This window comes from Nitrosomonas supralitoralis, from assembly GCF_003011925.2.
GTDB lineage: Bacteria > Pseudomonadota > Gammaproteobacteria > Burkholderiales > Nitrosomonadaceae > Nitrosomonas > Nitrosomonas supralitoralis.
Window position 1 is genome coordinate 1 of sequence record NZ_PXXU01000025.1, and the last position, 49,329, is coordinate 49,329.

45 protein-coding genes, 1 tRNA gene and 1 pseudogene are annotated in these 49,329 nt (G+C 42.2%); 13 read left to right on the forward strand and 34 right to left on the reverse strand.

Annotated elements, in window-relative coordinates; genetic code table 11:
* Positions 1 to 112: 112 nt before the first annotated feature.
* Positions 113 to 376 carry a 30S ribosomal protein S20 gene (gene rpsT, locus C7H79_RS09265; RefSeq protein ID WP_106707001.1) on the reverse strand — a complete coding sequence of 88 codons (264 nt, stop codon included), beginning with the start codon at positions 374 to 376 and terminating at the stop codon, positions 113 to 115.
* An 802-nt stretch (positions 377 to 1,178) separates the two neighbouring features.
* Here rpsT and C7H79_RS09275 point away from each other — a divergent pair.
* Entirely contained in the window at positions 1,179 to 1,520 is a 342-nt protein-coding gene (locus tag C7H79_RS09275; RefSeq protein WP_106707003.1) for a hypothetical protein, read from the forward strand.
* Between the two features lie 12 nt (positions 1,521 to 1,532).
* Here the strand turns inward: C7H79_RS09275 and C7H79_RS09280 are convergent, their stop codons facing one another.
* The 10 genes from C7H79_RS09280 to C7H79_RS09325 all read right to left on the reverse strand — a co-directional run bounded on the left by C7H79_RS09280 (position 1,533) and on the right by C7H79_RS09325 (position 10,558).
* Positions 1,533 to 1,940 (reverse strand): GNAT family N-acetyltransferase, encoded by a 408-nt coding sequence (locus C7H79_RS09280; protein ID WP_242447223.1) that lies wholly within the window; start codon positions 1,938 to 1,940, stop codon positions 1,533 to 1,535.
* Between the two features lie 52 nt (positions 1,941 to 1,992).
* Positions 1,993 to 3,300 (reverse strand): adenylosuccinate synthase, encoded by a 1,308-nt coding sequence (locus tag C7H79_RS09285; RefSeq protein ID WP_106707005.1) that lies wholly within the window; start codon positions 3,298 to 3,300, stop codon positions 1,993 to 1,995.
* A 34-nt stretch (positions 3,301 to 3,334) separates the two neighbouring features.
* Positions 3,335 to 4,486, reverse strand: coding sequence for an ATP phosphoribosyltransferase regulatory subunit (locus tag C7H79_RS09290; RefSeq protein WP_106707006.1), 1,152 nt, complete (start codon positions 4,484 to 4,486; stop codon positions 3,335 to 3,337).
* A 42-nt stretch (positions 4,487 to 4,528) separates the two neighbouring features.
* Positions 4,529 to 4,714, reverse strand: a complete 186-nt coding sequence (locus tag C7H79_RS09295; RefSeq protein ID WP_106707007.1) for a DUF2065 domain-containing protein — start codon at positions 4,712 to 4,714, stop codon at positions 4,529 to 4,531.
* A 242-nt stretch (positions 4,715 to 4,956) separates the two neighbouring features.
* Entirely contained in the window at positions 4,957 to 5,832 is an 876-nt protein-coding gene (gene hflC, locus C7H79_RS09300; protein ID WP_106707008.1) for a protease modulator HflC, read from the reverse strand.
* Positions 5,833 to 7,011 (reverse strand): FtsH protease activity modulator HflK, encoded by a 1,179-nt coding sequence (gene hflK, locus C7H79_RS09305; protein ID WP_106707009.1) that lies wholly within the window; start codon positions 7,009 to 7,011, stop codon positions 5,833 to 5,835.
* Between the two features lie 20 nt (positions 7,012 to 7,031).
* Entirely contained in the window at positions 7,032 to 8,204 is a 1,173-nt protein-coding gene (gene hflX, locus C7H79_RS09310; protein WP_106707010.1) for a GTPase HflX, read from the reverse strand.
* 14 nt (positions 8,205 to 8,218) lie between these two features.
* On the reverse strand, positions 8,219 to 8,464 hold the full coding sequence (gene hfq / locus C7H79_RS09315) for an RNA chaperone Hfq (protein WP_106707011.1): 246 nt from the start codon (positions 8,462 to 8,464) through the stop codon (positions 8,219 to 8,221).
* Between the two features lie 357 nt (positions 8,465 to 8,821).
* The gene (locus C7H79_RS09320; protein WP_106707012.1) at positions 8,822 to 9,814 is read right to left on the reverse strand and encodes a cytochrome-c peroxidase; all 993 of its coding nucleotides are present in this window, start codon (positions 9,812 to 9,814) and stop codon (positions 8,822 to 8,824) included.
* Positions 9,815 to 9,997: 183 nt separating this feature from the next.
* Positions 9,998 to 10,558 (reverse strand): RNA pyrophosphohydrolase, encoded by a 561-nt coding sequence (locus C7H79_RS09325; RefSeq protein ID WP_242447224.1) that lies wholly within the window; start codon positions 10,556 to 10,558, stop codon positions 9,998 to 10,000.
* Between the two features lie 206 nt (positions 10,559 to 10,764).
* Between C7H79_RS09325 and C7H79_RS09330 the strand changes: the two genes are divergently transcribed.
* Together C7H79_RS09330 and C7H79_RS09335 are read left to right on the forward strand one after the other, a co-directional pair.
* Positions 10,765 to 12,474, forward strand: a complete 1,710-nt coding sequence (locus tag C7H79_RS09330) for a proline--tRNA ligase (protein WP_106707013.1) — start codon at positions 10,765 to 10,767, stop codon at positions 12,472 to 12,474.
* Positions 12,462 to 13,052 carry a lytic transglycosylase domain-containing protein gene (locus C7H79_RS09335; RefSeq protein WP_106707014.1) on the forward strand — a complete coding sequence of 197 codons (591 nt, stop codon included), beginning with the start codon at positions 12,462 to 12,464 and terminating at the stop codon, positions 13,050 to 13,052. The genes C7H79_RS09330 and C7H79_RS09335 overlap by 13 nt, the downstream gene beginning before the upstream one ends.
* 60 nt (positions 13,053 to 13,112) lie before the next feature.
* Here C7H79_RS09335 and C7H79_RS09340 read toward each other — a convergent pair whose 3' ends face one another.
* The 9 genes from C7H79_RS09340 to C7H79_RS09380 form a co-directional block, all read right to left on the reverse strand.
* Positions 13,113 to 13,577 carry a TlpA family protein disulfide reductase gene (locus tag C7H79_RS09340; protein WP_242447225.1) on the reverse strand — a complete coding sequence of 155 codons (465 nt, stop codon included), beginning with the start codon at positions 13,575 to 13,577 and terminating at the stop codon, positions 13,113 to 13,115.
* 48 nt (positions 13,578 to 13,625) lie between these two features.
* Complete coding sequence (locus C7H79_RS09345; protein WP_106707015.1) at positions 13,626 to 15,158, reverse strand: 2-isopropylmalate synthase; 1,533 nt, start codon at positions 15,156 to 15,158, stop codon at positions 13,626 to 13,628.
* A gap of 225 nt (positions 15,159 to 15,383) precedes the next feature.
* Positions 15,384 to 16,157, reverse strand: coding sequence for a CDP-diacylglycerol--serine O-phosphatidyltransferase (gene pssA, locus C7H79_RS09350; protein WP_106707016.1), 774 nt, complete (start codon positions 16,155 to 16,157; stop codon positions 15,384 to 15,386).
* A 153-nt stretch (positions 16,158 to 16,310) separates the two neighbouring features.
* A complete protein-coding gene (locus C7H79_RS09355; RefSeq protein WP_106707017.1) occupies positions 16,311 to 16,958 on the reverse strand; it encodes a phosphatidylserine decarboxylase in 648 nt (215 codons plus the stop codon).
* Positions 16,959 to 17,022: 64 nt separating this feature from the next.
* Complete coding sequence (gene ilvC, locus C7H79_RS09360) at positions 17,023 to 18,039, reverse strand: ketol-acid reductoisomerase (protein WP_106707018.1); 1,017 nt, start codon at positions 18,037 to 18,039, stop codon at positions 17,023 to 17,025.
* A gap of 108 nt (positions 18,040 to 18,147) precedes the next feature.
* On the reverse strand, positions 18,148 to 18,639 hold the full coding sequence (gene ilvN / locus C7H79_RS09365; RefSeq protein ID WP_106707019.1) for an acetolactate synthase small subunit: 492 nt from the start codon (positions 18,637 to 18,639) through the stop codon (positions 18,148 to 18,150).
* 8 nt (positions 18,640 to 18,647) lie between these two features.
* Complete coding sequence (locus tag C7H79_RS09370; protein WP_106707020.1) at positions 18,648 to 20,351, reverse strand: acetolactate synthase 3 catalytic subunit; 1,704 nt, start codon at positions 20,349 to 20,351, stop codon at positions 18,648 to 18,650.
* Positions 20,352 to 20,420: 69 nt separating this feature from the next.
* Positions 20,421 to 21,893 carry a metalloprotease TldD gene (tldD, locus tag C7H79_RS09375; protein WP_106707021.1) on the reverse strand — a complete coding sequence of 491 codons (1,473 nt, stop codon included), beginning with the start codon at positions 21,891 to 21,893 and terminating at the stop codon, positions 20,421 to 20,423.
* 65 nt (positions 21,894 to 21,958) lie between these two features.
* Positions 21,959 to 22,789, reverse strand: coding sequence for a carbon-nitrogen hydrolase family protein (locus C7H79_RS09380; RefSeq protein WP_106707022.1), 831 nt, complete (start codon positions 22,787 to 22,789; stop codon positions 21,959 to 21,961).
* 262 nt (positions 22,790 to 23,051) lie between these two features.
* Here C7H79_RS09380 and glnE point away from each other — a divergent pair, with 262 nt between their 5' ends.
* Both glnE and C7H79_RS09390 read left to right on the forward strand, forming a co-directional pair.
* A complete protein-coding gene (glnE, locus tag C7H79_RS09385; protein ID WP_106707023.1) occupies positions 23,052 to 25,841 on the forward strand; it encodes a bifunctional [glutamate--ammonia ligase]-adenylyl-L-tyrosine phosphorylase/[glutamate--ammonia-ligase] adenylyltransferase in 2,790 nt (929 codons plus the stop codon).
* A 192-nt stretch (positions 25,842 to 26,033) separates the two neighbouring features.
* The gene (locus tag C7H79_RS09390; protein ID WP_106707024.1) at positions 26,034 to 26,519 is read left to right on the forward strand and encodes a pilin; all 486 of its coding nucleotides are present in this window, start codon (positions 26,034 to 26,036) and stop codon (positions 26,517 to 26,519) included.
* A gap of 533 nt (positions 26,520 to 27,052) precedes the next feature.
* On the opposite strand, the gene C7H79_RS09395 is transcribed toward C7H79_RS09390, so the two are convergent.
* The 6 genes from C7H79_RS09395 to C7H79_RS09420 all read right to left on the reverse strand — a co-directional run bounded on the left by C7H79_RS09395 (position 27,053) and on the right by C7H79_RS09420 (position 32,894).
* Positions 27,053 to 29,434, reverse strand: a complete 2,382-nt coding sequence (locus C7H79_RS09395; protein ID WP_106707025.1) for a GspE/PulE family protein — start codon at positions 29,432 to 29,434, stop codon at positions 27,053 to 27,055.
* Positions 29,435 to 29,980: 546 nt separating this feature from the next.
* Positions 29,981 to 30,217, reverse strand: coding sequence for an MBL fold metallo-hydrolase (locus tag C7H79_RS19345; RefSeq protein ID WP_309477323.1), 237 nt, complete (start codon positions 30,215 to 30,217; stop codon positions 29,981 to 29,983).
* A 22-nt stretch (positions 30,218 to 30,239) separates the two neighbouring features.
* Positions 30,240 to 30,665: a universal stress protein gene (locus tag C7H79_RS09405; RefSeq protein ID WP_106707026.1), complete on the reverse strand. Its 426-nt coding sequence runs from the start codon at positions 30,663 to 30,665 to the stop codon at positions 30,240 to 30,242.
* Between the two features lie 30 nt (positions 30,666 to 30,695).
* Positions 30,696 to 31,418 (reverse strand): TerC family protein, encoded by a 723-nt coding sequence (locus tag C7H79_RS09410; RefSeq protein ID WP_106707027.1) that lies wholly within the window; start codon positions 31,416 to 31,418, stop codon positions 30,696 to 30,698.
* 41 nt (positions 31,419 to 31,459) lie between these two features.
* Positions 31,460 to 32,644, reverse strand: a complete 1,185-nt coding sequence (locus C7H79_RS09415; RefSeq protein ID WP_106707028.1) for a patatin-like phospholipase family protein — start codon at positions 32,642 to 32,644, stop codon at positions 31,460 to 31,462.
* Positions 32,637 to 32,894, reverse strand: a complete 258-nt coding sequence (locus C7H79_RS09420) for a hypothetical protein (RefSeq protein WP_106707029.1) — start codon at positions 32,892 to 32,894, stop codon at positions 32,637 to 32,639. The genes C7H79_RS09415 and C7H79_RS09420 overlap by 8 nt, the downstream gene beginning before the upstream one ends.
* Before the next feature lie 150 nt (positions 32,895 to 33,044).
* Between C7H79_RS09420 and pip the strand changes: the two genes are divergently transcribed.
* Positions 33,045 to 34,007, forward strand: a complete 963-nt coding sequence (gene pip, locus C7H79_RS09425) for a prolyl aminopeptidase (RefSeq protein ID WP_106707030.1) — start codon at positions 33,045 to 33,047, stop codon at positions 34,005 to 34,007.
* A gap of 45 nt (positions 34,008 to 34,052) precedes the next feature.
* Here pip and C7H79_RS09430 read toward each other — a convergent pair whose 3' ends face one another.
* Positions 34,053 to 34,769 (reverse strand): phosphoadenylyl-sulfate reductase, encoded by a 717-nt coding sequence (locus tag C7H79_RS09430; protein ID WP_106707031.1) that lies wholly within the window; start codon positions 34,767 to 34,769, stop codon positions 34,053 to 34,055.
* A gap of 600 nt (positions 34,770 to 35,369) precedes the next feature.
* On the opposite strand from C7H79_RS09430, the gene C7H79_RS09440 reads away from it, so the two are divergent.
* Both C7H79_RS09440 and greB read left to right on the forward strand, forming a co-directional pair.
* Positions 35,370 to 35,906, forward strand: coding sequence for an ATP-dependent zinc protease family protein (locus tag C7H79_RS09440; protein ID WP_106707033.1), 537 nt, complete (start codon positions 35,370 to 35,372; stop codon positions 35,904 to 35,906).
* 292 nt (positions 35,907 to 36,198) lie between these two features.
* Positions 36,199 to 36,747, forward strand: a complete 549-nt coding sequence (gene greB / locus C7H79_RS09450) for a transcription elongation factor GreB (protein WP_106707035.1) — start codon at positions 36,199 to 36,201, stop codon at positions 36,745 to 36,747.
* Positions 36,748 to 37,171: 424 nt separating this feature from the next.
* On the opposite strand, the gene C7H79_RS09455 is transcribed toward greB, so the two are convergent.
* From C7H79_RS09455 to queA, 6 genes are all read right to left on the reverse strand, one after another.
* The gene (locus tag C7H79_RS09455; RefSeq protein ID WP_106707036.1) at positions 37,172 to 37,600 is read right to left on the reverse strand and encodes a hypothetical protein; all 429 of its coding nucleotides are present in this window, start codon (positions 37,598 to 37,600) and stop codon (positions 37,172 to 37,174) included.
* 136 nt (positions 37,601 to 37,736) lie between these two features.
* Positions 37,737 to 38,675, reverse strand: coding sequence for a protein translocase subunit SecF (secF, locus tag C7H79_RS09460; RefSeq protein WP_106707037.1), 939 nt, complete (start codon positions 38,673 to 38,675; stop codon positions 37,737 to 37,739).
* 22 nt (positions 38,676 to 38,697) lie between these two features.
* The gene (gene secD / locus C7H79_RS09465; RefSeq protein ID WP_106707038.1) at positions 38,698 to 40,773 is read right to left on the reverse strand and encodes a protein translocase subunit SecD; all 2,076 of its coding nucleotides are present in this window, start codon (positions 40,771 to 40,773) and stop codon (positions 38,698 to 38,700) included.
* An 85-nt stretch (positions 40,774 to 40,858) separates the two neighbouring features.
* Positions 40,859 to 41,317, reverse strand: a complete 459-nt coding sequence (gene yajC / locus C7H79_RS09470) for a preprotein translocase subunit YajC (protein ID WP_106707039.1) — start codon at positions 41,315 to 41,317, stop codon at positions 40,859 to 40,861.
* Between the two features lie 46 nt (positions 41,318 to 41,363).
* A complete protein-coding gene (tgt, locus tag C7H79_RS09475; protein ID WP_106707040.1) occupies positions 41,364 to 42,449 on the reverse strand; it encodes a tRNA guanosine(34) transglycosylase Tgt in 1,086 nt (361 codons plus the stop codon).
* Positions 42,446 to 43,480: a tRNA preQ1(34) S-adenosylmethionine ribosyltransferase-isomerase QueA gene (queA, locus tag C7H79_RS09480; protein WP_106707041.1), complete on the reverse strand. Its 1,035-nt coding sequence runs from the start codon at positions 43,478 to 43,480 to the stop codon at positions 42,446 to 42,448. The genes tgt and queA overlap by 4 nt, the downstream gene beginning before the upstream one ends.
* Before the next feature lie 110 nt (positions 43,481 to 43,590).
* On the opposite strand from queA, the gene C7H79_RS09485 reads away from it, so the two are divergent.
* A tRNA-Leu gene (locus C7H79_RS09485) sits at positions 43,591 to 43,677 on the forward strand.
* 152 nt (positions 43,678 to 43,829) lie between these two features.
* The gene (locus C7H79_RS09490) at positions 43,830 to 44,087 is read left to right on the forward strand and encodes an Arm DNA-binding domain-containing protein (protein ID WP_106707042.1); all 258 of its coding nucleotides are present in this window, start codon (positions 43,830 to 43,832) and stop codon (positions 44,085 to 44,087) included.
* A gap of 1,201 nt (positions 44,088 to 45,288) precedes the next feature.
* Here the strand turns inward: C7H79_RS09490 and C7H79_RS09495 are convergent.
* A complete protein-coding gene (locus C7H79_RS09495; RefSeq protein WP_106707043.1) occupies positions 45,289 to 45,756 on the reverse strand; it encodes a hypothetical protein in 468 nt (155 codons plus the stop codon).
* Positions 45,757 to 45,942: 186 nt separating this feature from the next.
* On the opposite strand from C7H79_RS09495, the gene C7H79_RS09500 reads away from it, so the two are divergent.
* From C7H79_RS09500 to C7H79_RS09510, 3 genes and pseudogenes are all read left to right on the forward strand, one after another.
* Positions 45,943 to 47,493, forward strand: a complete 1,551-nt coding sequence (locus tag C7H79_RS09500) for a hypothetical protein (protein ID WP_106707044.1) — start codon at positions 45,943 to 45,945, stop codon at positions 47,491 to 47,493.
* A 77-nt stretch (positions 47,494 to 47,570) separates the two neighbouring features.
* Positions 47,571 to 47,662, forward strand: a pseudogene (locus tag C7H79_RS19435) (IS1595 family transposase); the annotation flags it as partial.
* Between the two features lie 212 nt (positions 47,663 to 47,874).
* On the forward strand, positions 47,875 to 49,047 hold the full coding sequence (locus C7H79_RS09510; protein ID WP_106707046.1) for a type III PLP-dependent enzyme: 1,173 nt from the start codon (positions 47,875 to 47,877) through the stop codon (positions 49,045 to 49,047).
* Positions 49,048 to 49,329: the final 282 nt, after the last annotated feature.

Genomic DNA, 49,329 nt, shown 5'->3' on the forward strand with positions numbered 1-49,329 from the left:
ATACTGTCAAGCTATATACAAGAATGATTATTCAGCAATGCTAGTTCTGCCTGCTTTACCTACCTCATTATTTGCTTCTTTATGAAGAAATCCTTTTTTTGATTCAGCCCAACTAATTCATCGTTTTAATTGCGGAAGATAATCGACTTTTATAACGTGCAGCCTTATTTTTATGAAGAATACCCTTGCCAGTAATTGAATCAATAGTACCTATAGAATTATTAAATGCGTCTTGAGCAATAGCTTTGTCTCCCGATCCTATCGCTTTTCGTACAAATTTAATAGCCGTACGTAATTTAGACCTTAGACTGACATTATATTCCCTACGTTTGACGGCCTGTCTTGCACGTTTTCTTGCTTGTGCGCTATTAGCCATAAAAATCCTCAGCTCCTTAAAGAAAAAAGGATTAGATACTACTTTCTTTTTTTTTATATTGCAACTCACAATTTCTCTTAATCACTTACTTCTTGGAGTCGGGGTTTGAAGTCGGGGGTTTACAATAAAATCTCGAAGGAAATTCTGAGTTACGCTGTTTATTCCGTATAACATCTCCCCCCTCATTAACACATACCATTATCGACATATCCAAATTGGGAAAATATTCGTTAGACCCTGGCTGCGCAGAAGTAGGTGGTACTTTTTCTCTTATTCTTGCACATAACTCGGATTCATTTGGTTTTATCAAATCATTTTGCATTGCAGGTAATGAGCAAAGATTACAAGGATCCCCTGGACACAAACAGCCGGTACAACTAGCAAGCGTCGCTGTTGCAAAAATACTTAATCCAAAAGTACAAATAAAAATTACATAAATTTTTAACAATGAAAACATAATTATCCTTATCAACTTTAACTAATATTAATACAGCGTGTTGCATTTAAAATAAATTTTAACAAATCATCAAAGAGCATCTCAATGCGCAATTACTTAAAAAATTCAATTCTTGATAATTCTTAATTTATTGCTGATGGTTTCAGGAAAATGATTTTAAATTATTCACATAAAAATATATTTGGCATCTAATAGCCACAATAAATTAAGCACGTTCTGATATACTGCTTCTTAGTCGGAAGCTTAGTAAAACGCACCATCGTCAATTATGATACGATCGAATTAGAAGAGATTAATCAACTCGTGTAATCACAAAGATTCACTCTTATCTAAAATATTTACCCCATGCACAAATTTATCATTCTTTTTAGCATTTTTATTCTTGGCACTTCAGCATCGATCTTTGCTGAGGCAGAACCAATTGAAATCTTGCAAAAGAATGCAAGCATTACTTATGAAAAAATGACACAAGCCAAACAAAATGCTGAAGCTTCAGCTAAAGATTTGGCTTTTGCTGAAAAGAAACTAGCTTCAGCAAAAAATAAGCTAGCGGAAGCCGAACGTGAAGTTGAAACGGCACGAAGAAAATCGGAACAGGCTAAAATTTCAAGGGAACAAGCGGTCAATCAATGGAAACAAGCTTCAGATGCTTTAGCGAATGAATGGGGAAAATCTGAAGTTAAATAGCTAGACATGATCTTACTTTAGAAAATAATTCATCTTAACATGCGGAATCCCAGCCTCGACAAACTCTTCCCCATAAGCTTGAAATCCGAACTTTTCATAGAATTTTACTGCGCTTGTTTGCGCATTAAGCAACCCTTTTTGCATATCGCGACTTCTTAATTCATTTAATATTTGATGCATCATTGCACTACCATACCCTTTACCACGCCACTCTTTCAATACAGCCATCCTCCCGATATGCCCATCGGGTAATAGTCTTGCTGTTCCTACAGGTTTTCCGTAATTATTAAACGCAAGCATGTGCAGGCTGATGACATCAAACTCATCCCATTCTAAACTGACTGGAACTTGCTGTTCTTGAATAAAAACAGTTGTTCGAATATCCTGCAAAGCAGAAGCTTCCGCTTCCCAATTTACCATGCGTACGAGATGATTGCATCGCATACTTTTGTTATATGGTTATTGAAAAAAATTATCGGGTTGTTAATTCAAATGGGTGTCGCAATAAGATTGTATCTTCTCTGTCAGGCCCCGTTGAAATCATGTCGATTGGTATTTCACACACCTCTTCCAATCTTTTCAAATAATTCTGCGCTGCTTTGGGCAGTTCATGAAATTTTTTAATACCTGCTGTATTTTCTAACCAGCCAGGTATTTCTTCATAAATAGGTTCGCAGCAATCCAAATCATCTGCGCCAATTGGAAGTACATTACTTTTGTTACCGTCAATCAATCTATATCCAACACCCAAATTAAGACTTTCCACTCCGTCTAGGACGTCAAGCTTAGTAATGCATAACCCTGTGACACCGTTTATTTGAATGGAACGCTTCAACGCAACCGCATCAAACCATCCACAACGGCGCGGACGGCCTGTTGTTGAACCGAATTCATGCCCACGTGTAGCTAGATGTCTGCCTATCTCATCGTCCAGCTCAGTTGGAAACGGTCCGGATCCAACCCGTGTGGTATAGGCCTTGGTAATACCCAATACATACTGCAACATTTGTGGTCCGACTCCGCTACCCGGTCCTGCTGCACCGGCCACACAGTTACTCGAGGTTACAAATGGATAAGTACCATGATCAATATCCAATAATGTACCTTGCGCACCCTCAAATAATAGATTATGGCCAACTTTATGCGCTTCAGACAAAAGCTGTGGAACATCAGCTATCATTGGTTTAATCCGCTCTGATTGAGCCAATGCATCATCCATTGTTTTTTGAAAATCAATCACTGATGCAAGAAAGTAATTTTTCAGCACGAAATTATGATAATCCAACATTTCGCCCAACTTAGCTGCAAAACGATCTCGATGAAACAAGTCTTGCAAACGAATTGCACGACGAGCAACCTTATCTTCGTAGGCAGGCCCAATACCTCGTCCCGTAGTTCCAATTTTACTCACACCTCTGGCAGTTTCACGCGCATTATCTAACGCAATGTGACAAGGCAGAATGAGTGGGCAAGCTTCACTAATCCGCAAACGCCCAGTGACATCAATACCATTTTGCTCCAGCATATCGATTTCACTTAGCAATGCCTCAGGTGAAATTACTACACCATTTCCTATGTAACAAACTACATCATTACGTAGAATACCGGATGGAATTAAATGCAATACAGTTTTATTATTACCGATAACCAATGTATGACCCGCATTATGCCCCCCCTGAAAGCGCACAACGCCTTGCGCATGATCCGTCAACCAATCGACAATCTTGCCTTTTCCTTCATCGCCCCATTGAGTGCCAATCACGACTACATTTTTAGTCATATTTCTAGTCTCTAAAAGATTCTTAGTTAAAAAATTAAATTGCTTTAACTATCCATTTCCCCTCAAGCAGAACTAACTGCCTGTCACAAGCCAGCGATTCGCTCTTTTGCCCTGGTAATTCCGTAACAACGATCTGTCCTGCTTTGCGTAACTGCTGAATCAAGTGTTCCAATTCTTTATCTTTTTTTTCAAAAGGCGCACGTATCCCTTTAGGATATGTTTTAGGTTTAACTAACCTCGATAACTCCCTAAGATCCATGCTAAAGCCAGTGGCCGGTCTTGCCCGCCCAAAATTTCTTCCTATCTCATCATAGCGCCCGCCAAGTGCGATAGCGCTTGAACATCCTTTCGCGTATGCAGCGAATACCATGCCTGTATGGTAGTGATATCCACGCAAATCTGCTAAATCGAATGCCACATTATCTACAACTGGGCTCAACTCCTCTTCAACCAGACTAAGTTCATTCAAAGCAGTTCCAATTACTGGATAATCTGGAAGCCTCCTTTTCGCATCCGCCAGAATTTTTTTATCACCATAAAGCTCAGGCAATAATAGCAATGCGTCACGTGTATTTTTCTTCAGTTTTGAACACAATTCTTGCAAAGTTGAAATATCTTTTGCCTGAAGAACAGAAAATAATTCTGTTTCAAGATCTCGAGATATTCCAGCACCTTTTATTAGCCCACGAAAAACCGCCACATGACCAAGATCTAGATGGATCCCTCTCACATTAGTGACCGACAAACACTTTAGCATGAGATGTTGCACTTCTATATCGCTCTCCAGCCCTGGATGACCGTATAGTTCCGCGCCAATTTGCAGAGGCTCGCGCGTTTGTGTTAAACCAGAAGGCACAGTATGCAGTACACTGCTAACATAACATAATCGACTTATACCTTCAGAATTCAATAAGTGTGCATCAATTCTAGCCACTTGAGGTGTCATATCAGCACGCAACCCCATCATTCGTCCGCTCAACTGATCAATCACTTTAAACATTCGCAAGTCCATATCGCTGCCACTGCCAGACAAAAGTGACTCTACATATTCTAATAAAGGTGGTATGACCTGCTGATACCCATGCACTAACAATAGATCAATGATCTGTCGGCGCGTTACTTCGATATGTAGCGCCTCTACCGGCAATATATCTTCAACATATTCTGGGAGCAACCAATTATGCATGTTTAAGACTGACAAAGTGTCAGTGAGAAATGAAAAATTAAATTAAGTTATGATAACAAGCATTATTAATCCGATTAACATCGAAGTTAATCCTATGAAACGTATCTGACTATCATTGATTTCAGCAAGTTTCCTAAATACTTCTCTCCAAATATTCGGAGACAAAAATGGCAACATCCCCTCCAGAATTAACATCAATGCAATCGCAATCAGTAAATTTTCCCACATATACGATAACCTCTGCTTAGTCTTGCATACATAATATCTTCAATGGAATGCACAAAAAAATAAGAGGCTCTGTTGCAAAATCGAGTATGAGTAATAACTTCGATTTTCAGAACCTCTCTGTAACATGCTGCTTCGTTAAGTCACATATACTTGCTTAGTGAAAATAATGCCCAGAGCTTCACTTATTTTATCCGTTAGTGTTATAAAAAGAACTTTAATTGATTCACGAGGAGCTCTTTTGATTATTTACTAACCGCAGGATTTTTTAAATATTTAAAGAAATCAGAAGTAGGTTCAAGAACCATCATATCTCCCTTATTCTTGAATGACTGCTTATAAGCATCGATGCTACGCCAGAATGCATAAAATTCAGAGTCTTTCTGAAAGGCATCAGCATAGATTGCAGCTGACTGACTATCACCATCACCCATTGTCTTCTGTGCTTCTCGATAGGCTTCAGCCAATATAATTTCCCGTTGCTTATCCGCGTCAGCGCGAATTTTTTCCGATTCAGCAGCACCGGTTGAGCGTAATTCATTTGCCACACGTTTTCTTTCAGCTTCCATACGTCTATATACCGATTCACTAACTTCTTGCGGTAGATCGACACGTTTCAAACGCACATCAACTACTTCTACCCCAATGGACCGTGCATCATGATCTGCTTTCTGACGCATAATCTCCATAATTACATCGCGTTCACCCGACACAACATCATGAACCGTACGATTCCCGAATTCATCACGCAAGCTTGAGTTGATGGTTTGAGCTAGTCTCGTTTGAGCTAATCCTTCATCTCCTCGAACACTGATATAATATTGTTTTACATCAACAATACGCCATTTTACAAACAAGTCTACTAGAACGTTCTTTTTCTCAGAAGTAATAAAACGTTCCGGCTCTTCGGTATCCATCGTTAGTATACGTTTCTCAAAAAAACGTACATTTTGCGCAATAGGAATTTTAAAATACAATCCTGGCTCAGTTTTAACATCGATTACTTCTCCAAGTTGGAATAAGATTGCCTGCTGCCTCTCATCAACAATATAAATTGCTGAACTACCTAGAAAAAAAATTGCAATAATGATGCCTGAGAATACTGTTGTAAAACTTTTCATCTATCTTATCTCCCGTTCGCGACTACGAAAAGATTCTCGTGCCCGTAAACTGCTATCAGGTGCTGTTTCCTGCGCCATCGTTGGTGCTGTAACTGGTGAAACCGAAGTTGATCCACTCATATTAATTAGCTTATCAAGCGGCAAATACAAAAGATTGTTACCATTCTTTTGATCGACAATAATCTTACTTGTATTGGATAGAACCTGCTGCATCATATCCAGATATAAACGCTCACGTGTAACATTGGGCGCCTTACTATATTCAGTAAGAATTTGTTCAAAACGACTGGCATCACCCTCAGCACTAACAATTACACGTTGTTTATACCCTTCCGATTCTTGAATTAGTCGAGCTGCATTACCTGCTGCTCTTGGTATGACGTCATTCGCATACGCTTGCCCTTCGTTCTTTTGGCGCTCTCTATCCTGACCCGCTTTTACCGCATCATCAAATGCTGCTTGAACCTGTTCCGGCGGTTGCGCATTTTGCATTGTCACTCTGCTAATCAAAATACCAATTTCATATCGATCTAGAATCCTTTGCATCAATTGTGTTGCATTAGCCGCTACTTGCTCACGTCCCTCATAAAGAACGAAATCCATTTTACTTTTACCTATGACTTCCCTGATTGCAGTTTCAGCTGCTTGAAGAACAGCTTCTTCGGGATCTCTATTGTTAAATAAAAACTTCTCTGGATCATTCAATATATACTGTACCGCAAACTGAATATCAATGATGTTCTCATCGTCGGTTAGCATTAATGCTTCACGCAATACCTTGCTTCTTATATTGTTTCTATATCCTATTTCAACTGTCCGGACCTGACTGACATTAACAACTTCCACCTTCTCAACTGGATAAGGCAAATGCCAGCGCAACCCTGCCTGTGATGTATCTACATATTGACCAAATCGCAACACAACGCCTCTATGACCTTCATCTACAATATAAAACCCACTACCCAGCCACACAACAATCAACAAACCAAGAATCAATATAATGCTACCACTACTATGTGGCTTAGGGTCTTGAGTATGCGATCCATCATCACCTCCTCCGCCCTTCTTTTGTCCAAACATATTATTGATTTTTTTGTTTAAATTCCGCAGCACATCATCCAAGTCTGGTGGACCAGAATCGCCTTTATTTTTTCCCCATTGTGGATCATTTAATCCCATAATCATTCCTGTTTGTTCGTTCAAAAAAAGTCTTGCACTGAAGCATAATCTCGAAACTCATTACGTTTATTTGTTGATTCTTCATTCAATTTTTTGGAGCTATCTGAGATTTCTTCTGCCAACGCCTGTCTTACAAACTCTATGCCATCGCCTGTTTTTGCGCTTAAACGAATGCGTGATATTCTACCATATTCATTACGCACGCAACCTGTACCACGCGAAGTCATGTCGATTAAATCAATTTTGTTTAAAATCAAGATCTGCGGAATTGTATCAGCGCCAATTTCTTTCAATATTTTATTAACTTCTATAATTTGCTCATCTCGATTGGGACTACTGGCATCTATCACATGCAGTAACAAATCAGCCTGCACAGTTTCTTCAAGTGTTGCGCGAAATGCAGCTACAAGCGTATGAGGCAATTCTCGAATAAACCCCACTGTATCCGAAATTACCACCGTACTACCTTTTTCAATAAATAATTTACGTGTTGTTGTATCCAATGTAGCAAATAGCTGATCAGCAGCATACGATTGCGCGCTTGTTAATTTGTTAAATAGAGTTGATTTACCTGTATTAGTATAGCCAACAATAGATATTGCCAGCGTTTTTGCTCGTTGTCTGGATCGTCTTTGAACATTTCGCTGGCGCTGCAAAACCGAAAGTTTTTCTTTTAGTAATTTAACTCGCTTTTTAATTAATCTGCGATCAGTTTCCAGTTGAGTCTCGCCTGGCCCACGCAAACCAATACCGCCTTTTTGTCTTTCAAGATGAGTCCAACCACGCACAAGACGTGTCACGAGATACTCGAGCTGAGCTAATTCAACTTGTAATTTACCTTCATGACTCTGAGCGCGTTGTGCGAAAATGTCAAGAATCAGATTAGTGCGATCGATAACATTACAATTTAAACGCAAGGATAGATTTCGTTGTTGAGCTGGAGATAAATCATGATTAAATATAACTAGTCCTGCCTGTGTCTGCTGCAAAACTTGTTCGATTTCTTCGACTTTACCTCTTCCGATGTATGTTGTGGAATCAGGACGGGAACGCTTCCCCTCCACAATCCCCAGTACATCGATCCTATCACTTAAAGCTAACTGCTGTAACTCCTGCAAACTGTCTTTATGAGTACCACAACCAAAATCGACGCCAACCAGAATTGCTGTATTAACTGCTATTAATTTATTCATGCCTAACAGGCATATCAAACATCACGCGTTTCCGCCGCTTCAACAGGAATGGTGACAGCTCTTGCAGGAACCACCGTGGAGATTGCATGTTTGTAAACCATTTGCGTAACTGAGTTCTTCAACAGCACTACATATTGATCGAACGAATCAATTTGTCCTTGTAACTTAATACCATTCACTAAATATATTGATACCGGAATATGTTCTTTTCGTAATATATTCAAAAATGGATCCTGCAGTAACTGTCCCTTGTTACCCATAGGTAACTCCCTATTCTAATTATTCGTTATCGGAATAGTAACTCTACTTTATTTTTATATGTAAATCTATACCAAATTATATTCATCCAGTAGAACTGTCTTATCAAATTAATTTTACCAATCAGAAATTTCTATTCTACATTAACTTTGAGGGCATCCAGATTATTGCCATAATCTGGATGCAAAGTTTAACTCCTATTTTGGTAATTTAGCTTCAAAAATCGACTACTGCCGTCGGGAAACATTTCCGTGAAAGCCGATACTGGGCAAGAACAATTATATGTTTGAGGAAACTGAATTTGTTTTAGCACCATAACAATACCACAGAAGTTTTTCAACGACCTGTCAACCCAACAATTAAAATGGTACCGGTTTGGGAGTACTATTATTTGATGGAGGAAGAATAGGCAATTTAATATCTGGCTGCTCACCTGTCAGTGTTTTCAAGAAAGCAACGATACTATCAATTTCTTTCTTATTAAATTCACGATCCAATTGCAACTTACCCATGATCTTCACAGCATCTTCCAAGGTTTCTGCTTCGCCATCATGAAAGTAGGGATAGGTTAATTCAATATTGCGCAATGTTGGCACTTTGAAAACATTCAAATCAGTATCTTTTCCAGTAACAGCTTTTCTTCCTTCGATTTTACTTTTGGTTTCATAAGGGTGGAATACGCCAAATTTTTGGTAGAGCGCCCCACCTACAGCGGGGCCATTATGACAACCCGTACAGCCATTACTTTTGAACAATTGATAGCCTTCCAACTCTTGCTGGTTCAATGCTTTTTTATCACCCTCCAACCATTTATCAAATCGTGAACCTGGTGTAACCAGAGTTTCTTCAAAGGCGGCGATTGCAGTCGTTATTCTATCAATATCAACTTTATCCGATCCAAACGCCTTTGCAAAATAACCACGATATTGAGGAATAGACTGTATTACCTCAACAGCCAATGTGTGCTCTGAAGCCATTTCACCTGGATTTGCAATGGGGCCGCCTGCCTGCTCTTTTAAATCTTTAGCCCGTCCATCCCAGAATTGAGCTAGAGACATACTGGAATTTAATACAGTTGGGGCATTAATCGGACCCTGATGCCAATTATGACCAATTGAAGTCTTAATATTATCTGTCCCTCCCATACTCAAATTGTGACAAGAATTACAAGAAATGAAACCGGATTTCGATAAACGCGGATCAAAAAACAACATTTTACCCAATTCAACCATTTCAGGATTTGTTACTTTTGCAGCTTTAATGGGTTGGATAGGCTCATTGGCTGAAGCATTAATCGAAATGGCAAGCATGCCAATCGATAATATTGATGCAAACAGTGTACGCATCTTCATCGGTACTCTCCCTAGTTTTAATTTAATAATAAGCGGCTGTAATGGCGCAGCCGATTACGCCTGATGAAACATTCGCAAATGCAAGATTTATTATAGAATTAAACAAAATCAATTACTTCCATTGCTCATAAATTTATAAAATAAGAATTAATGCCCCTAATAAAACACGTAACAAAGTAATTCTTATTCGTTTATTTCCAATTGACCTCTAAGCTCATTCCTTTCTACCTCAGTTAAAGTGTTTTCATCATAGTCAGCACGTTGACAAGGGTCTGTTTTTAACAGCCGAGACAACTCGGTTAACGCTTGTTTATAAACTCTGCGTTTAAATTCCACAACCGAGTCTAATTCGATCCAATACTGATTCCAACGCCATGCATCAAATTCTGGGTGAGCACTTCGGCGTAATGATACATCGCTATCACGCCCGATCAGACGCAGCAAGTACCAAATTTGTTTCTGCCCCTTATAATTTCCACGCCATTCACGTCTAATCCACCGATCAGGCACTTCATATCTTAACCAATCACGCGTACGCCCAACAATCTCAACATGATTTGGACGCAGCCCTATTTCTTCGCTCAACTCCCGATACATAGCTTGTTCTGGGCTTTCTCCCGATTTAATACCTCCTTGAGGAAATTGCCAGGAATTCTGTTTAATACGTTTACCCCAAAAAACCTCATTGCGTGAATTCAGGAGAATAATACCAACATTGGGGCGATATCCATTACGGTCAATCATATGAACTGTTCATTAGACCCTTCAAATAGGTGGATTTTTTCATACTTTGCCATAGATTGAAAGTGGTCATAAAACAAAAACTCATGTCTTTTCATGCGCCTGTTTACCTAAAATAGATTACGGGTCACTAATCTATGGACCGCACCACACTTTAAACAAGTATTTCAAGGTAGAATTATTATTTTATTATCATAATGGAATAGCTCATGCGCGTCTCGCAATTTTTTATTTCAACACTCAAAGAAGCACCCGCGGAAGCAGAGCTAATCAGCCACAAACTAATGTTACGCGCCGGACTCATCAAGCGCTTAGGCAGCGGGTTATACACATGGATGCCACTAGGCTTGAGAGTATTAAGAAAAATCGAAAACATTGTACGTGAAGAAATGAACAAAAGTGGCGCCATTGAAGTTCTAATGCCTGCTATACAACCGGCAGAATTATGGCAAGAAACCGGACGATGGGATATTTTCGGGCCACAAATGCTAAAAATTAAAGATCGTCATGATCACGATTTCTGTTTTGGTCCTACTCATGAAGAAATAATAACCGATATTGCGCGCAGGGAAATCAAAAGCTATCGCCAGTTGCCACTCAATTTCTACCAAATACAAACTAAATTTCGTGATGAAATTAGGCCTCGTTTTGGGGTAATGCGTGCACGCGAATTTATCATGAAAGATGCATACTCATTTCATACAGATGAAAATAGCCTATTGCAAACTTACCAACACATGCATGAGACATACAGCCGCATTTTTACTCGACTTGGATTGCAATTTCGTGCAGTATCGGCAGATACGGGTGCTATAGGTGGCAGCAGCTCACATGAATTTCATGTTCTAGCGGATTCTGGTGAAGATGCGATCGCCTTCTGCCCTGATTCGGATTATGCCGCCAATATTGAATTGGCTAGCTCACCAACACTACCTCACAGTCGCAGCTTACCCGCTGGTAGCATGAAAAAAATTGCGACCCCAGGAAAAAGAACTTGCGCCGAAGTTGCTGAATTTTTAAAAATTCCATTAAACAAAACCCTAAAAACACTTGCTGTAAAAACTAAAGATCAAATATTTTTATTATTGTTACGTGGCGATCATCAACTGAACGAATTAAAAGTAAGGAAAATACCCTTTTTATCCGAATTTCAATTTGCGACTGAAGAAGATATCCTGAATGAAACTGGCACGGCACCCGGGTATATCGGTCCGGTCGGATTAAATAGCTTTTTGATTGCAGATCAGGCGGTCATGAATATGAGTGATTTTGTCTGCGGCGCGAATGAAGAAGAATTTCACTTGATGGGTGTCAACTTTACTCGTGATCTTGAATTACCAGAACATGTCTATGATATCAGGAATGTAGTTCAAGGCGACGCATCTCCCGATGGAAAAGGCTATTTAGAAATTTGCCGAGGAATTGAAGTAGGTCATATTTTCCAATTACGTACGAAATATTCTGAAATTATGAAAGCTTGTTATTTAGATGAATTCGGATGCTCTCAATACATCGAAATGGGTTGTTATGGCATCGGAGTCTCGCGTATTGTTGCTGCAGCCATTGAACAAAATCATGATGAGCATGGTATTATCTTTCCAATCACAATAGCTCCATTTGAGCTTGCAATAATTCCGATTGGCTTGCATAAAAATTCCCAAGTAAAAGAAATCGTAGAAAAGCTTTATCAACAATTCACGGATGCACGTATAGACGTACTTTTAGACGACCGAGATGAACGCCCCGGCGTCATGTTTGCGGATATGGAGTTAATGGGTATCCCGCACCGGATTGTGATTGGAGAGCGAGGACTCAAGCAATCGACTATTGAATATCAAAACCGGAAAAATCAAACACCCGAAGCAATTCCTATTGATAAAATTTTTTCATTTATTACTAACAAACTATGCACAGATTAGCTTTTGCAATACTTTTATTAATCTTCTCCAGTTATATTTATGCTAATAATCCGCATTATGAGCGACTCGCTGCAAATACTCAGACAATCATTCTCCACGAAACGAGTGATCAGGCTGCTTCATACATTGAATATGCCGCTATAGCCGAAAATGTTGCTTGGCTTTTTAGCATGAGTCGTCGCTTAGAAAAATACATGCCTGATTTAATCGAACGAGAAGATTTCTTAAGAACTGTTTATTATGAAGCAACGCGGGCAGGACTGGATCCTCAACTTATATTAAGCGTTATACAAGTTGAAAGTGGATTTAAAAAGTATGCAGTTTCTCATGCCGGTGCACGCGGCTACATGCAAGTCATGCCATTCTGGGTAAGCGTCATTGGCCACCAAGATCACAACCTTTTTCATTTACGTATGAATTTGCGCTACGGATGCACCATTCTTCGGCACTACCTAGATAAAGAGAACGGAGATTATTTTCGCGCTCTCGGAAGATATAATGGCAGTTTAGGTGAAGCTTCCTATCCACAATTAGTATTTAACAAATGGCAAACTACTTGGCGAAACACATCATTGTAATAAAATTGCCTGTTAAGCTATAAAACAAAAAAACTGTATCAGAATCAGGGCGAGAGCATATTACTTCTTCTCAATTGATTTTGATTCAATAAATTTTTCGATGCTTTCTCGCGAAATGATCCCTAGCTGCCGTGCAGCGGGATTACTATCGGGATCATAAAAATATGTGCTGGGCAATAACGAAATCTCATCCAACTGCGAAGCAATTTCCCGATCGCCTAGTACAATGGGGTAGCTAATTGACAGTGTGCGCACAAAACTCATGATCTCTTGCGGATCACTATCCATCGCAACACCGATTACCATGATATCTTTGCGATCCTCGTAAAGTGAAATCAAATCAGGAATTTCTTTAAGACAGGGCGGGCACCAGGTTGCCCAGAAATTAATCAGCACCCAGCGCCCCTTATAATCTGCAAGATTATGAACTTCCCCTGTAACATCTTTAAATTGAAATGCCTGCACTTGAAAAGTCAACAATAAGGCTACCGTACAAACTGATACGCTTAATTTACTTTTCATCATACTGAGCATAAAGTTTTCATTTTAAATTTATCGACAACCCCATCGCAGTTATACCTGAGGATGCGCCCGCTCCAATTTGTTGCACAGTTTATTTAATGCGCTTAGATATGCTTTTGCAGAAGCCACAACGATATCGGTATCTGCGCCATGTCCATTAACTATACGATCAGATTTTTGTAGCCGCACGGTCACCTCACCTTGCGCATCGGTACCACTGGTAATATTATTTACTGAGTATAATTGCAGCTTCGCTTCGCTTGATAGCAATATTTCAATTGCACGGAAAGTAGCATCTACTGGACCGCTTCCTTCGGATTCAGCACTCATTTCATTTCCGTTATCAGAAATCACTACGCGCGCATACGGGATTTCTCCCGTTTCACTGTGCACAATCAACGAGATTAACCGAAAACATTCTTGCAGCACTAATTCTTCATCAGAAACTAATGCATGCAAATCTTCATCGAATATTTCATGTTTCTTGTCTGCCAATTCCTTGAAGCGCATGAAAGTATTGTTGAGCATTTCTTCTGATTCCAGTTCGATACCAAGCTCCATCAGGCGATTTCGGAAAGCATTACGCCCTGAATGTTTTCCCAGCAGCAATTTATTCGCTCCCCAACCCACATCTTCTGCACGCATAATTTCATATGTCTCGCGATGTTTCAGAACGCCATCTTGATGAATGCCCGATTCATGCGCAAAAGCATTCGCACCCACAATCGCTTTATTGGGTTGCACTGGAAAACCGGTAATACCGGAAACCAACTTACTCGCGGAAACAATATAAGAAGTATCGATCTTTGTATCGCAAGGAAAATAATCCTGACGAGTACGAACAGCCATCACGATTTCTTCCAAAGCGGCATTACCTGCTCTTTCTCCCAAGCCATTAATGGTACATTCCACTTGCCGTGCACCATTCATCACCGCAGTCAATGAATTAGCCACAGCCATTCCTAAATCATTGTGGCAATGAACCGAGAAAACTGCCTTATCTGAATTCGGAATGCGTTCGCGTAAATTACGAATTAGCTTGCCGAACTGTTCCGGTACGGTATAACCAACCGTATCTGGAATATTTACTGTGGTTGCGCCTGCGTCGATCACAGCTTCAAGTATTTGACACAAAAAATCCAATTCCGAACGACCAGCATCTTCCGGAGAAAATTCTACATTATCAGTGTATTGGAGTGCCCATTTCACAGCTTTTACGGCTTGTGCTATTACCTGATCAGGCGACATACGCAGTTTTTTCTTCATATGAACCGGAGATGTCGCGATGAAAGTATGAATACGCGCTGATTGCGCACCACTTAATGCCTCACCCGTGCGCTGAATATCGGTTTCAATTGCACGCGCCAGCCCACACACCATACTATCCTTTACAGAATCAGCAACTGCCTTGACAGCTTCAAAATCTCCATTTGAAGCTGCCGGGAAACCTGCTTCGATAACATCCACCCCCATACGTTCGAGTTGCCAGGCGATGCGTACCTTTTCTTCTTTAGTCATAGATGCGCCGGGACTTTGCTCACCATCACGCAATGTTGTGTCAAAAATAATTAAATGCTCTTGCATTATGCTCTCCACATGAAGAAGAAATCTTACAATAAGATAAAATTCGTTTTTCGAATTTTATAGGGAAGAAAGGAAATTGGGGATAGAATATTTTAGCGCGCAAGGCGCAGCAACAAACCCGACAGCATCGAGATTACAAGTAGAGATGATATGTGGTTATCTTTCTTTTCAAGCATAATGATCAGGAATATAAATAGTTTTTCCTTTCATTGCAAGCAGTAAAGCTCATGAATTAATTGTTTCACTACTTTTTTTACTTCTACCAAACCGCCATAATTTAATAAAGTACCCAGAAAATGCATAAGCCGCAAACAAAAAGAATAAAACTAGCGGAGGATGACTAGGTATCAATACAAAAAAGAACAACACTAATAACAACACTGAAAAGAATGGCACTCTGCGGCGTAGATTTATCTCTTTTCCGCTATAGTATGGAATATTACTCACCATGGTGAAAGCAGCAAAGAGTGTAACAATACTAGCCAGCCATTTAACATCGCTTCCTTGTATCTGAAAATTAATCGTCACCCAGACAAGACCCGCTATAAGTGCGGCCGCTGCGGGACTAGGTAAGCCTTGAAAAAAACGCTTATCAATCACCTCTATATTGGTATTGAATCGCGCAAGCCGTAACGCTGCACATGCACAGTATATAAATGCAACGATCCAGCCCCACTGATCCATTTCTTTAAGGGCCCATTCATAAACTATCAATGCAGGTGCAACGCCAAATGAAACCATATCCGACATACTATCGTATTCAGCACCGAACTCGCTTTGTGTCCCTGTAAGACGCGCTACTCGACCATCCAACCCATCAAGAACCATCGCAATAAAAACAGCAATTGCCGAATATTCAAAATTTCCATTCATTGCTTGTACGATGGCATAGAATCCAGCGAACAATGCAGCCGTTGTGAATAAATTTGGTAATAAATAGATGCCGCGCCTGCGCAATCGAGACTTAAGTATAGTGCGTTCTGGTAAGGAATCGGGCATTATTGAGTTGGTGACAAAATACTGATAGTGACGAGAGTATAATTAATTGATAATCAGTTCAAAAACACCATGAAGAAAACAGTATAACACTACTCCTTGACAGAAAATTTCAGTAAAAAAGAAGAAAAACTATATGCTAACTATCATTCTAATTTATTCACGAAACTCAGCTAGAACTGTCAAAGTTGCTGACACTTTATCACCGATATTGACATTAATTTTAGTATTCAGCGGTAAATATACATCCACTCTTGAGCCAAACCGTATAAATCCGAAACGTTGCCCACGCGTCATATGATCTCCCGGTGATACTTGACAAAGAATCCGTTTCGCAATGAGCCCTGCTACCTGGACGCAAGTCACATCGGCACCATTATCAGCTTTAATCCATAATGCATTTCGCTCATTCTCCAGTGATGCTTTGGGTAAATCTGCATTCACGAATTTACCCGGAAAATACCACTTGTCATGTATCTCGCCATCGACAGGGCTGCGATTGGAATGCACATTAAACACATTCATGAAAACACTGATTTTGACCGCCTCCCGCTCTAGATAAGGATCCTGAGTTTTCTCAACCGCTACGATCCTGCCATCGGCTGGTGCCAATATAGCATTGCGATCAGTTGGAATCTCCCTAGGCGGGTCACGAAAAAATTGCAAAACGAAAAAAGCAATTATCCAGAATGGTATTGACCAAAGCCATCCAGCTAAAAATACTGCACCAAAAGCAGCAGAGAACGCTATCGCAATATGTAACCATCCTTCGCGAGCGATGATGGGATGAGGATAATAAGACATAAATAAATTACTTAAATAACTCCGTAAATAAAATAACCATCGTCCTGATAGTAAAAAAAATTCGTTAATTTTTCCCTTGATCAACGAGTTTATTTTTCTTGATCCATGGCATCATATCACGCAATTTGGCGCCCACTTGTTCAATTTGATGCTCGGATGCAATGCGGCGACTTGACTTAAGAACTGGTGCTCCCGCCTGATTCTCAAGAATAAATTCCTTAGCATATTCCCCAGTTTGGATTTGGAGCAAAATTTTCCGCATCTCGGCACGCGTTTCGTCGGTAATAATACGCGGCCCGCGCGATACATCGCCATATTCAGCATTATTGGAAATGGAATAGCGCATATTTGCGATACCACCTTCATAAATCAGATCAACAATTAGCTTAACCTCATGCAAGCATTCGAAGTAAGCCATTTCCGGGGCATATCCCGCTTCTACCAGTGTTTCAAAGCCTGCCTGAATAAGCGCGGTCAAACCGCCGCACAATACAACCTGCTCTCCAAACAAATCTGTTTCTGTTTCTTCTTTGAAATTGGTTTCTATCACGCCACCGCGCGTACCTCCATTCGCAGCTGCATAAGATAATGCCAAATCACGCGCTTTACCTGACTTGTTCTGGTGAACTGCTATTAGAGTCGGAACACCTCCTCCCTGCAAATAAGTTGAACGCACCAAATGACCTGGTCCCTTTGGAGCAACCATGATCACATCGAGATCTTCGCGCGGCGTTACCTGCCCATAATGAACATTAAAACCATGAGCAAAAGCCAACGTTGCATTTTTCTTCAGCCCCGGTTCGATTTCCTTCTTATATACCGATCCAATTTCTTCATCGGGCAATAAAACCATCACAACCTCTGCATTCTTAACTGCATCAGCAACTTCTTTAACTTTTAAGCCCGCCTTTTCCGCTTTACTCCACGATCCACCACCCTTACGCAAACCTACAGTAACATTAACACCCGATTCACTCAGATTATTAGCATGCGCATGGCCTTGTGAGCCATAACCTAATATAGTGACTTTCTTTCCTTTTATAAGAGATAAATCGGCGTCTTTATCGTAATAAACTTTCATTATTTTCCTTTTAAACAAAATTAGGGTAAAAACAGGTGAGCAATAGAGAGAAAACTTTTTAACGAAATTAATACTCTGGATTACTAACCTTTGGATCCGGAGTTTAAATTATACCTTTAAAATCCATTCTCCACGCCCAATGCCGGAAGCACCGGTACGCACGGTTTCGAGTACTGCACTAGAGTCAATAGCTTCAAGAAATGCATCCAATTTCGCGCTGGTGCCCGTTAATTCAATGGTATAGGATTTATCTGTGACATCGATAATAGAACCGCGAAAAATTTCAGCTAGCCGCTTTATTTCTGCGCGCTCAGGACCAACAGCATGTACTTTCACCAACATCAATTCACGTTCGATATGATTTCCATCACTCAGATCAACAATTTTTACCACTTCAATCAACTTATTCAATTGCTTGGTCACTTGTTCTATAACCTCATCTGATCCGACGGTTACAAGCGTCATCCGTGATAAAGTTGGATCTTCAGTGGGTGCAACTGAAAGTGATTCAATATTATAACCACGTGCTGAAAACAAACCTGCTACACGAGACAAAGCACCTGCCTCATTCTCCATCAATAATGAAATAATATGTCGCATTTATTTTTCTATACCAGAATCATTTCAGAGAGTCCCTTACCACCCGGCACCATGGGGAAAACATTTTCGGACTGATCCGTAATGAAATCCATAAACACCAACTGATCTTTAAGCTTAAATGCCTCTTTTAAAGCATCATCGACATCTTCCGGCTTCTCAATTTTCATTCCGATATGTCCATAACTTTCGGCCAGTTTCACAAAATCTGGAAGTGCGTTCATATATGATTCTGCATACCGATTACCATGAAAAAATTCTTGCCATTGCCTGACCATCCCCATGTAGCGGTTATTCAGGTTAATAATTTTCAAAGGTAATTTATATTGTTTGCAGGTTGACAATTCCTGAATACACATCTGGATGCTTGCTTCACCAGTAACACATGCTACCTTTCCATTCGGGTTCGCCAATTGCACTCCCATTGCAGCAGGCATGCCAAATCCCATCGTACCCAGTCCGCCGGAATTGATCCATCGCCGGGGCTTATCAAATTTATAAAACTGCGCTGCCCACATTTGATGCTGACCGACATCAGAAGTAATAAAGGCATCTCCCTTAGTGATTTCGTACAATTTTTCGATTACCATTTGCGGCTTGATAATTTTGCTCTTACGATCAAATTTCAAACAATCCCGTTCACGCCACAAATCAATCTGCTTCCACCATTCCTTCAATGCAGTCTGGTCCGGTTTATCTTTTTCAGTTTTAAGTAGCTTGATTAAATCCTTCAGTACATCCAAAACATCGCCCACAATAGGTATGTCCACCCTGACACGCTTTGAAATAGATGATGGATCAATATCAATATGAATAATTTTTCTATTCTCATTAAAAAAATGCTTGGGATTACCAATTACGCGATCATCAAATCGGGCGCCTACTGCTATCAGGACGTCACAGTACTGCATTGCCATGTTTGCTTCATAGGTACCATGCATCCCTAGCATACCCAATGACTGTCTATCGGTAGCAGGATATCCCCCCAACCCCATCAGCGTATTGGTACAAGGGAAATTCAGCATTTGCGTCAACTCAGTCAATTGCGGTGCAGCATCACTCAATATTACGCCGCCACCCGCATAAACCACAGGGCGCTTAGCACTAAGAATCAGTTCGACTGCTTTTTTAATCTGTTTAGCATGCCCTTTCGTCACGGGATTATAGGAACGCATTGTTACCTTATCGGGATAAGCAAATTTAGTCTTTTGCTGCGACACATCCTTCGGAATATCCACCAGCACCGGGCCCGGGCGACCCGTAGATGCAATGTAAAAAGCCTTTTTAATTGTTAGCGCGAGTTCTGCGATATCTTTCACCAGAAAATTATGTTTGACACAAGGTCGCGTTATTCCCACGGTATCAACTTCCTGAAATGCGTCCAAGCCAATAGCGTTGGTTGGTACCTGACCGCTGATCACCACCATCGGTATCGAATCCATATAGGCCGTGGCAATACCTGTCACAGCATTGGTCACGCCTGGGCCGGAAGTCACCAGTGCCACCCCAACTTTATTGCTGGAACGTGCATAACCATCTGCCGCATGTATCGCTGCCTGCTCGTGGCGTACCAAAATATGCCGGACCTTATCCTGCTTAAACAATTCATCATAAATAAATAACACAGCACCACCAGGATAGCCGAAAATACACTTCACACCCTCTTCCTGTAAACACCGTATGGTAATTTCAGCACCGGTTAATTCCGCACTCATGCTTTTTGCATCCCAATATCAATTTCAACAAGTTATAAAATTTTAACGGCAAAGTTTTTTATCGTGCCGTCAAACACCTGTACCACCAACAGTCAGTCCATCAATCCGTAATGTTGGTTGTCCAACCCCCACAGGCACACTCTGGCCTTCTTTACCGCAGGTCCCAACGCCTGGATCCAACAACATGTCATTTCCAATCATCGAAACTCTTGTCAGCACATCAGGTCCATTGCCGATCAAAGTTGCCCCTTTGACCGGGTAGGTAATTTTTCCATCCTCAATCATATATGCTTCCGCTGCAGAAAAAACAAATTTTCCGCTGGTAATATCCACCTGCCCGCCACCAAAATTTGCAGCATATAGACCATGTTTCACTGAAGCAATAATTTCTGCCGGGTCCTTGTCGCCATTTAGCATATACGTATTCGTCATACGTGGCATGGGTATATGAGCGAAAGATTCACGCCGACCATTCCCGGTAACAGGAGAATTCATCAACCGAGCATTCAGACTATCCTGCAAATAACCTTTAAGTATGCCATCTTCTATCAATACAGTACATTGGGTTGGATTGCCCTCGTCATCAATATTCAGCGACCCCCTTCTGCGCGGAATTGTTCCATCATCGACTACCGTAACCCCGGAAGCCGCCACCCGCTCACCAATACGTCCTGCAAAAGCGGAACTGCCTTTGCGGTTGAAATCCCCTTCCAGTCCATGACCGATTGCTTCATGCAGCAATATCCCAGGCCAGCCACTGCCTAAAACAACCGTCATAGTGCCGGCAGGTGCCGGACGGGCATCAAGATTCACGATTGCCTGATGAACAGCTTTTTGCGCATAGTCCTGCAAAATTTCGTCGGTGAAGTAAGCATAACTAAAGCGCCCGCCACCCCCAGCAACACCTTGCTCACGACGGCCATTTTGCTCAGCAATCACCTGCACGGATAATCTGACCAACGGCCTCACATCAGCTGCAAGCAATCCATCACTTCGAGTTACCAATATAACCTCATATTCACCCGCAAGTGATGCCACCACTTGGGTAACCCTCCGATCAAGCTGCCGGGTATAGCGTTCAACTTTCTCTAACAATGCAACTTTATCAGCATCCTTATGGCTCGCGATCGGATCATCAGGCAAATACAACTGACTTCGCTGATCTATACCATTACGCTTTGCCACTTGCACCGACTGCATGCCGCTTTGATTGGCAATGGCTCTTGTTGCCTGAGCCGCCGAGACCAATGCCGGCATACTGATATCATCGGAATATGCAAATCCGGTTTTTTCTCCGCTGACAGCACGAACACCAACCCCCTGTTCGATGTTGAAGCTACCCGACTTAACGATACCTTCTTCCAGCATCCAGCCTTCTGAACGACTATACTGAAAATAAAGATCCGCATAATCAATTTTATGGGTGAGGATTTGACCCAACACTTGCTGCAACCCTGCAGCATCAATATCAAATGGCGTCAATAAGCAACGGTCTGCAATTGCAATAAAATCCTTTGGCTCTGTCATACACTCAATAGTCATAATATGATACTCAAAAATTCGTGAGACAACCTAACAAATTGATTCAGTAAATGAAACGCTTGGATTTAACAAGGCTGCAAGGTTCGATGATCTAATGCAGGCAAATTTGCTCGCAAACTGGTCTGGTAGTCCCGGTCAATCGTAGCTACCACCGCTCCCGAGCCCCGTGGCAAACGCTCCATAACCGCCCCCCACGGATCAACAATCATACTGTCCCCATTAGTTTCACGCCCGCTCACATGATATCCGCCTTGCCCTGGTGCAATTACATAGGCCATATTTTCAACTGCACGTGCACGCACCAGCACTTCCCAATGGGCTTTTCCGGTAATCGCAGTAAATGCCGCAGGCGCAAGAATGATATCAACATTCTTCATAAGACGGAACAATTCCGGAAACCGCAAATCGTAACATATCGATAAACCGATACGGCCAAATGGAGAATCAACAGTCACTACTTTGTCTCCTGCTTTAATGGTTTTTTCCTCGGCATAGTGCTCATGTCCCAATTGCAATCCAAATAAATGTATTTTATCGTAACGTGCAACCTGCTCTCCACTATCCGCATAAACCAAGCAGCTATTGTAAACTTTATCCGGATCTGGGGATGCTAATGGCACCGAACCTCCCACCAGCCATATGCCTAAACGTTTTGCCGTATCACTTAGAAATTTTTGGATTTGCCCGTCACCTGGCTGCTCCCGAATCGACAATTTGTCCGTATCCTTCATCCCCATGATACAAAAATACTCTGGCAACACAACCAGCCTGGCTTGTTGTGAAACAGCATCCTCAATCAAACGTCCTGCTTCTTCCAGATTGGCTGTTACGCTTGGCCCCGAAGCCATTTGAATCGCGGCCACTCGAAATCCTTGGTATTTCTCGTTTTCCTTCATAGATCGTTGCTAAGTTATGTTCTCTTGTGTAGTGAATTGCTTTGATTGTTCGAATTCTCAGCAATAAACGAAGTGTCTGCAGATTGCTTTTAAGTTCTCGTTTTTATCAAGCACCCTTTTGTTACTTATTCCATATAAAATCATGGATTCATATTATTATGCAGAATTCTAACATTTACTCTGATAACGTTCTATTTTGATTTTACTGAACCCGGCATTAGTAGATATAACTGAGATATATTAAGGAATTTATCGTTCAATAATGAGCACTACCAGTTACTCTCCAGACGCAACACTGACTGCGGCGCTACCATTCAGTCGCTATGCGCAACGCCTGCTAGAAAGCGAACCTGCTCAAAAAGGGAAACTGCTAAAAGCCCTTAAATTTCCTTTCCGCAAAGAAGAAATGCAGACATTTCTTACATCTTACGCTCAACATATCACGAATGAAGAAACTTTACATGGCGTACTGCGCAATTTGCGCAAACAAGTCATACTCCGCTTATTTATTCGCGATATCAGTGGCCAAGCGGATTTATACGAAGTCATGTCAAGCATGACTGAGCTTGCCGAAGTTACCATCAATTTTGCGCTCCAGTACCATGAAAACTGGCTAACCCAGCCTGAACGCTTTGGATTACCGCGCGGCGAGCATAGCCATGGCATTCAGCATCTGCTGGTTGTCGCCATGGGTAAGCTGGGAGGCGGTGAGCTCAACGTATCCTCCGATGTTGATTTAATCTTTGTCTACCCGGAAGAGGGTGAAACCAATGGCGCCAAATCAATTTCAAACCATGAATTTTTCGCTCGTCTTGGACGCAAACTGATTGCCAGTCTTAATGATTTTACCGTAGACGGCTATGTATTCCGGGTCGATATGCGCTTGCGTCCGCACGGAGAGAGCAGTCCATTAGCTATCAGTTTTCCCATGCTGGAAGAATATTTCATCAAGCAAGGCAGGGAATGGGAACGTCACGCCTGGATCAAAGGCCGGGTAATCGCAGGTCATGCTGATGCCGAAACAGAATCGATTCTCATGGAAAAGATAGTCAGACCTTTTGTGTTTCGAAAATATCTGGATTTTAGTGCGTATGAATCAATGCGCAGTTTACATGCACAATTGCGCAAAGAAGTTGAGCACCGCGAAATGCACGACAATATCAAACTGGGCCCTGGCGGCATTCGTGAAATCGAGTTTATCACACAAGTATTCCAATTAATTCGCGGCGGCCGCGATGTAGATCTGTGTATCCGACCGACACTCGGTGCTTTGCAACGCCTGAGAAAAAAGCGACAACTGTCGGAGCAAGCTATCACAGAACTAATCGATGCGTATCACTTCTTACGAAAACTGGAGCACCGCCTGCAATATCTGGACGATCAGCAAACGCAAACATTGCCCTTGAATCCAGATGATCAACACTTAATAGCAAACGCCATGGGCTTCGATAGCTATGGCGATATCATGCCTCAATTAGACATTCATCGTAGAAACGTAACACGTCATTTTGAGCTCATTTTTGCTGTTCCCAAAAAATCACGCACACACGACACGCTGGCTTATCTCTGGCAGACTAAAACACAGGATATTTCACAAACCGAAGCCGCTGCATCACAACTGAGTACTATGGGATTCACCGAACCGGCAAAAGTATCCGAACGACTCCGACTGTTTTATCATAGCACTTTCTATCAGCAATTACCTGAATCCAGCAGGCAGCAAATTAATACCCTGGTTCCTTTGCTCATTGAATTGGTAGTCAAGCTCCCATCGGTTGAGACCACGCTGGAACGCATGCTGCAGCTGCTCGAGAAGGTCAGTTCGCAAACACCCTACCTGGCGCTGTTACTGGAACATCCTCATACCCTGCAACGAGTCGCGGAACTGGCCAGTATTAGCCAGTGGGCCAGTGACTATCTGGGGCGACATCCCATTTTATTGGATGAACTATTGCGTCACAATGCACCGCACCCGGCCCCTGATTGGACTACACTCAATCAGGATCTGATTTACCAATTGAATCATGCCAACAATCCCAAAAATGACGTCATCGAATGGAAAATGGATGTGTTACGGCACTTTCAGCATGCTCAGGTATTCCGGTTATTGGTCACCGACCTGGAAGGCTCTCTGCTGCTTGAAACGCTCAGCGATCACCTGACCGCGCTGGCCGATTTGATCTTGGAAAATGTACTAAATCTCGCCTGGTCGGGCTTGAAAAAACGCCACCGGGAAAAACCGACCTTTGCCATTATCGGTTATGGCAAACTGGGTGGGAAAGAACTCGGCTATGCTTCCGATCTCGATTTGGTCTTTTTATATCAAGACGACCATCCTGATTCCGCAGAGATCTATACCAAGCTAGGACAAAGTATCAATACCTGGCTTACTCGACACACATCGGCCGGTTTACTGTATGAAACCGATTTGCGGCTGCGCCCGAATGGCGCAACCAGTTTACTGGTTAGTTCGATGGAAGCTTTCGCACAATATCAGCATGAACAAGCCTGGGTATGGGAACATCAGGCATTGACCAGAGCGCGTTTCGTGGTGGGCGATCAGCATGCGGGAGAAATTTTTGAAAATACCCGCAAGGAGATTCTGTGCAAACCGCGCGATGTGATCAAACTCAAACAAGAGATTCTGAAAATGCGCGAGAAAATGTTGGATGTCCCCCTCAATCCAACCGCTTTATTCGATATCAAGCATGATCGCGGCGGTATCATCGACGTTGAATTCATGGTGCAGTATCTGGTCTTAGGCTATGCCTGCCAATATCCGCAACTCACCCGTAATATTGGCAACATCGCGTTATTAAAACTGGCAGGAGAATTGGGACTGATCTCGATCAGTGCGGCGGAAAAAGTGCGCTCTGCGTACCGGGAATTCCGTCGCATCCAGCATCGCCTGCGATTAAATGATGATGGAGATATGACCAGTAACGCACCAGTCGATGGGCAAACACAAAAATTTACCCGTGTCGATGGCAGCCATTTAAAAGATTATCGCACGGCCGTGCTGACTCTGTGGAAACAAGTTTTTGATCATTGATAAGCCACGGTCAAAGATTAATATCATTTAATCCAGCTCCCCCACTGCTACGTGTTTTATGCAGGATTAAGAAGCAATGCAGACCCTGATTTATTTTACTATAATTATTTTACAAAATTTCTGGCACGATTTCTGCTTATGAAGCATCACACACCAACAGTGTGCCCCAATTAATCTAAAGGAGAACAACAAATGCAACACACACAAAAAGGTTTTACATTGATTGAATTAATGATCGTTGTCGCTATTATCGGTATTTTGGCTGCAGTGGCTGTGCCTGCTTATCAAAGCTATACTTTAAAAGCACGATTTTCAGAAGTTGTCGTAGCGAGCTCGCCTATTAAACTTGCAGTAGAGATATGTGCACAGAATGGAAGTTGCGTGGCTGGCGCCAACTTTACAGCAATCTCAGTAGCCGCTGGAGTACCCGATGCTGCGGCACTTGCTGCTGGCATTCCCGGTATCGCTACTTCCGCACCAACCTCTCCGTTTGATCCCGCTGGTGTTACACTTGCAGTTGCAGGCGGCACAGCGACATTAACACTCACTCCTAGAGCCGTTAATGGAATAAATGCAGTAGATACCTATCAAATGACCGGTACACTCGGAGCAGACGGGAAAATTTCTTGGGTTAAAGGTGGAGGTTGTTTAACTCGTGCTGCTGGCGCCATTTGCTAACAAATAAAGATAGCTCTAGAGCTATTAAATTAACGCAAACAAGTCACATCGATTCTTAAGACGCAGTGTCCGAAAGACATTGCGTCTTTCCACATCTGGCTAAGAACATCAAGTATCCCAGATCCCAAACACATTGAATTGCCCTACCGAAAATCTATAGTTTATCGTCATCTCAAGCTAAGCAAGAAATCCGCACTACTGACTGGAATAGATCCCTCACTTCATCCAGAATAACCTATGCGGGATATCCAAAACTCAATCACTAATTAATGCCAATAGAAACCATTGCATCACTCCAACCCAGACAAGCAATAAAATGAGGTACATCCAAGGCATTATCAATGAACATCAATTGCAACTGAAAGAGGCATTGCATGCATACTTCCACGATTGAAATTGAAATTCCTGTGACAGAGGATAGCTTACATGTTGACTTGTGATTATTACTAGCGTTGTTGGCTCTCTTACAGCTCTGAACACTGCAACACACTACGTCAGAATGTGACAATTTACGTCACATTCTATCTAATCGATTACTTGATACACACTGTTCGCACTTGATGAATATCCGTCACGCCCTGCAAAACCTTTTCGATACCATCCTGCTTCAGTGTACGCATTCCCTCCCCTAATGCCGTCACCAGCATTTCCGCCACGCGCGCACGCTCCTGCACATTCTTTTTTAGCGCATCGCTGGCGGTCATCAGTTCGTGTAAGCCGACCCGGCCGGAAAACCCAGAGTTATTACAATGATCACAACCGACCGGTTTATGCAGCGTAATCTGTCCGTTTTCATCGCCGTAGCGTTCGATCCATTGCTGGTGGATTTCTTGCATGGCTGCCTCGGGGTCGGCTTTAAAATGATCAATATTTCTAAGTTCTTCACAATATTCTTTTACCAGTGCATTAACTTCATCGTCGCCGGCGACATACGGTTCCTTGCATTTGCACAAACGCTTGGTCAATCGCTGCGCCAGAACACCCAGCAATGCATCGGAAAAATTAAATGGATCCATTCCCATATCCAGCAAACGGATTACTGATTCGGGTGCGCTGTTGGTATGCAGCGTCGCTAAAACCAAATGTCCAGTGAGCGAAGCTTCAATCCCGATGCTGGTCGTTTCCTTGTCCCGCATCTCACCCACCATGATGATGTCGGGATCCGCGCGCAGAAACGAGCGCATGATCACCGGAAAGGTCAGTCCTGCCTTGACGTTAATCTGTACCTGACGCAGCCCCTTTTGGGTAATCTCGACCGGGTCTTCTGCAGTCCATATTTTGGTTTCATCACGATTGAGGTATTTCAGAATCGAATGCAGGGTGGTTGTTTTACCCGAGCCTGTAGGTCCACACACAAAAAATAACCCATAAGGCTTACTGATAATTTTTTCTAATTCCCCCAGGTTACGCTCAGTGAATCCCATTTTCCCCAGCGGGATCGGCTCACCAGCCGCCAGAATCCGCATCACGACATCTTCCATCCCGCCTGCCGATGGAATGGTGGCAACCCGCAATTCAATATCCAAGGGATAGAACTTTTTAAATTTAATCTTACCGTCCTGAGGTCTGCGCTTTTCCGATATATCCAGATCACACATGATTTTGATCCGTGTCACCAGCGGATTGCGGTAGCTGGATGGAATCTCGATATAAGGCATCAACGAACCATCCTTGCGAAAACGGATCTTGGTTTTTTCCTTGCCAGAGAAAGGCTCGATATGAATATCTGACACCCCCATCCTATAAGCATCAATGATTATTTTATTCACCAACTTGACCAATTCATTGTCCGAGGCCGCTGAAGATTCTTCTACTTCGTTGGAATTCTCTTCAACATGCTCGTCCCCAAGATTAAAAAGCATTTCATTAATATCACCGGTACCTACTTCATCCTGACTGCTGCCATAGAATTGTTCAACCGTCGCCGTGAATTCACGCTTGGTGGTTACTGCATAAATAATTTTATGCTTAGGGAAAATCGTGTTCGCAATACGCTGCGATTTGATCTGTTCCGGATCGAGGGCTAAAACCACCAGCCCATCTTTGGTTTCGTCAATCGGTAGCAAGGCATTACTTTCAACATAATCTTTCTTAATATTCCTCAATAAATCCATTGGCTTGATTCGATCAGCCTTGAAAGGCTCGTACTTAGCTCCAAAGAACAAAGCCAGCGCCTTGCCTATGAGCGGCAAACCAATCTGAAACTCGTCAACCAGCACATCTTCCAGATCACAGCCTTTTTTTCGTGCCGAACGCGTGGCAAGATCCAATTCCGCTGCAGAAATCACGGCATCAAAAATCAGATAATCATATTTGGATTTAATCAAACGCGCAGGATGTTGTCGTTGAGTAAACGCAACTGCCAGGGTTTGACAAACTTCCGTGACACCTTTCACTGTCGTCGCGGAAAAAGGTTCATTATTTTTGTTATTAATAACCTGAACCACACCTATCAGCTCTCGGTTATTGGGATTCAAGATCGGCACCGCCAACATTTGTTTGGTTCGATAACCGGTACGCTTGTCGACATCATTGGAAAAGGTAAGTGATGCGCTGAATTTTTTTAATTCGGTTTTATTGTAAACGTCCTCAATATTGACAACCTTCTTCTGTAAACCGGCAAAACCTATAACACTCTTTTCTGTGACTGGCATTTGCAAATCCTGAAATGAATCAAGTCCGGTTTTTATCCGTGACACAAAGCAGGACTTGTCTGTGCTCAATGAATAAATCGTCAATCGATCTGCATTGAATAAGGCACAAATATCCTTGCTAACTTCCGCCATGATTTCGTCTAAATTGCTGGCATCATGTATCTTGTTGGTAACTCGCTGGAAACTTACAGACGCGTTCGATCCTTCTGGGATATTAGAAGCATCTTTTGACTTAAGGGGTGTTTGTACAGTTGCACTCATGGCATCATTTCCTAAAATTCAAGTAATTGATTGTATTCAAGCCGGTGAGGATGATATTTCCCAATACACTGATTGATTTTTTGCATTGTTATTTCAGCTTCGCCCGGTTTCAAATGCCCGATAAATATCTTCGCTGTCCGTTCATGTTTTTGCAGCTCTTCTGCCACTAAGCTTGTGACAATAATCCCGAGATATTTGGGTAATATCCCGATTTTGATTACAGAAAGCTGACTCAATAAATAATTAAATACTTCAGATTTTCAAACTTATTAACGGCCAAACATAACTTATCATTAGTCGTAATATCACCGGTAAATACAAGGCTGGCTTCCGGAATCGAGCTGAAAGCCCACCGCAGAAATAGTGTGATTCCCAGGCAAAAGCGTGATTCTGCGTTGCTTGAGATAAATTGATTGATTTACCGCTAAAGCTTCATAACGCATATAAAGTACAGCGGTATTCGGGGTTCTTGTAAAATCCGGCCAGAAATACCAATTGAACAAGTGTTTTTGTAGTATCTCCAGCGTGGCTGGCGGGCATGAATGGTTATCGGCTTGGTACGCTGGAGCCAACGGTACCCACTACCACTAGAAAAGGAATAAAGGCCACGTGATCCCAGTGAGCATGTGTCACCCAGATATGATCAATCTTGAACATATCTTCGATGGTCAAACTTCCCACACCAGTTCCCGCATCAATCAGAACATCATCATCCAATAACATGGCAGTGGTCTGTGCGCCAATTCCTACTCCTCCACTACAGCCCAAAACTCTGAATTTCAATGTATTGGCTTCAGAAGCAACATCATCTAACCAATAATACGGGAAGACTTGATAGCTGCATCACTTTGTTAGTCACTGACCCCAGCAGCATATTCTGTATATTACTTTTACCACGCGGCCCCATGACAATCTGATCGTATTGTTTTTCGACCGCAAAGCGCACAATCATTTCAGCTGGATCCCCAATAGTAATGTGAAATTGGTGGGTAATTCCTGCTTGATCGAGTAAGCCACGGGCAGATTGCAGGCTTTTTAATCCTTCTTCTTGATGATATTGATTAATATCTGCTTGATTAATAAATAATGAAACATTTCCACTTAACGGAGATTGCACGTTTAATAAATGCAATTCAGGTTTTTGCTTATACCAATCTAATAATCGAATAAAATTATTCACTGTCTTGTCGGAATTATCAGAACCATCAATGGGTAACAGGATTTTTAGCATAATCAATCTCTTGATTTTTGAGAACAGGAATTATTGTTTGGATTTTTCTTCATCAATCAGATCAATTACAGGCCGGAACTTGGCCTGATGTCGAGCAGCCAGTACTTTACCAAGCATAATCACCAGCAAAGCCATTGCCACCGGGGCAATCCACTGCAAATATTTTGCCTGAGCAGTGACCCAGTCTTTAGTAACTACATCGGTTATCAACATATCACCCGCAATCCACCCCAGTAGTCCGGCACCGATCACAATCGTTATTGGATAGCGATCCATGACTTTCATCACCAATTGGCTACCCCAAACGATAATCGGCACACTGACGACCAGACCAAAAATTACCAGACCGATACTATCTTTGGCTGCACCTGCGATAGCAATCACATTGTCGAGACTCATTACGGCATCAGCCACAATAATCGTTTTAATCGCACCTAATAAGGTTGTATTGGCATCAATTTCGTGCGCTTCTGCAGGTTCCGGTTGCAGCAACTTGGTACCAATCCATAGCAATAAAACCGCACCGACGATTTTCAAGTAAGGCAAAGCGAGCAAACTTAACGCAAAAAAAATCAGCACAACACGTAACCCAATGGCACCCACAACACCCCACATAATGCCCAGTCTGCGCTGATGTTCCGGCAGGCGTCTGCAAGCAAGTGCGATGACAACCGCATTATCGCCGCCAAGAACAATATCAATCGCAATGATTTGCATCACAGCAATCCAGAATTGAGGACTATCAAACGCCATTTAATTATCTCGACTAAAATTCAAAGCAAAATCACAAAAACTCAACTGCTATTTTTCTCTACCACATCTTTAACACCGATAAACTTCAATAGCTCGTCTTTCTGCTTTAAAGTATCGTTATAACCTAATTCAATTAAATGTCGGCAGAAAGGGGCTTCAAATAATACGTAACTCAATAAAGTCGATCCATTGGGTCCCATGGCACCAATGGCACGATATAGAGAACGCATGATCCATGGCAAAGTATAGGCATATTTCTGCGCGATCACGTTGATGCCTTCGCTGGGTGCAATCATCATCGCTTCAACTGGACGCAGCGTAATATTATTTTCTTTAAATGCCGCCGGAGGAATCAGTTTCAGTGTTTCATTTATACGCAGCAAACGCTCCAGATCGACATCCAGGCTATCGACAAAGATACTGTTCAACGCATGTCCCGCAATCTGCGCAAAAGGAGGATAACTTGAAGTGCTAATACGTTTAGGCTCACTCGTTACGGGTTTGCGTACACCAATAATCAGCACTTTGTCAGCGCCCAGATGAAGCGCCGGACTAATCGGTGCCATCTGACGCATAGAGCCGTCCCCAAAAAACTCACGATTCAATTTTACAGCTGGAAAAATGAAGGGTATCGACGAAGAAGCCATTAAATGCTCAATCCCGATTTCAACGGGAACACCCAGCCGTTGAGCTCTTTTCCAAGGCATGACTTCTCTTGCTGCTTGATAAAAAGTCACCGACTGTCCCGAAGTATAACCCCATGCAGTCAACCCCAGGGCATGTAACGAACCGGAACGAATACAATGTTGAATTGTGCGGAAAGAAAAACTGTTTTTTAACAATGCTTCCAAGGGAGCATTATCCAGCAGAGAGATCGGATTATGCTGACCATATTCACTCGAGACTAAAGATAGCATGCATCGCAAAGTGTTATGAATCACACCGCCCAGATCAGATCGGTAAATCTGATTAACATGAAAGTTTGACCAGACATCCTCTAAATGTGCCACACCCTCAGCAAAATTATTAGCAGAAACTGCGATGCTGGCAGCATTAATGGCGCCTGCTGAAGTTCCACAAATAACAGGAAACGGATTACGCGACTTATCCGGCAGCAGCTCAGCAATAGCGCGTAATACGCCTACTTGATAAGCTGCACGCGCACCGCCCCCGGTCAGAACAAGCCCAACCTTCGGTACAACTAGATCTTGCTTTTTTTCATGCACGGACTGCAGTAACTGACTTCACTTTTTCCAACGCATCCTGTAAGGTCTCTTCCGGCAAGTTATTTAGCGATCGGGATAAAATTTTGGCCGCCTGGCAAGCCGATACTGGCAGCACATTACTGTCCAATTTGGCCACAAACATGGCAGCAGCTCCTGTGGCATCCAGCAGAAATTGACGTTCACTCATTAAAATCTCCATCTCTTCACGTATCATGGAAACTTCCTGTGCTCTTAGTATAGTATTCGGCATATATTATTCCTTAAAACATTGATACAGTATGCAACCTTTCAAGCAATATACCAGAACTCTAATTCATTTAAGTTTTAAACTCTATGCTGTTTGTTGCTCTATTCTTTCAATTTCAAGTCCCATTAATCTGTAATAACTCCGCGATACACTATGAACAATCATTCACCTACCGTACTATACCCCGAAATCGAACCTTATAGCCAAGGAAGATTACCCTTGGACGAAACTCATACCATGTATTGGGAAGAATCCGGCCACCCTGCTGGAATTCCTGCTATCTTTCTGCATGGCGGACCTGGATCCGGATCAACCCCGACGCACCGGCGTTTCTTTGATCCAGCCTATTATCGCATAATCATTTACGATCAAAGGGGTGCAGGACGATCGACTCCACTCGGTGAAATTCGAGAGAATACCACCCCTCACCTGATTCACGATCTGGAATTACTCAGACAACACCTTGGAATTGATCGATGGCTGGTATTTGGAGGCTCCTGGGGTAGCACATTGGCAATTGCCTATGGCGAAGCACACCCTGAACGCTGCCTGGGCCTTATTCTGAGGGGAATTTTTCTTTGTCGCAAACAGGAAATCGATTGGTTTCTTTACGGGTTGCGCAATTTGTTTCCCGAAGCTTGGCATAATTTAGTTGAGCCACTATCAGAGGCGGAACGCAAAGATATTCTTTCGGCTTATTATCAGCGTTTGATGAACCCTGATCCAGCCATCCATATGCCTGCCGCGCGCACCTGGAGTACCTACGAAGGATCGTGCTCTACACTCTTACCGAGCCCTGCTACCGTCAGTTATTTTGCCAGTGATACTGTCGCGTTGGGGCTAGCACGCATGGAAGCGCATTATTTTAGCCACAACATTTTCCTGCCAGAAAACTCATTACTGGAAAACGTACACAAACTCCACAACATTCCCGCCACCATTGTACAGGGACGCTATGATGCAGTCTGCCCGATCGTCAGTGCTGATGATTTGCATCAGGCATGGCCACAAGCTGAGTACATTATTATTGATGACGCCGGACACTCGGCTTGGGAACCCGGCATACAATCAGCTTTGATCAAAACCACCGATCGATTTAAAACGCTAATCAAATAATCTACTGACAGTCACATCAAACACAACTGCATACGGGTTAGAAAGCTAAAGATGCAAGCCGCATTCAGTCTTCGGTTTTCCAACCCAACGACCACTGCGGCCTTCACCCTTAACGGTACAATGCGTACAACCTATCGAAGCATACCCTTCTGCCACAAGTGGATGAAAAGGTAACTTATGCTCGAGAATATAGGCATCACGCTCTTCACGAGTTACATCAATCATCGGATTAAATTTGATAATTCCACGACGTTCTTCAAAAATATTTAAACTAGCACGATGGTCCGTTTGCCAATTCATCAAACTGGAAACCCAAATATCGAAATTGGGCTTAATTTCTTCCAGTGGATTAATCTTATTAATCGAACAGCAAAGATCCGGATCTACCTCATACAGTTTTTCTTTTTTACTATATATATGTTGATAACCATCCGCTCTCAGATCCTTAACTTTTAGATGATACAACCCGACTAAATAATCCCGATATAACAAGGTTTCTGGAAAATGAAAACCAGTATCCACAAAAAAAACAACTTGCTCTGGGCGAATTCTGGAAATAATGTGCAAAAAATAAGCAGAAGTTGCTGCAAAAGAGGATGTCACCATTACTTTCTCAGGGTGAAAATCCGTATAAAGATTATGTAATCGTTGCTCGAAATTGAGCGGACGGTAACGATCATTCAGTTCGCTAATAGCCTGCGTACTTAGGCCGGCACTATTACTGTTAACGGGTTCTTGGATTACAGTTGCTACTTCAGACATAAAATTTCTCTTTTTTAATTAATTCCAGATACTAAAATGATTAATTCAAACTAGTTCAGTTTGCATTCACAACATGCCTAACTATACACCAACAAAAACGCAAGCATGAAACCATCCTGCCTTTAGCTCCAATCAAGCAGGCCGTTGGAAAACGTTTTAGAGGCAACCGATACAAGGCAAAAGCAGGCGAAAAAGCGCAGTTTATGCTTAATAAATGAGCATTTTGAGCCTGTATTTAACACCGTAGCAACAACGCAGATAGTTTTTCAACGGTCTACTAATGAGTATCCAGCATGCTATAAAACACACCACCTACTGCACTGTAGTCGTTGATACTGCCCAAAGCGCACCTGTCATCAATATTTTGTCGGCAAACATAAAAAAATAACTAAATTTAGTAAATTCTTAATCACTAGCCGGTATGTTTGACACTCCAGCTGGTTTACGGTATTTTTAATTAGGGCGTTTATTTAATTTTCCTGTGCGCCAAGCCATAACGGTCTTACGCCAACACAATTATTAGCATCTCTTTTTCATATCTGAGTCCACTTTGTACTGTGCTCAAATAACAAAGAATCTTTACGTAAAAATATACTTGTTATGAAATCACAAAAAACCAACCTGTTTTATTTTATTTTTCTATTTATAGGAACAGTTACTTTTTTTGCTTCAACGCCTGTTATAGCAAACAAGTCCGTATATGGATATCTTGAACCTGTAACGCTGACACCTGACAAGATTACACTGACAGCAAAACTGGATACAGGCGCGGAGACCGCTTCAATATCTGCAAAGGACATTCAGCTATATGAAAAAAAAGGTGAAGAGTATGTGAAGTTTAAAGTTTCTCATCCCAATTTGGAACAAACACTCCACTACAATTTACCCATTGTCCGTCATTCAAAAATAAAAAGGCGCGCTATCGATGGGATTAATAATAAAAAATTCCATTCACGCCCTGTAGTAAATATAGAAATATACTTTGATGGCAAACCCCATAAAATAATGGTCAATCTGATTGATCGCTCCAATTTCTCAACCCCCATGCTTCTGGGCAGAAAAGCATTAGAAAAAGTTGATGCCATTGTTGACAGCACCGTAGCAAATACACTGCTATCAAAAAACGAAAGATATTAATAAATAATCAGGCAATCTGTAGCATCTTGAGTGAGATGCGATAAAGATATCAATGAAATTCCACAGATCCAATAGTAAAGCGCAGGCAAAACCATTTTTCGGATTCTGTTTTGGTCGAAAGAACCACCGAAATTGCGACCATCTAGAAACGGATAACTATACAATGAGAGAGATTGCAGATGCGTTTGGTTTTCATTACGTACTGTCCGTCGGTTTTTTTAAAAAGGCTGAGAAATAAGAAATATTTCATCGCAAACCTGATACTTTCTATTACTAATGAAGATTTCCAAGCATGAATAAAGCATTCACCAAAGAGAAAGATGACGACGATGATCTTGACGACACACCGAAGTTACCGCAGGGTGTAAAGAATTACATCACGCCAGCAGGATATCAACGTTTGAGAGAGGAATTTGACCAGTTGTGGAAAGTGGAACGTCCGGAGCTGGTCAAAACCATTACCTGGGCAGCTTCCAATGGTGACCGTTCAGAAAATGGTGATTACATCTACGGCAAAAAGCGCTTACGCGAAATTGATCGTCGCCTACGTTTTTTATCCAAACGCCTGGATAATGCTGAAGTAGTTGACCCTGCGCAGCGCGGTGAATGCGACCAGGTTTTTTTTGGTGCCACCGTGACGGTCTGCAATGTACGAGGCGAGAGCCAAACATACAGCATTGTCGGCATGGACGAAACCGAACCCGGGTGCGGTCGCATCAGTTGGATTTCACCTCTGGCCAAGGCATTGCTCAAGACGCGAGAAGGTGATGTAGTGACGTTGCATACACCGGGAGGAGTGGAAGAACTGGAAGTAATTGAGGTTTATTATGAAGCGTTGTGAAATCTAAATACCCGAGGTCAGGTATTGATTTATTTCTATGGAATCGCTTTCAATCAAATGATTCTGCCATAGATGATATCTTTGGCTCGTTCTGAACTTCAAATATTGAAGTCCTTTTGAATTAACGTCTATGTTCGATTGTTGACTGAAGAGATAGAGTTTTTTCGATCCGCGTTTGCCATCCAAGTTGAATAAAGCACCCCGCCGCAAGCAGCGGGGTATTAACTACGCTCTTCATTCTGCTGGTTTTCAACCAGCTTTCGCCCCAAGGGGCGGGGAATTAAACCCGGAAGAGATTAAAAAATTATTTTACCTTGAGTGATGCAGCTTTTTTATGATACTGAAGACGAAGAATGTGAGTTTACACCATGATCACGAGTTTCTATAACAGAAAAATTGGTGGAAAAATCGCCGCTTGAATGGCTTAATAGTTGTAACTGAAAGTGGTATTCAAATGCTGTCTCAAGGATTCACCGGTCTGTTCTGAATATAATAACTGCAATCGGTCTCCATTAGCCGCAAAAAATGCCAAAGCTGCCGGACCGAATCCATGGCTGTCCGCAAACCGTTTACCTTCTGGCGTATTGATATCAGCCACAATAAATGCAACACGCTCCTCGAAATCGTCTCTCACTGCATTCATGGCAACCATGGTGTCGGCACTTTGAAGTACATTGCCGTCATGCACCAATACCAGCGCTTTGGTTCCCTGACCTATAACCGAAAGATCCTGCGAGAATCCTCGTGGCAGGAGACTCACTGCAATGACGATGACCAACAATATGAATGAAAATGTAATCAGTTTGGGCCAAATATTTTTCTTTTTGTGCGATGTATTATTCAGGGTGGACATTTTTATTTTCTCTTTGGGTTGTTAACAACTTTTTGCTAGATTCATGCAATTGCAACGAGTCTTGTGAAATAGCATGTGCGGATTCTTGCGATTTGTTGATTGTCACGCATAAAGACAGAAAGTCATCAGGGCACTCTTATACAACGGCTCCATCATTTTCCAGAGGCTTTTTCTCTAGCTTAACAAGATCCTCGCGCTTGACTCCAAGAAGTATGACGATAGAACTGCCAACCATAATTGAGGAGTAAATTCCAAATAGTATGCCGATTGTCAGGGCTAACGAGAAATAATAAAGTACTTCTCCGCCAAATAAGAGCATTGCGATTACAACCATTTGTGTACTGCCGTGCGTGATAATCGTACGCGACATGGTTTGTGTGATCGCGCTATCAATTACTTGAGTCACTGAAGCCTTGCGAAGCTTACGGAAATTTTCTCGAATACGGTCAAAAATAACTACCGATTCGTTAACTGAGTAACCCAGTATTGCTAAAACTGCGGCTAAAACCGTCAATGAAAATTCCCATTGAAAGAAGGCAAAGAAACCGAGAATAATAATGACATCATGCAAGTTTGCAACAATACCGGCAATGCCAAACTTCCATTCAAATCGCATGGCCAAGTATGCGACGATACCTAATGAAACGAATAACAAGGCGAGAGCGCCATTTTCTAATAATTCTTGACCTACCTGGGGACCAACAAATTCTACTCGCCTCATCTCAACTGAAGGATCAGCTTCCCGCAGTGCATTTAAAACAATTTCGGATAATTGGGCGCTGGAAAACTCTGGCTTAATGGGTAGTCGTATTAAAACTTCACGAGAGGTACCAAAGTTTTGCACACTCGCATCCGGCATCTCCAGAGCTGTTAAAACACCTCGTATTTTTTCCAAGTCTGCCGTTTGACTATAGCCAATTTCAAGTACTGTTCCGCCTGTGAAATCCACACCCAGGTTGAGACCTTTTGTCGAGATAAAAAAAACGGAAAGAATAAACGTTGCTATCGATATGATTGCACCCACCCGTCTCCATTTCATGAAGGGAATATCACGCTCAAATCTAAATAGTTCCATAGTTGTATTCCTTAATATCGGGTTATTGCTTCTTGGTTTTTTTAGCGCCAGTTGATTTACGTTTAATTCTAGCTTTGTTAGCGGTAGTTTCGGTTTTAGGTAAATTATCTACCAGACTTTCATCTTCGATTTTGTCTGATGTTTGACTGACAACATCCGGCTTGATATTTTCCTTGGTCTGCTCACCGCGTTTTGGTTCATCATCATCTGTAGATTCAGCAATCTCATTTTTGGAAAGATACTTGGGTTTACCATTTATCGAATTATTTTGCGGTATCCAGATTATTCCGATGGGAACATTATCAAGTTTTCGGCGGCTTCCGTACATAAAATTGACCATACCCCGTGATACAAAGATTGCCGTGAAAACGGACGTTATAATCCCCAAGCATAGTACTACCGCAAAACCCTTAACCGGTCCCGAGCCGAATGCAAATAAGGCAATGCCCGCAATCAAGGTGGTAATGTTAGAATCCAGAATGGTGCCAAATGCACGTTCATATCCCGACTGAATAGCTAGTTGCGGGGAAGCACCAGCACGTAATTCGTCTCTAATACGTTCATTGATAAGCACATTGGCATCAATTGCCATTCCCACTGTTAAAGCCAATGCCGCCATTCCAGGCAATGTCAGTGTTGCTTGCAGGATGGACAACAAACCGACTAGCAGCAGCAAGTTTAATCCAAGCGCAATAACAGAGATAACGCCAAATGCGGTGTAATAGGCTATTATGAAAATCGCAACAGCGACGAATCCATACAGGGTTGAATTAAATCCACGAGTAATGTTGTCCGCACCGAGGCTAGGGCCAACAGTGCGTTCCTCAATAATATCCATTGGTGCTGCTAATGCGCCCGCGCGTAATAATAGCGCAACATCCCGTGCTTCCAGGCTAGTCATGCGCCCACTGATCTGAACACGTCCACCACCGATTTCCTCGCGAATAACCGGTGCGGTAACTACTTCCGCTGCATTTTTTTCAATCAGCAGAATAGCCATTCTTCTACCCACATTCTCACGTGTTAATTGCTTAAAAATTCGCGATCCATTGTTATCCAGACTGACGTGTACTGCCGGTTGATTGTCTTTATCAAATCCTGGCTGTGCATCAGTAATACGTTCGCCCGTGAGCAAAACCTGTTTTTTGACTAGAATTGGACTTCCGCCACGTTCCTGATGCAACTCTGTGCCAATTGGAATCTTGCCACGTAAGGCCGCATCAAGATCATGCTCATCATCAACCATACGAACTTCCAACGTAGCTGTGCGCCCCAAAATATCCTTTGCTTTAGCGGTATCTTGCACACCCGGTAATTGGACAATCACGCGGTCTGCACCGGCTTTCTGAATGATAGGTTCGGCCACACCTAATTCATTGACACGATTGCGCAATGTCGTGATATTTTGCATCACAGCCGAGTCCTGCATGCGCGTTTGAACTTCTGGTTTGATTTCAGCTATGAGGTGATATCGATTATCGATATTTTCTGTACTTAGTGCAAAATCCGCAAAATTTGATTTTAATTCTGTTTCTGCTCTTGAGCGTGATTCAAGGTCGCGAAACTTCAGGATCAGTTTTTTTGCTTGCTTCTCAATTCCGGTATATGGAATCTTTTTTTCGCGCAAAGTACTGCGAATATCGATGCTATAACGATCGAGCGATTTCTCCAGTGCTCCTTCCATATCAACCGCCAGCATGAAATGCACCCCACCACGCAGATCCAATCCCAGATACATTGGTAAGGCACCGAGGTTTGTCAGCCATTGCGGAGAATTTGGAAGCAGATTCAAGGCAATGATATATTCGTTGCCGAGCACTGATTCGAGTAGATCTTTTGCTTTCATCTGCAAATCGGTATCAGCGAAGCGAACCTTAATACTGCCTTCCTCAAGAAAAATTCCATTCATTTCAAGGTTGGCTTGTTTCAGTGTGTCTTCTACTCGTTGCAACAACGCGGTATCAGTGCTTGCAGAAATCCGTAGAGGAGAAATCTGTATTGCTGGAGATTCGCCGTAAAAATTCGGCAATGTGTAAAGCGCGCCGAGTAACAGTGCAACCGCAATAATCAGGTACTGCCAAAGTGCGTAGCGGTTCATGGGTATCAGTTAAATATCAAGTATGGGTAAAAAGGCAAACAAAGGCGGAGAGTCAAATAGCTAATTCCCTCCTTGTCAAACGCAATTATTTCTTTTCGTTATTTATGTCAGCTTCAGCGATAACGGCTTCTGTTGCTTCGTTGGCATCTACAGCTTTATTACTTTCTGATGCAATTGACTTTGGTGTTTTTGTTCTGGGTGCTTTACTTTTAGGTTCGATACTTCTCAACGTTCCCTTGGGCAATAAAGTTTGTACTGAAGATTTAAGAACGGTGATTTCTATTGCTGGAGCTATTTCTATAATGACATAGGTTTCACTTACGTTGAGTATTTGTCCCAAAATACCACCATTTGTAATGACTTCATCGCCTCTTTGCAACGCTTCCACCATTTGCTTATGTTCTTTGGCGCGCTTGGCTTGTGGACGAATAAGCAGGAAATAAAATAAGACGAGTATACCGATCATCGGTAATAAGGTGACCCAGCCTGCATCACTTTGCGCCGTCGAAGCAGTAGCCTGTGCAAATGCATCATTAATCAGCATTATATTCTCCCTTTAGTAAAAAAACACATATTAACATGATGGCCGCTTATGCCTGAAATTCTTGTGCATATTCTTCAAATTGCTGATTCTCAATTGCGCTGCGAATTTCTGACATAAGTTGCTGATAGTAGTATATATTATGAACGGTATTCAAGTGCGCACCGAGCATTTCATTGATACGTTGCAAGTGGTGTAGATAGGAACGACTAAAATTCTGACAGGTATAGCACTCGCAGTGTTCATCGGGCGGCAATGTGTCCAAACGATAGCGACTGTTACGCAATTTGATGATGCCATGCCGCGTATACATCCAGCCATTCCGAGCGTTGCGAGTCGGCAACACGCAATCAAACATATCGATACCTTGCGCTACAGCATGAACAATATCAGCAGGCGTGCCGACACCCATCAAATAACGTGGTCTATCAGGTGGCAGCAGTGGTGTAGTGTGTTTTAGAATACGCTGCATATCCGCTTTGGGCTCTCCAACGGATAATCCGCCGATGGCGTAACCATCAAAACCGATCTGATTCAAGCCGGCAAATGAATGTTCGCGCAAATGTTCGTACATGCCTCCTTGCACGATACCAAATAACGCATTTGAATTTCTATTGTGTGCTTGTTTGGAACGCTCCGCCCATCGCAGGCTCAACTCCATTGAGAGCCTAGCAGCGGTTTCATCCGCTGGATAAGGTGTGCATTCATCAAAGATCATGACTATATCGGAATTTAAGGTACGCTGAATTCGCATCGATTCTTCCGGTGACAAAAAACATTCATCACCATTGACCGGCGATTTGAAATGGACACCTTGCTCTGTGATTTTACGCAATTTACCCAGACTATACACTTGGAAGCCACCTGAATCGGTTAATACTGGGCCATGCCAGCCAATGAAGTCATGTAACCCGCCATGCGCCTCGATAACCTCTAATCCAGGACGCAACCATAGATGAAACGTATTGCCAAGAATGATCTGCGCATGAGTCGCTTGCAGCGCTGCAGGCGACATGCTTTTGACTGCACCGTAAGTACCTACGGGCATAAAAACTGGTGTTTCGACTATACCATGCGCCAAAGCCAATGTGCCTCTGCGAGCTGCTTTATCAGTTGAATGCAATTGAAATTTCAAGATTCTTTCTCAATCAGCATAGCATCTCCATAACTAAAAAAGCGATATTGTTCTTTGATCGCATGTTGATAAACTTGTCTAATATTTTCCATGCCGGCAAAAGCCGAAACTAACATTAGTAAAGTTGAACATGGTAAGTGAAAGTTGGTTAATAATCGATCAATGACTTGAAAACGATATCCCGGGGTAATAAAAATCTGTGTATTGCCATAACCAGCAACCAACTCCCCCTGATAAAGCGATGCGCAAGCCTCCAATGCGCGCAGCGATGTAGTGCCCACCGCAAGAATGCGGCCTCCCGTCATTTTGGCATTCTCGATAGCTTCCACGGTGGCTTGGGGAATGTGATAAGTTTCACTGTGCATAATATGATCGGCAATATTCTCAACTCGCACCGGCTGAAATGTTCCAGCACCAACATGCAAAGTGACATAAGCAAGGATTACACCGATAGCTCGCAATTGATTCAGCATATCGAGATCGAAATGCAAACCGGCAGTTGGCGCCGCAACAGCCCCAGAATTTTTGGCATACACTGTTTGATAACGTTCTTCATCAGTCATTGTGACAGGACGGGTAATATATGGAGGCAGAGGTAATTGGCCATAACAATCCAGTATTTCCTCTACTGTATTTTCATGTTCAAAGCGTAAGGTATAAAATTCTTGCTCACGTGCGATTACGGTTAATGGAATCGCATCATCCAGAATTAGTTGTGAATCCAGTTTTGGCGCATGACTAGCGCGAATTGTTGCCACAACATGGCGGTCATCCAGCACTCGCTCCACCATTACCTCCACCTTGCCGCCACTGGCTTTTCTACCCAGCAAACGCGCTTTGATCACTTGCGTGTCGTTAAACACCATTACATCTCCAACTCGCAAGAAATCGGGAAGACTCGAAAACAAATTATCCTTCCATTGCTTGTTGATACTATCCAGATAGAGCAGGCGACAGCCGGATCTTTGTTCTGCGGGAAATTGCGCGATCAATTCGGAGGGGAGATAAAAATCAAAATCCTGAGTCTTCATGCCGTGTATTATACCGATGCAATAGGTTTTCTGCCCATGCTGCTTGCTGTACAGTGGGTTTTCAGTGATAATTGCGCCTTCTGTTTATTCAAAAACAGTCAAATAGCTAGGCCGAGATGGCGGAATTGGTAGACGCACGGGACTCAAAATCCCGCGATGGTGACATCATGGGGGTTCGATTCCCCCTCTCGGCACCAATAGAGGTTTTCAACAAGTTTCATATCGCATCAAATCCTTTGTAATAATTGAATTTTTTTATGGACTGATAGTATCAGAAGGTAGCGGATTATCTTTTGACATATCTTCAATTTGACGGTACTTTTGATACTGTCAACCGAGATACCGTCAAATGCTTACCGATATCACAGTACGTCAAGCTAAAGCAAAAATTCAGCCCTACAAAATAAGTGACAGCAGTGGATTGTATTTACTGGTGAAAACTACGGGTAAATATTGGCGCATGGATTACCGATTTGTGGGGAAACGTAAGACTTTGACTATCGGCGTTTATCCTGCAGCTTCCCTTATTAACGCCAGAAAGAAACGCGATCAAGCACGTGAATTGCTCTTAAAGGATATTGATCCATCGCTATTTACACCTCCATAATTAAATAAAATTTTTTCGACGAATTTTCCGGGAAGATGAAAAAATACATGCAAAGAATCGTCTCGCTAACTCGTTATGTTAATATCTGACATAAAAATGAACCAATCAAAAAAACTTTACTCATATACATATAAATCAATTTTTTCTCTCCCTTTTAATTGATTTTCCGCATCAGCCAGTGCAAGTTTAGTTTATGCATAGTCGGTAATGGCTGAATAAATTCAACCAGTTCCCTTCCCTTGGGGAGCTGGTTTTTTTATGTCTAATATCCCTTATAGATAAATCCATTAGTCATGTTTTGGGGTTACCCTCACGTATTAATTCATCAATGACAAAATGATTGTCTCAAGAGACTGCATGTTATCTTTTGAAATAACATCAATTTTCTGGCATTTATAAACTAAACACCATCAAGTGCTTACAAATGTCGCAATACGTCAAGCTCTAGCAAAGGACAAGATAAGTTGCTTGCCAAAAACTGGCTATACGTTAACTGCCATTACATTTTGGCTTTAATTCTTAAGAGGTTATTTAGATTACCCACAAATTCTGTGGATAACTTTGTGAATAACTTCTTAGTTAGGTATCAAACCTTAGGTTTTCCAAGGGTTTTGCCGAGCCTGACTAATTATTCAACAGTTTAATTAAACAATACTTATCATATAGTTATGAAATTTACCTAAAATCAAAATAAAGACTCAAAAAAACATCCGTCACTCTCCTGATCTGTGGATTAATCGTAAAGTCAAGGAAAAATTATAGCCTCAATCGAAAGAATAAGATAATTTTGATGTTTTCTTATCTTCCATAATAAGGTACTTCTTATATTCTCAGTCATGAGAATGATTGCACCCCCACTTATTTTCAAACTAACGAATTTCAAAACATAGTTAGCAACATTTATCAATGAGATGAATCAAAAATGAATGATTTAAACCAGGTTAACCAATCAGCAGCTTTTAGCAAATGCTGGGCTGGGCTGGGCTGGTCTGGTCTGGTCTGGTCTGGTCTGGTCTGGTCTGGCATTCAAATAATCATAAGCAATCTTGGAACCCTGTACATAATTTAGTTAGTTAATACCCCAAACTGTGGACAATAATAACTCTGGTACGAAAACACATCGCAAAGATTGGGCATTTCCTGGTAATTTCGATAGATAAGTATTTATCTTTGATTGACATTATTAATTTACAAAGTATATCTATTTTGAATCTGTATATTCAATCGAGTAATTCCAGACTAATTTATTTTCTATTCTCTGGTTTGAGTAGAAATAAATTTCTTTCTTAATATCCCTGGCTTGCATGGGTGGAATTGAGACATAAATGTATTCATTGCTCTCTGAGATAATAAAGCAATAAGTAGCATCACTTGTACAGTCTTTAACAGTAATTTTTAGTTGCACACCACTTAAAGTATATTTCTCTGAGTTGTTGATTATGCGTCCCGTCATTTCATAGTTATTGTTTATGGGATTAAAGGAAATATTTTCAAAAATAACCTCTGAAGATGAAATTCTATTTTTGAATTTATTTTTTTCATATTCTTGATATTGCAAGGATAAAAATACTGCAATAATGCCAACCACAACAAAATATCCTGCAAATTTTCTAAAGCGCGCAGACAGCAAGAGCAAGATCAATATCATGATTCCAAACAGGAATTTCACAAATAACCCCTAATATGAACGATGCTTCTGATCAGCAAAAAAGTGACTGATTATTGGCGGATTTAAGTAATAGCTGCATAGAAATAGTTACTATCAGTTGTATCTGTTTGGGAAATATTTTAATGTGCTTTAATTGGATGCAAATATAGTACGCGTCACACACATATTACTCCGATGGGAAGGTCTATGGATAATTCTAATAATTTAGCCCGTATGATACCAACTGAGGTAAGAGCATTCTTCATTCTGAGCTTGTTGCTCCTGACCGGCTGTAGCGGAATGCAAACGAGATTAACTGCACCGGAAGATATTACTGCGACAACCTGTCGAGATTTATTTCAGAAAGTTAATACTGCGATTGACAATACCGCTGTGCGCGATTATGGTTCATCATCGATAAAAGAATTTCCCTATCTACGCACAACTCGCCTGCTGGCTTCATTTAATCATGAGCTCAGAAGTGAGTCATCACCATGGAAAGCATGGATTGGCCATATGGCTGATCTTGATGCACAAGCACGCGCCTTTGAGCTGCGTAATCTACCTATCTCAGTTACGAATCGTCAAAACGAGATCTTGCTTAATTATCTCAACCGTTGCCGTGAACTATTGATAGCAGTTGATCTCACTGAACTGGAGCACCGTACCCTGCTGCGCGATATTACTCATGTTCCTGATGATTATGTCGGTTGGTGGCAAGCACTCGGCCTTTACCCACTCACTGCGCCCATTGTCGCCGTTGGAATCTCAGCATGGCATCGCCGAACGCACGACATCTTTGCCATGCCGCTGACATCGCTACCTGTTAAAGGTAAGATGATTCGGTGGGCACCGACATCTACCTCCTTCCCTGCAACCACCGGTGATTTATTACCTCATAAGCCCATGAGTACACAACAGATCAGCAAGATCTTATATCAATCGCGTGATTCACTTGGAATTCCTTTACCAACGGCTACGGAGCTTAATCAACTTTTTGAAACATTTGCACCAATATGGGAAGTAGATGTGGTCGATGAAAATGATCACATAGGTATGGTGTTCTGGGAAGAAAATAAACCGTCTGTAGACATCACCCGCCCAACCCTTTACCGTAAGGTTTCACATACTCGCTTTGGCAACTTGGTATTGTTACAGCTTAATTACGTCGTCTGGTTTCCAGCACGGCCTGGTAATGACATTTATGCTGGCCAGCTCGACGGGATCAACTGGCGGGTAACTTTAGGACCTGATGGCGAACCATGGTTATACGATACAATCCACAATTGCGGTTGCTATCATCAATTCTTCCCGAGTCGTCATTTACAACTGCGTAAGGGTCTTCCATCAGCCTATTTTGAATTTCCACTGCTACCGCAATTGGCACCCGAACAGCAGCCGCTGGTGCTGCGTATCGCCCACCATACTCATTTCATACAACGGGTTTACCACGATAAAGAAATAAATGATTCTCCGCCAGGGGCAGGAATACAAACGCGCCAACCAATGCTGTGGAAAAACTATGATGAATTACGTTCTCTACCTTCTTATAACGAATACCTCAGTCTGTTCGGAAAATATGGATTAGTCACGGGAACAGAACGCGCTGAACGCTTTCTTCTATGGCCTATGGGAATTCGCTCGCCAGGTGCCATGCGTCAATGGGGTCGTCATCCCACTGCCTTTAACGGTCGAAGGCATTTTGACGATGCTTTTCTCATCGAATCTCTGTTTGAGAGGGCACATAAAATACAATGAAACCAACGCATTGTTCTCAATCTTATCTTCCAGTCGCATCATCGACTGAAGTGCAATATATCAATATTGCTCATTTCTTTGAGCTGCATTTAAAAGAGTCAGAATGCGACTGGGAAAACAACCGGAAGCTCTTGCTGATGAACTATGGCAAATCATCAGATATCATTGATCTTTGCTAGTCTAGAGCATTATTATTTATGTAAGATATCGAACAGAATTGTATTCTCATTCATTGCATAATAAACTAACAATTAGTTTCACAACTATAATCCTAAAGATTATCGGAATTTTTAGTTAAAATATCAGCCAGATACTTTGGGGGATTATCCGCGCTGAACTTCAAATTGCCCCTAACAACCTACTTGGAGAATCTCTTAGTCAATGTCTGACACAGCGGTTACAGTTTGTGATTATTTCGATGATTCTACGTGGAGACGGATCAAAGCTTTCTCCGATACGCACGAAACTCCCTTTCTTGTTGTAGATCTCGCCACCATTGACCGACAATACGATGATATGTCACGGCATTTTCCATACGCGCGCACCTATTACGCAGTCAAAGCCAATCCGGCACCAGAAGTTCTGACACTGCTTAAAGACAAAGGTGCGTGTTTTGACATCGCATCAACGTACGAACTTGACAAGGTGCTCGCACTCGGCGTGACACCCGATCGAATCAGCTTCGGCAATACGATCAAGAAAGCCAAAGATATCCGTTTATTCTATCAAAAGGGTGTAAGGTTGTTCGCAACCGATTCCGAGGCAGATCTACGCAATATTGCGAAAGCCGCACCTGGTGCACGCATCTACACCCGTATCCTAACAGAAGGTACGTTGACCGCCGATTGGCCACTGTCGAGAAAATTCGGCTGCGAGAGTGACATGGCTATGGATTTATTGATCCTCGCTCGTGATCTTGGTCTCGTCCCATATGGTGTATCGTTTCACGTCGGTTCGCAACAACGTGAAATCGGCGCTTGGGACGCCGCGCTAGGTAAGGTTAAAGTGATCTTCAATCGCTTGTGGGAAGAGGATCGCATCAAACTGCAGATGATAAACATGGGCGGCGGATTTCCTGCCAATTATTTGCAACGCACGAACGAACTCTCGATCTACGCTGAGGAGATTGCGCGATTCTTGCACGAAGATTTTCTGGATGAAATGCCTGAGATCATTATCGAGCCAGGCCGCTCAATGATCTCGAATGCAGGCGTACTTGTTAGTGAAGTCGTACTAATCTCGCGCAAATCCCGCACGGCGCTGCATCGATGGGTTTACACCGACGTGGGCAAGTTTACTGGGTTGATCGAGACGCTTGATGAATCTATCAAGTATCCGATCTACACTGTCAAGAACGGCGAACTGGAGAACGCGATTATCGCTGGACCGACATGCGACAGCGCAGATATCATGTACGAGAACTATAAGTACGGGTTACCGCTGAATCTTGCAGCCGGCGATCGACTGTATTGGTTGTCGACTGGCGCCTACACAACGACATACAGCTCAGTGGAGTTCAACGGTTTTCCACCATTAAAGGATTATTACATCTAAACGGAAATGAATGTTTTCTGAATGATAGCAATTTCGCAGATTCTGTCGCATTAATCCCAATAACAACTATTTTGGATGAACAGATATGCCATTTCTATAAGCTAGTATGATGAATAAGTACTACAAGCTTCAACTTTCAGTCTGTGGTGCTGCCACCAAACTTGCTCAGCATCAAACTCAAGGGTAATCCTCCCCTATATTAAAGGTGCAATACAGTAGAATTTTCTATCCTAAACGGAGAGGAATTTTACTGATGAAGAAGCAGCGATTTACGGAAAGCAG

Bases quoted from the DNA above. Each gene is read 5' to 3' on its own strand.
- rpsT (WP_106707001.1), bottom strand. From the start codon at position 376: ATGGCTAATAGCGCACAAGCAAGAAAACGTGCAAGACAGGCCGTCAAA.
- C7H79_RS09275 (WP_106707003.1), top strand. From the start codon at position 1,179: ATGCACAAATTTATCATTCTTTTTAGCATTTTTATTCTTGGCACTTCA.
- C7H79_RS09280 (WP_242447223.1), bottom strand. From the start codon at position 1,940: ATGGTAAATTGGGAAGCGGAAGCTTCTGCTTTGCAGGATATTCGAACA.
- C7H79_RS09285 (WP_106707005.1), bottom strand. From the start codon at position 3,300: ATGACTAAAAATGTAGTCGTGATTGGCACTCAATGGGGCGATGAAGGA.
- C7H79_RS09290 (WP_106707006.1), bottom strand. From the start codon at position 4,486: ATGCATAATTGGTTGCTCCCAGAATATGTTGAAGATATATTGCCGGTA.
- C7H79_RS09295 (WP_106707007.1), bottom strand. From the start codon at position 4,714: ATGTGGGAAAATTTACTGATTGCGATTGCATTGATGTTAATTCTGGAG.
- hflC (WP_106707008.1), bottom strand. From the start codon at position 5,832: ATGAAAAGTTTTACAACAGTATTCTCAGGCATCATTATTGCAATTTTT.
- hflK (WP_106707009.1), bottom strand. From the start codon at position 7,011: ATGGGATTAAATGATCCACAATGGGGAAAAAATAAAGGCGATTCTGGT.
- hflX (WP_106707010.1), bottom strand. From the start codon at position 8,204: ATGAATAAATTAATAGCAGTTAATACAGCAATTCTGGTTGGCGTCGAT.
- hfq (WP_106707011.1), bottom strand. From the start codon at position 8,464: ATGGGTAACAAGGGACAGTTACTGCAGGATCCATTTTTGAATATATTA.
- C7H79_RS09320 (WP_106707012.1), bottom strand. From the start codon at position 9,814: ATGAAGATGCGTACACTGTTTGCATCAATATTATCGATTGGCATGCTT.
- C7H79_RS09325 (WP_242447224.1), bottom strand. From the start codon at position 10,558: ATGATTGACCGTAATGGATATCGCCCCAATGTTGGTATTATTCTCCTG.
- C7H79_RS09330 (WP_106707013.1), top strand. From the start codon at position 10,765: ATGCGCGTCTCGCAATTTTTTATTTCAACACTCAAAGAAGCACCCGCG.
- C7H79_RS09335 (WP_106707014.1), top strand. From the start codon at position 12,462: ATGCACAGATTAGCTTTTGCAATACTTTTATTAATCTTCTCCAGTTAT.
- C7H79_RS09340 (WP_242447225.1), bottom strand. From the start codon at position 13,577: ATGATGAAAAGTAAATTAAGCGTATCAGTTTGTACGGTAGCCTTATTG.
- C7H79_RS09345 (WP_106707015.1), bottom strand. From the start codon at position 15,158: ATGCAAGAGCATTTAATTATTTTTGACACAACATTGCGTGATGGTGAG.
- pssA (WP_106707016.1), bottom strand. From the start codon at position 16,157: ATGCCCGATTCCTTACCAGAACGCACTATACTTAAGTCTCGATTGCGC.
- C7H79_RS09355 (WP_106707017.1), bottom strand. From the start codon at position 16,958: ATGTCTTATTATCCTCATCCCATCATCGCTCGCGAAGGATGGTTACAT.
- ilvC (WP_106707018.1), bottom strand. From the start codon at position 18,039: ATGAAAGTTTATTACGATAAAGACGCCGATTTATCTCTTATAAAAGGA.
- ilvN (WP_106707019.1), bottom strand. From the start codon at position 18,639: ATGCGACATATTATTTCATTATTGATGGAGAATGAGGCAGGTGCTTTG.
- C7H79_RS09370 (WP_106707020.1), bottom strand. From the start codon at position 20,351: ATGAGTGCGGAATTAACCGGTGCTGAAATTACCATACGGTGTTTACAG.
- tldD (WP_106707021.1), bottom strand. From the start codon at position 21,893: ATGACTATTGAGTGTATGACAGAGCCAAAGGATTTTATTGCAATTGCA.
- C7H79_RS09380 (WP_106707022.1), bottom strand. From the start codon at position 22,789: ATGAAGGAAAACGAGAAATACCAAGGATTTCGAGTGGCCGCGATTCAA.
- glnE (WP_106707023.1), top strand. From the start codon at position 23,052: ATGAGCACTACCAGTTACTCTCCAGACGCAACACTGACTGCGGCGCTA.
- C7H79_RS09390 (WP_106707024.1), top strand. From the start codon at position 26,034: ATGCAACACACACAAAAAGGTTTTACATTGATTGAATTAATGATCGTT.
- C7H79_RS09395 (WP_106707025.1), bottom strand. From the start codon at position 29,434: ATGAGTGCAACTGTACAAACACCCCTTAAGTCAAAAGATGCTTCTAAT.
- C7H79_RS09405 (WP_106707026.1), bottom strand. From the start codon at position 30,665: ATGCTAAAAATCCTGTTACCCATTGATGGTTCTGATAATTCCGACAAG.
- C7H79_RS09410 (WP_106707027.1), bottom strand. From the start codon at position 31,418: ATGGCGTTTGATAGTCCTCAATTCTGGATTGCTGTGATGCAAATCATT.
- C7H79_RS09420 (WP_106707029.1), bottom strand. From the start codon at position 32,894: ATGCCGAATACTATACTAAGAGCACAGGAAGTTTCCATGATACGTGAA.
- pip (WP_106707030.1), top strand. From the start codon at position 33,045: ATGAACAATCATTCACCTACCGTACTATACCCCGAAATCGAACCTTAT.
- C7H79_RS09430 (WP_106707031.1), bottom strand. From the start codon at position 34,769: ATGTCTGAAGTAGCAACTGTAATCCAAGAACCCGTTAACAGTAATAGT.
- C7H79_RS09440 (WP_106707033.1), top strand. From the start codon at position 35,370: ATGAAATCACAAAAAACCAACCTGTTTTATTTTATTTTTCTATTTATA.
- greB (WP_106707035.1), top strand. From the start codon at position 36,199: ATGAATAAAGCATTCACCAAAGAGAAAGATGACGACGATGATCTTGAC.
- C7H79_RS09455 (WP_106707036.1), bottom strand. From the start codon at position 37,600: ATGTCCACCCTGAATAATACATCGCACAAAAAGAAAAATATTTGGCCC.
- secF (WP_106707037.1), bottom strand. From the start codon at position 38,675: ATGGAACTATTTAGATTTGAGCGTGATATTCCCTTCATGAAATGGAGA.
- secD (WP_106707038.1), bottom strand. From the start codon at position 40,773: ATGAACCGCTACGCACTTTGGCAGTACCTGATTATTGCGGTTGCACTG.
- yajC (WP_106707039.1), bottom strand. From the start codon at position 41,317: ATGCTGATTAATGATGCATTTGCACAGGCTACTGCTTCGACGGCGCAA.
- queA (WP_106707041.1), bottom strand. From the start codon at position 43,480: ATGAAGACTCAGGATTTTGATTTTTATCTCCCCTCCGAATTGATCGCG.
- C7H79_RS09490 (WP_106707042.1), top strand. From the start codon at position 43,830: ATGCTTACCGATATCACAGTACGTCAAGCTAAAGCAAAAATTCAGCCC.
- C7H79_RS09500 (WP_106707044.1), top strand. From the start codon at position 45,943: ATGGATAATTCTAATAATTTAGCCCGTATGATACCAACTGAGGTAAGA.
- C7H79_RS09510 (WP_106707046.1), top strand. From the start codon at position 47,875: ATGTCTGACACAGCGGTTACAGTTTGTGATTATTTCGATGATTCTACG.